Origin of the sequence: uncultured Gilvimarinus sp. (genome assembly GCF_963972205.1) — a bacterium.
GTDB classification, from domain to species: domain Bacteria; phylum Pseudomonadota; class Gammaproteobacteria; order Pseudomonadales; family Cellvibrionaceae; genus Gilvimarinus; species Gilvimarinus japonicus.
Genome location: NZ_CAXAUC010000001.1, coordinates 288,358 through 346,028 on the forward strand (window position 1 = coordinate 288,358; position 57,671 = coordinate 346,028).

The 57,671-nt window shown below is 52.5% G+C and carries 51 protein-coding genes and 1 tRNA gene (1 of these 52 running past the window's edge); 43 read left to right on the forward strand and 9 right to left on the reverse strand.

Annotation, left to right across the window (positions count from 1 at the left end; translation table 11 throughout):
- The 8 genes from AACY82_RS01210 to AACY82_RS01245 all read left to right on the forward strand — a co-directional run.
- Nucleotides 1-2,851, forward strand: partial view of a TonB-dependent receptor gene (locus AACY82_RS01210; protein WP_339614933.1) — the 3' portion only. It extends 140 nt beyond the left edge of the window; only the last 2,851 of its 2,991 coding nucleotides appear in the window; its start codon lies off the left edge, out of view; the stop codon is at nt 2,849-2,851.
- 78 nt (nt 2,852-2,929) lie between these two features.
- Nucleotides 2,930-4,408 carry a tryptophan halogenase family protein gene (locus AACY82_RS01215; protein ID WP_339614934.1) on the forward strand — a complete coding sequence of 493 codons (1,479 nt, stop codon included), beginning with the start codon at nt 2,930-2,932 and terminating at the stop codon, nt 4,406-4,408.
- Between the two features lie 163 nt (nt 4,409-4,571).
- Entirely contained in the window at nt 4,572-6,143 is a 1,572-nt protein-coding gene (locus AACY82_RS01220) for an FG-GAP-like repeat-containing protein (RefSeq protein WP_339614935.1), read from the forward strand.
- Nucleotides 6,144-6,301: 158 nt separating this feature from the next.
- Nucleotides 6,302-6,814, forward strand: coding sequence for a GbsR/MarR family transcriptional regulator (locus AACY82_RS01225; protein WP_339614936.1), 513 nt, complete (start codon nt 6,302-6,304; stop codon nt 6,812-6,814).
- 25 nt (nt 6,815-6,839) lie between these two features.
- On the forward strand, nt 6,840-8,183 hold the full coding sequence (locus AACY82_RS01230) for a cytochrome ubiquinol oxidase subunit I (RefSeq protein WP_339614937.1): 1,344 nt from the start codon (nt 6,840-6,842) through the stop codon (nt 8,181-8,183).
- Entirely contained in the window at nt 8,180-9,181 is a 1,002-nt protein-coding gene (locus tag AACY82_RS01235) for a cytochrome d ubiquinol oxidase subunit II (RefSeq protein WP_339614938.1), read from the forward strand. The genes AACY82_RS01230 and AACY82_RS01235 overlap by 4 nt, the downstream gene beginning before the upstream one ends.
- 91 nt (nt 9,182-9,272) lie before the next feature.
- A complete protein-coding gene (locus tag AACY82_RS01240) occupies nt 9,273-9,929 on the forward strand; it encodes a methyltransferase domain-containing protein (RefSeq protein ID WP_339614939.1) in 657 nt (218 codons plus the stop codon).
- A 270-nt stretch (nt 9,930-10,199) separates the two neighbouring features.
- On the forward strand, nt 10,200-10,658 hold the full coding sequence (locus AACY82_RS01245; RefSeq protein WP_339614940.1) for a DUF2383 domain-containing protein: 459 nt from the start codon (nt 10,200-10,202) through the stop codon (nt 10,656-10,658).
- Here AACY82_RS01245 and sppA read toward each other — a convergent pair.
- From sppA to arsC, 4 genes are read right to left on the reverse strand one after another with little or no spacing between them, the layout of a single operon-like run.
- Entirely contained in the window at nt 10,639-12,525 is a 1,887-nt protein-coding gene (sppA, locus tag AACY82_RS01250; protein WP_339614941.1) for a signal peptide peptidase SppA, read from the reverse strand. The genes AACY82_RS01245 and sppA overlap by 20 nt on opposite strands.
- A gap of 57 nt (nt 12,526-12,582) precedes the next feature.
- Complete coding sequence (locus AACY82_RS01255; RefSeq protein ID WP_339614942.1) at nt 12,583-13,020, reverse strand: DUF2069 domain-containing protein; 438 nt, start codon at nt 13,018-13,020, stop codon at nt 12,583-12,585.
- Nucleotides 13,017-13,622: an NAD(P)H:quinone oxidoreductase gene (wrbA, locus tag AACY82_RS01260; RefSeq protein WP_339614943.1), complete on the reverse strand. Its 606-nt coding sequence runs from the start codon at nt 13,620-13,622 to the stop codon at nt 13,017-13,019. The genes AACY82_RS01255 and wrbA overlap by 4 nt, the downstream gene beginning before the upstream one ends.
- A gap of 7 nt (nt 13,623-13,629) precedes the next feature.
- Nucleotides 13,630-13,977 (reverse strand): arsenate reductase (glutaredoxin), encoded by a 348-nt coding sequence (arsC, locus tag AACY82_RS01265; protein WP_339614944.1) that lies wholly within the window; start codon nt 13,975-13,977, stop codon nt 13,630-13,632.
- A gap of 206 nt (nt 13,978-14,183) precedes the next feature.
- Here arsC and AACY82_RS01270 point away from each other — a divergent pair, with 206 nt between their 5' ends.
- Nucleotides 14,184-14,549, forward strand: a complete 366-nt coding sequence (locus tag AACY82_RS01270; protein ID WP_339614945.1) for a response regulator — start codon at nt 14,184-14,186, stop codon at nt 14,547-14,549.
- A 76-nt stretch (nt 14,550-14,625) separates the two neighbouring features.
- Nucleotides 14,626-15,882, forward strand: coding sequence for a valine--pyruvate transaminase (locus tag AACY82_RS01275; RefSeq protein WP_339614946.1), 1,257 nt, complete (start codon nt 14,626-14,628; stop codon nt 15,880-15,882).
- A 352-nt stretch (nt 15,883-16,234) separates the two neighbouring features.
- Here the strand turns inward: AACY82_RS01275 and AACY82_RS01280 are convergent, their stop codons facing one another.
- Nucleotides 16,235-16,585 (reverse strand): hypothetical protein, encoded by a 351-nt coding sequence (locus AACY82_RS01280; protein WP_339614947.1) that lies wholly within the window; start codon nt 16,583-16,585, stop codon nt 16,235-16,237.
- A 36-nt stretch (nt 16,586-16,621) separates the two neighbouring features.
- Entirely contained in the window at nt 16,622-17,956 is a 1,335-nt protein-coding gene (locus tag AACY82_RS01285) for a flavohemoglobin expression-modulating QEGLA motif protein (RefSeq protein ID WP_339614948.1), read from the reverse strand.
- Nucleotides 17,957-18,159: 203 nt separating this feature from the next.
- Between AACY82_RS01285 and AACY82_RS01290 the strand changes: the two genes are divergently transcribed.
- The 19 genes from AACY82_RS01290 to AACY82_RS01380 all read left to right on the forward strand — a co-directional run bounded on the left by AACY82_RS01290 (nt 18,160) and on the right by AACY82_RS01380 (nt 36,109).
- Nucleotides 18,160-18,477 (forward strand): Rieske 2Fe-2S domain-containing protein, encoded by a 318-nt coding sequence (locus AACY82_RS01290; RefSeq protein ID WP_339614949.1) that lies wholly within the window; start codon nt 18,160-18,162, stop codon nt 18,475-18,477.
- Nucleotides 18,478-18,519: 42 nt separating this feature from the next.
- Nucleotides 18,520-22,023, forward strand: coding sequence for a response regulator (locus AACY82_RS01295; RefSeq protein WP_339614950.1), 3,504 nt, complete (start codon nt 18,520-18,522; stop codon nt 22,021-22,023).
- A 14-nt stretch (nt 22,024-22,037) separates the two neighbouring features.
- Complete coding sequence (locus tag AACY82_RS01300; protein ID WP_339614951.1) at nt 22,038-23,057, forward strand: response regulator; 1,020 nt, start codon at nt 22,038-22,040, stop codon at nt 23,055-23,057.
- Between the two features lie 153 nt (nt 23,058-23,210).
- Nucleotides 23,211-23,480: a zinc ribbon domain-containing protein gene (locus AACY82_RS01305; RefSeq protein WP_339614952.1), complete on the forward strand. Its 270-nt coding sequence runs from the start codon at nt 23,211-23,213 to the stop codon at nt 23,478-23,480.
- A 45-nt stretch (nt 23,481-23,525) separates the two neighbouring features.
- Nucleotides 23,526-25,316 (forward strand): aspartate--tRNA ligase, encoded by a 1,791-nt coding sequence (gene aspS, locus AACY82_RS01310; RefSeq protein WP_339614953.1) that lies wholly within the window; start codon nt 23,526-23,528, stop codon nt 25,314-25,316.
- A gap of 83 nt (nt 25,317-25,399) precedes the next feature.
- Entirely contained in the window at nt 25,400-26,146 is a 747-nt protein-coding gene (locus AACY82_RS01315; protein ID WP_339614954.1) for a YebC/PmpR family DNA-binding transcriptional regulator, read from the forward strand.
- Nucleotides 26,147-26,218: 72 nt separating this feature from the next.
- Nucleotides 26,219-26,737, forward strand: a complete 519-nt coding sequence (gene ruvC, locus AACY82_RS01320; protein ID WP_339614955.1) for a crossover junction endodeoxyribonuclease RuvC — start codon at nt 26,219-26,221, stop codon at nt 26,735-26,737.
- A 33-nt stretch (nt 26,738-26,770) separates the two neighbouring features.
- Entirely contained in the window at nt 26,771-27,382 is a 612-nt protein-coding gene (gene ruvA / locus AACY82_RS01325; RefSeq protein WP_339614956.1) for a Holliday junction branch migration protein RuvA, read from the forward strand.
- A gap of 9 nt (nt 27,383-27,391) precedes the next feature.
- A complete protein-coding gene (gene ruvB, locus AACY82_RS01330; RefSeq protein ID WP_339614957.1) occupies nt 27,392-28,414 on the forward strand; it encodes a Holliday junction branch migration DNA helicase RuvB in 1,023 nt (340 codons plus the stop codon).
- A complete protein-coding gene (ybgC, locus tag AACY82_RS01335) occupies nt 28,411-28,842 on the forward strand; it encodes a tol-pal system-associated acyl-CoA thioesterase (protein ID WP_339614958.1) in 432 nt (143 codons plus the stop codon). The genes ruvB and ybgC overlap by 4 nt, the downstream gene beginning before the upstream one ends.
- 85 nt (nt 28,843-28,927) lie before the next feature.
- Nucleotides 28,928-29,629 (forward strand): protein TolQ, encoded by a 702-nt coding sequence (tolQ, locus tag AACY82_RS01340; protein WP_339614959.1) that lies wholly within the window; start codon nt 28,928-28,930, stop codon nt 29,627-29,629.
- 30 nt (nt 29,630-29,659) lie between these two features.
- Complete coding sequence (gene tolR / locus AACY82_RS01345; RefSeq protein ID WP_339614960.1) at nt 29,660-30,088, forward strand: protein TolR; 429 nt, start codon at nt 29,660-29,662, stop codon at nt 30,086-30,088.
- A gap of 16 nt (nt 30,089-30,104) precedes the next feature.
- The gene (gene tolA / locus AACY82_RS01350) at nt 30,105-30,908 is read left to right on the forward strand and encodes a cell envelope integrity protein TolA (protein WP_339614961.1); all 804 of its coding nucleotides are present in this window, start codon (nt 30,105-30,107) and stop codon (nt 30,906-30,908) included.
- The gene (tolB, locus tag AACY82_RS01355) at nt 30,905-32,191 is read left to right on the forward strand and encodes a Tol-Pal system beta propeller repeat protein TolB (protein ID WP_339614962.1); all 1,287 of its coding nucleotides are present in this window, start codon (nt 30,905-30,907) and stop codon (nt 32,189-32,191) included. Before tolA ends, tolB begins: the two co-directional genes overlap by 4 nt.
- A gap of 45 nt (nt 32,192-32,236) precedes the next feature.
- Nucleotides 32,237-32,749 carry a peptidoglycan-associated lipoprotein Pal gene (pal, locus tag AACY82_RS01360; protein ID WP_339614963.1) on the forward strand — a complete coding sequence of 171 codons (513 nt, stop codon included), beginning with the start codon at nt 32,237-32,239 and terminating at the stop codon, nt 32,747-32,749.
- A 13-nt stretch (nt 32,750-32,762) separates the two neighbouring features.
- Entirely contained in the window at nt 32,763-33,614 is an 852-nt protein-coding gene (locus tag AACY82_RS01365) for a YbgF trimerization domain-containing protein (RefSeq protein WP_339614964.1), read from the forward strand.
- 171 nt (nt 33,615-33,785) lie between these two features.
- A complete protein-coding gene (gene trpR, locus AACY82_RS01370; protein ID WP_339614965.1) occupies nt 33,786-34,043 on the forward strand; it encodes a trp operon repressor in 258 nt (85 codons plus the stop codon).
- Nucleotides 34,044-34,052: 9 nt separating this feature from the next.
- Entirely contained in the window at nt 34,053-35,450 is a 1,398-nt protein-coding gene (locus tag AACY82_RS01375; protein ID WP_339614966.1) for an anthranilate synthase component I family protein, read from the forward strand.
- Entirely contained in the window at nt 35,447-36,109 is a 663-nt protein-coding gene (locus tag AACY82_RS01380) for an aminodeoxychorismate/anthranilate synthase component II (RefSeq protein WP_339614967.1), read from the forward strand. The genes AACY82_RS01375 and AACY82_RS01380 overlap by 4 nt, the downstream gene beginning before the upstream one ends.
- 57 nt (nt 36,110-36,166) lie before the next feature.
- Here AACY82_RS01380 and AACY82_RS01385 read toward each other — a convergent pair whose 3' ends face one another.
- Together AACY82_RS01385 and AACY82_RS01390 are read right to left on the reverse strand one after the other, a co-directional pair.
- Nucleotides 36,167-37,147 (reverse strand): aldo/keto reductase, encoded by a 981-nt coding sequence (locus tag AACY82_RS01385; RefSeq protein WP_339614968.1) that lies wholly within the window; start codon nt 37,145-37,147, stop codon nt 36,167-36,169.
- Between the two features lie 126 nt (nt 37,148-37,273).
- Complete coding sequence (locus tag AACY82_RS01390) at nt 37,274-38,347, reverse strand: beta-N-acetylglucosaminidase domain-containing protein (RefSeq protein ID WP_339614969.1); 1,074 nt, start codon at nt 38,345-38,347, stop codon at nt 37,274-37,276.
- 341 nt (nt 38,348-38,688) lie between these two features.
- On the opposite strand from AACY82_RS01390, the gene pgi reads away from it, so the two are divergent.
- From pgi to AACY82_RS01460, 14 genes are all read left to right on the forward strand, one after another.
- Nucleotides 38,689-40,332: a glucose-6-phosphate isomerase gene (gene pgi, locus AACY82_RS01395; protein ID WP_339614970.1), complete on the forward strand. Its 1,644-nt coding sequence runs from the start codon at nt 38,689-38,691 to the stop codon at nt 40,330-40,332.
- Nucleotides 40,333-40,598: 266 nt separating this feature from the next.
- Complete coding sequence (edd, locus tag AACY82_RS01400) at nt 40,599-42,413, forward strand: phosphogluconate dehydratase (protein WP_339614971.1); 1,815 nt, start codon at nt 40,599-40,601, stop codon at nt 42,411-42,413.
- A gap of 43 nt (nt 42,414-42,456) precedes the next feature.
- Nucleotides 42,457-43,932 (forward strand): glucose-6-phosphate dehydrogenase, encoded by a 1,476-nt coding sequence (gene zwf / locus AACY82_RS01405; RefSeq protein ID WP_339614972.1) that lies wholly within the window; start codon nt 42,457-42,459, stop codon nt 43,930-43,932.
- Between the two features lie 11 nt (nt 43,933-43,943).
- Nucleotides 43,944-44,651: a 6-phosphogluconolactonase gene (gene pgl, locus AACY82_RS01410; protein WP_339614973.1), complete on the forward strand. Its 708-nt coding sequence runs from the start codon at nt 43,944-43,946 to the stop codon at nt 44,649-44,651.
- A 32-nt stretch (nt 44,652-44,683) separates the two neighbouring features.
- Complete coding sequence (eda, locus tag AACY82_RS01415; RefSeq protein ID WP_339614974.1) at nt 44,684-45,316, forward strand: bifunctional 4-hydroxy-2-oxoglutarate aldolase/2-dehydro-3-deoxy-phosphogluconate aldolase; 633 nt, start codon at nt 44,684-44,686, stop codon at nt 45,314-45,316.
- A 127-nt stretch (nt 45,317-45,443) separates the two neighbouring features.
- The gene (gene gap / locus AACY82_RS01420) at nt 45,444-46,454 is read left to right on the forward strand and encodes a type I glyceraldehyde-3-phosphate dehydrogenase (protein WP_339614975.1); all 1,011 of its coding nucleotides are present in this window, start codon (nt 45,444-45,446) and stop codon (nt 46,452-46,454) included.
- A 12-nt stretch (nt 46,455-46,466) separates the two neighbouring features.
- Complete coding sequence (gene pyk, locus AACY82_RS01425; RefSeq protein ID WP_339614976.1) at nt 46,467-47,903, forward strand: pyruvate kinase; 1,437 nt, start codon at nt 46,467-46,469, stop codon at nt 47,901-47,903.
- Nucleotides 47,904-48,024: 121 nt separating this feature from the next.
- Nucleotides 48,025-48,867: a M23 family metallopeptidase gene (locus AACY82_RS01430; RefSeq protein WP_339614977.1), complete on the forward strand. Its 843-nt coding sequence runs from the start codon at nt 48,025-48,027 to the stop codon at nt 48,865-48,867.
- A gap of 93 nt (nt 48,868-48,960) precedes the next feature.
- Nucleotides 48,961-49,158, forward strand: coding sequence for a Trm112 family protein (locus AACY82_RS01435; RefSeq protein WP_339614978.1), 198 nt, complete (start codon nt 48,961-48,963; stop codon nt 49,156-49,158).
- A gap of 65 nt (nt 49,159-49,223) precedes the next feature.
- Nucleotides 49,224-51,818, forward strand: a complete 2,595-nt coding sequence (gene alaS, locus AACY82_RS01440; RefSeq protein WP_339614979.1) for an alanine--tRNA ligase — start codon at nt 49,224-49,226, stop codon at nt 51,816-51,818.
- Between the two features lie 132 nt (nt 51,819-51,950).
- Nucleotides 51,951-53,186, forward strand: a complete 1,236-nt coding sequence (locus AACY82_RS01445; RefSeq protein ID WP_339614980.1) for an aspartate kinase — start codon at nt 51,951-51,953, stop codon at nt 53,184-53,186.
- 233 nt (nt 53,187-53,419) lie between these two features.
- A complete protein-coding gene (gene csrA / locus AACY82_RS01450) occupies nt 53,420-53,611 on the forward strand; it encodes a carbon storage regulator CsrA (protein WP_339614981.1) in 192 nt (63 codons plus the stop codon).
- A gap of 219 nt (nt 53,612-53,830) precedes the next feature.
- Nucleotides 53,831-53,920: transfer RNA gene (locus tag AACY82_RS01455), tRNA-Ser, on the forward strand.
- A gap of 779 nt (nt 53,921-54,699) precedes the next feature.
- Complete coding sequence (locus tag AACY82_RS01460) at nt 54,700-56,976, forward strand: discoidin domain-containing protein (protein ID WP_339614982.1); 2,277 nt, start codon at nt 54,700-54,702, stop codon at nt 56,974-56,976.
- A gap of 158 nt (nt 56,977-57,134) precedes the next feature.
- On the opposite strand, the gene AACY82_RS01465 is transcribed toward AACY82_RS01460, so the two are convergent.
- A complete protein-coding gene (locus AACY82_RS01465; protein ID WP_339614983.1) occupies nt 57,135-57,425 on the reverse strand; it encodes a hypothetical protein in 291 nt (96 codons plus the stop codon).
- Nucleotides 57,426-57,671 lie beyond the last annotated feature (246 nt).

Consider the following 57,671-nt stretch of genomic DNA (forward strand, 5'->3'; position numbering starts at 1 on the left):
GGATATTAAACGCGACTCCCAAGGGGTGGTAGATGCCATCTCGGCAGAGGATATTGGTAAGTTTCCCGATACCAACTTAGCCGAGTCGCTGCAGCGTGTTACCGGTGTTTCCATTGATCGCCAGAATAATGAAGGCTCGCGAGTCACGGTCCGTGGTTTTGGTCCAGACTACAACATGATTACCTTGAATGGTCGCCAAATGCCGACCGCTAATATCAACGCTACCTCCGCGAGTAGCTCACGCTCATTTGACTTTGCCAATCTAGCCGCCGAGTCGGTATCGGGTGTGGATGTGTATAAAACCGGCAAAGCAGACTTGGTGACGGGTGGTATCGGTTCGACCATTAATATCAAGACTACCCGGCCGCTTGAAAACCCGGGGTTAAACTCTAGTGTTGGGGTTAAAGCTGTTGCCGATCAAACCAATCGTGCAGGTGATGATGTTACACCGGAAATTTCTGGTATCTACAGCAACACGTTTGCCGACGATACTATTGGCCTAGCAATCAGTGCTAGTTATCAAGCGCGCGATAGTGCGTCGGATTCAGGTAATGTGTCCTCGGGCTGGAACTCTCTGCGTGTCGGTAGTACAAACCCTGGCCTAGATGCCTTTTTGTTGGAGAACTACCCGGTAGAAGAGGGTGACTTAATGTCTACCCCGCAAAACTTTTTATACCGTTTAGATGATATTCAACGCGAGCGCACCAACGCTCAAGTAACGTTGCAGTGGAGTCCTATTGATACCTTGACGGCCACGGCTGACTACACCTATGCGGAATTGGACGTAGAGCAGCAACGCCAAGAGCTGTCTGCATGGTTTGGTGGTGGTTTTAATACTCAGACCGGAGGTACAGTATTCACGGGTGCCGATGCGGATGGCGTGGTGACCCCCGATCAGCTGGTTTCAACAGACTGTTGCGATGTCGGTTTTGGTGTTGGTAATTGGGGCAACATTAATGAAACAAGCTCTACCGGCCTTAATGTTGTGTGGGATGCGACTGAGCGATTAACATTGGCACTGGACTATCACAGCTCTGATGCTGAGGCGCACGGTAAAGACGCACGGGGTAACGATAATATTGTGACCGCCACCGGTTTCGAACGTGGCACCACAAGGGTGGATTTCTCCCAAGATATGCCCGTGATGAGTGTCGAAATGACCGATGGCGACCTCACCGCGAGTGATATTATTTCGACGGGTACCAGTCATCGCAACAGCTACATGAAGTCTGAGGTTGAGCAAATACAGTTTGACGGTAGTTTCGACTTTGACAGTGGCATTGTTCAGAGCGTGGATTTTGGTCTCGCGTCAACGGAAATTGATAACCGTACCGCGTTTAGCTTAAATCAAGGCGGCAATTGGGGTGGTGTGGGTTACACCGATATTGGCGGTGGCTGGAATGCGGCGGCCGGTGACGGTGATAATAACTTTGACGATTCGGCTTTTGAATTTAAACAGCTAGGCAGTGCTTTTGAATCGTTCGATCAAGGCGGTGTTTACGGTCAGTATGTCGATGTGGATTACGATCAGTTTTCGGGCGATCTAGCACGTTTCTACCAGCAAAATCCGGATGGCGAAGGTGCCGGTGGTAATGTGTTTGCAGACTGCGAAGGTGACACCCTGTGTATCGACCCCGAGTACTCGGTCGATAACCGCATGAAAGAAGAGCAAACGTCTGCCTATGCGCAGGTGAATCTTGCGTGGGAAATGGCGAAAATGCCAACACAGTTGGCGCTCGGCGTTCGCTACGAGAAGACTGACGTTACCTCTTCGACTTTGTTGCCTAACTACATAAACGGCGCCTGGAAAACCCCCAACGAGCTACTGTTAAGTGCCGAGGGAGGTGTATTCCGTGAGGGTTCTGGAGATTATAGCAACGTTCTGCCAAACCTGGATTTCAGTGTTAACCTGCTGGATGACGTACTGTTGCGAGCTTCTTATAGCAAGACTATCTCTCGTCCTAGTTACTCTAACTTGCAGGGTGCCGCTGTCCCGGATAGCCCGCAGGCGCGAACTTACGACAATAGTACCGCCACCGCCGGTAACCCGGATCTTGACCCCTTTGAGTCGACTAACCTAGACTTTTCGGCCGAGTGGTATTACGCAGATGGTAGCTATATTTCATTGGGGTACTACGCTAAAGATGTAGAGAATTTTATTGGTACTAGCATTCAGCAAGAGATACTCTTTCCAGGCATTAAAAATCCTGCAACAGGCCCACGCTATGATGAAGCGGCGGCAGTTGCAACGGCCGATAATTTTGGTAAGGATGTCCGTGATTACTATGTTGCACAGGGCTGGATTGACGGCACGACCGGTGAGTTGCTGGGGGATACCAGTAGTTATGATTCTCTAAATTACACCGTGCGTGTGCCGGTTAATGAAAAAGAAGCCTCAATTGATGGTTTTGAATTTGCTGTACAGCATATGTTTGGCGATAGCGGTTTTGGAGGTATTGTTAACTTCACTACTGTTGATGGTGATATAGGTTACGACAACAGCGTGATTGGTGAAGATCAGTTTGCTTTGTTGGGCTTGAGTGACTCCGCCAACGTCGTAGCGTTCTATGATAAAAATGGCTGGCAGGCGCGTTTGGCCTATAACTGGCGCGATGAGTTCTTAAGTGGTACAGCGCAGGGTAATGGCCAACAAGAGCCTGCTTACACCGAGGCCTATGGCCAAGTAGACCTCAATGTTAGTTATGATATTACTGACAATCTAAACGTGTTTTTTGAAGGGATTAATGTCACCGAAGAAGACATACGGGTTCATGGCCGTACGGTAAACAGCCTGTTATTTTATGGTGAGCAGCAAGCACGCTATGCGCTTGGAGCACGCTATTCGTTCTAAATCGAGAGTCGTAATGGTGTGATAACAAAAGCAGCCGTTATTAATAATAACGGCTGCTTTTTTTCAGAAGAGAATAATATGCCAAATGTTAATAAGGTCGTTATCGTAGGTGGTGGTACCGCTGGTTGGATGGCCGCTGCGGCTATATCTAAAGTGCTAAGCCACCTTGCGGTAGAGTTAGTCGAGTCGGATGAGATCGGTACCGTGGGTGTGGGCGAAGCGACGATACCGACCTTATTGTTTTTTAATAAGCTGTTAGGGATTAATGAGCGAGATTTAATTCGCGAAACCCAAGCAACATTTAAACTCGGTATTAATTTTGAGAACTGGCAGGCTTTGGATAAAAGCTATTTCCATGGCTTTGGTTCTACCGGTAAAGATTTTTGGGCGGCTGGCTTTCACAATTTTTGGCGCCGTGGTTTAGATTTAGGGATTAGCGAATCCTTTAGTGACTATTGTCTAGAGGCAAAAGCCGCTCTTGCTGGTCGGTTTGCTCAGCCACCAAAAGGAGCAAAAGGTGGCTTAAACTACGCTTATCACATGGACGCCACCCGTTATGGCCAGTTTTTACGTAAGCTTGCCGAGCAGCAGGGTGTAAAGCGTATTGAGGGTAGGGTGGAGCAGGTTACACAACACCCAGACTCTGGTGATATAACCGCTGTCACGTTGGCCGATGGGCAATGTGTTGCCGGGGATCTGTTTATCGATTGCAGCGGGTTTCGCGGGCTTTTAATTGAGCAAACTTTAAAAACGGGCTACGACGATTGGTCCCATTGGTTGCCTTGCGACCGGGCCGTGGCGGTACAGAGCAGCTCGGTAACCGCGGCAGCGCCGTACACTCGGGCCATCGCACACGATGCCGGTTGGCGTTGGGCGATACCGTTACAACATCGCATGGGCAACGGGCTGGTTTACTCAGCTAAGCACTTGTCGGATGACGAGGCGGTGGCTCGCTTGCTGGACCAGATCGAAGGCGACGCTGTGAGCGAGCCACGCTTTATTCGTTTTACCACGGGTAAGCGAAAGCAGCAATGGCATAAAAACTGTGTTGCCATTGGCTTGTCGGCGGGTTTTATCGAGCCGCTAGAGTCCACCAGTATTCACTTGATTCAGCAAAATATTTTGAAGCTGATTAAGTTGTTCCCCAGTGATGAGATTTCGCCATTGGATGTTGCTGAGTTTAACCGGCATGCCGATTTTGACTATGAGCAGATCCGTGACTTTATAGTGTTACATTATCATTTGACTGAGCGCGACGATTCCGCTTTTTGGCGGCACTGTCAAGCCATGGATGTGCCCGATAGTTTGTCTGAGCGCCTTGAGCTGTTTGCGCAAACGGGTCGCTTTTTTGTCCGAAATAATGAGCTGTTTGTGGATTCGTGGTTTCAGGTCATGATTGGTCAGGGGTTAGTTCCTAAGAAGTACCATAGGGTGGTGGATGAAATGCCCGAGCGAGAGTTAAACGGGTTGTTACAGTCAATTGCCCAAGGCCTGGATAAACAGGTGCAGGCTATGCCAACACACGAGCGATATTTACAGTATTTATTAGATTCTTAGGGCGTTAGTGATTGCACCTAAAATGTGTTATTAATGCGTCTGGCGGCGATGAAGCTGTTATTTTTTATGCAGCCGGCTTTTTTGGTGCTGGTTGATTCATCGCTAAGGGTGGGTGATTTTTGATCGCTTTAAAGTGAGATCGCGGAGTAAGAGTTTAATCTGTATGTTGGTATTGCGCTGGATTAACACGGTAACGGTGAGACTGGTATTGCTCAGCTCGGTCGTTGCGATGCTTTTCACTCCCTGCTTTGCCCACGCGCAGAAGGGTGTTACCCAGCAAGAAGCTGTCAGCTTGGTAAAACAGTACTGTGGCGCTTGCCATGCGCCTCCCTCACCGCAATTATTGCCGAAAAAAGACTGGCCTCGTGTTGTTGATGCTATGGCCGAGTTGTCTGCCAAGCGATTTGGTTCGACGTTTATTCCCGATTCGGCATTGCGTCACATTAAAGCGCTTTATTATGGCAGCAGCCCGGAGCGTTTAGCGAGCCTGCCGTACATTGATGCGACGCACCCCACCTTAAGCTTTTCGGCTCAGGCGTTATCAGTGCCAACTCTTGTGCCACAAATTATGGCTATTACCCCTTTACCAAGCACCGGTGACAGCTTTAGTTTTTTAGTTGCAGACGCGGAGCAGGGTCAGCTTAACCGGCTTTGGGGGCCGCGTGGCAAAGTAGATGCGTGGCGAGAGCAGGGGGTAGCCGATATCGCTCTGCCAGTCGCCGTGGATATATTTGATTTTAATGGCGATGATCTGTTGGATTATGTGGTTGCCGATCTGGGTGAGTTGGCGCCTAACGATAATCGTGCGGGTAAAGTTTTTGTGCTGATTAACAAAGGCAACGGTAGCTTTGCAGAAAAATTGCTAAAAGACAACCTGCGCCGTGTGAGTGATGTTAACGCACTAGATCTGGATCAGGATGGTGATACAGACATTGCCCTTGCGATATTCGGTGGCCAAGGTAAGGGTGAAGTCATTTGGCTTGAAAATAAAGGCGCTGAGGGTTATGAGGAGCATCCGTTGCTGATGCTAAGTGGCGCATTGAATATTGACGATGCCGATATCAACAACGATGGTATCGTGGATTTGCTGACGTTAGTGGCGCAAGAGCATGAAACCTTAGTTGCCTTTATTGGGCAAGGAAAGGGGCAGTTTGAACGGCTCGATTTGGTGAATGCAGGGCACCCCATGTTTGGCGCTACCAGCATGACTGTGACGGACTTAGATCAAGACGGCGACCAAGATATTCTGTTTACCAATGGCGATGCCTTTGACACGCAAACCGACCCTAAGCCATACCACGGTGTGCAGTGGCTTGAAAATAAAGGTGGGTTAAATTTCTCAGCCCATGATGTGGGCCGTTATTACGGTGCTGTTAATGCGGTTGCGGTTGATATGGATAACGATGGTGATATGGATGTCGTCGCCAGCAGCTGGGTTAACCACTGGGATGACCCTAAACGCAATGCGCTTATTTGGTATGAAAATGACGGTAAGCAAAATTTTACGCCTTACCCAATCAGTCAAAGTTACCGCGGTTTGGTGCCGTTAGTGATAAACGACTTCACGGGTGATGGTGTGATGGATATTTTAACCGGTTCATTTCGTATGGATTTGTTGCACCAGTCCCTTCGTCGCGAAAACGGTGTGCTCAGTTTTGATTTGGAAGGTCGTGCAGTTGAGACCCCTAAGAGTGATCGTTTAATGATGTTTACAGGGCAGCTCAAGACCCCCTAAGCCCGTCTGTAGCCTCGTCGCTTGCGGCTTACTCCTAAGTCGCGAGTGAACCTCCGCTTTCTTTTGTCGAGTAACCTCTGCCGAAATAGTTCGTAAAGGCTTGCCTGTAGTCTCTGATAACGTATAATTACTGAAATTTCAGAAATTAGTGAAAATTCATGTCGCCGTTAATCGAATCATTTGTGCGCCACTTTGGCGAAATGGGCAGTCGCTGGGGGATAAATCGCACAGTAGGGCAAATGTACGCCTATATTGTTCTATCAGAAGAGCCGGTTAATGCCGATGAATTGGCGGCGGCCTTATCGGTGTCACGTTCCAATGTCAGCATGGGCCTAAAAGAGCTGCAAAGCTGGAATTTGGTGCGATTACAACACATCGCTGGGGACAGAAAAGACTACTTTACTGCCCCCGAGGACGTTTGGGAGATCGCCCGTACGCTGATTAATGAGCGGCGCAAGCGTGAAATTGACCCAACCCTAACGGTCATGCGCGAGTTGTTGATGGATAAGCCCGCGGATAGCGGCGAGCGCTACGCGCAATCGCGAATTGAAGATATGTACAAACTGATTGAAATGATGACCCACTGGAGCGATGAGATACAACGCTTGTCGCCCAAACAGTTGGCCCGCATGCTCAAACTTGGCGCCGGCGTGAGTAAGCTACTTAGCTAGTCTTTATTAATCCATCGAGGTAATTATGTTGGATGTCTTTATGTTGTCGCGTATTCAGTTCGCGGCCAATATCACGTTTCATATTTTGTTTCCTACCATCACTATTGCCTTGTGCTGGCTGCTGCTGTTTTTTAAGCTGCGCTACGATCGTACCGGCAATACCGCGTGGATGGCCGCCTACCGGTTTTGGGTTAAAGTGTTTGCGCTGTGTTTTGCCCTAGGCGTTGTCAGCGGTATTACCATGTCGTTTCAGTTTGGTACCAACTGGCCCGGCTATATGGAGAAGGTGGGCAATATTGCCGGCCCGCTGCTTGGCTATGAGGTGTTAACCGCATTCTTTTTAGAGGCGACCTTTCTCGGGGTTATGCTGTACGGCAGTAATCGGGTGTCTAACCGCTTGCACACCGTGGCGACCGCGCTGGTGGCGGTGGGTACGTCGCTGTCGGCGTTTTGGATATTGGCCCTCAACAGTTGGATGCAAACGCCAACGGGCTTTGAGATGCGCGACGGGGTCGCGTATCCGTTGGATTGGGCCGCGATTATCTTTAATCCGTCTATGCCGTACCGGGTTACCCATATGCTCTTAGCCTCGGGGTTAACCGCGTCGTTTTTTGTGGCTGGGGTATCGGCTTATCGGCTACTCAAAGGCGACCGGTCAAACGAGGTGCGCTTAACGCTCAAAACCGGCGTTTACCTAGCGGCTATTCTGATTCCTATCCAGATCTTTGTCGGCGATATGCACGGGCTGAATACCCTGGAGCATCAACCGGCCAAAATTGCGGCCATGGAAGGTGTGTGGCATACAGAGAAAGGCGCACCGCTACAATTGTTTGCACTGCCTAACGAGCAGACACAAACTAATGATTATTCCGTTTCGATCCCGCGCGGTGCGAGTTGGATATTAACCCACAGCGGCGATGGTGAAATACAAGGTTTAAACGAGTTTGCCGGTGAGCACCCACCGGTTATGCCGGTGTTCTGGGGTTTTCGCGTGATGGTGGGCATGGGCCTTTTGATGCTATTGGTGTCTTGGAGCTGCTCGTTCCAGCTTTGGCGTCGTGGGCATGTGGCCACTCTTTGGCAAAGAGTGTTGGTTACCATGACATTCTCGGGTTGGTTGGCCACTCTGGCGGGCTGGTATGTCACCGAGATAGGACGACAGCCATTTTTGGTGTACGGCGTACTTAAAACCGCTGATGCGGTTACCACAACCGCCTCGGGTAATGTGCTGTTTACCGCCATTACCTATGTATTGGTTTATATCGTGTTAATTGTGGCTTTTTTGCACACGCTATTTTATCTGGCGCGCAAGGCGGTTAGTAGTGACGTTAAGCCGCTGGAAACAACTGCTAAGGAGGCCAAATTATGAGTGGTGAAGCGTATTGGTTGCCGGTTATTTTTATATTGCTAATGGGTGTCGCCATTTTGATTTACGCGGTGCTCGACGGGTTTGATTTGGGCGTAGGCATTCTTTTGCCGATGGGCAAGCCTCAGCATCGCAACACTATGATCGCCTCCATCGGGCCTTTTTGGGACGCGAATGAAACCTGGTTAGTACTGGCGGTAGGCTTGTTGCTAATCGCATTTCCCTCGGCGCACAGCGCTATATTGGGTTATTTGTACCTACCGGCGTTTTTTTTGTTGCTTGGCTTGATTTTGCGGGGTGTCGCGTTTGACTTTAGAGCGAAGGCCCACGCCGAGCATCAAAACCGTTGGGATCGCTGTTTTAAAGCCGGCTCAATCTTGGCATCAATGGCGCAGGGTTACATGCTGGGTATATACGTTACCGGCTTTAGCGGTGGCATCTTAGCCATCGGTTTTGGGCTGCTCAGTGCGGTGTGTGTAACGGCAGCCTATGCGTTTATCGGCGCCTGTTGGCTGATACTAAAGTCCGAGGGTGACCTACAGCGCTGGGCGGCAGGGCGCGCTAAAATTACCGCTATTTTAATGATTGTGGGTGTTGCCGCCGTGAGTGGAGTAAACCCGCTCATGAGTAGTGAAGTGTTTGATAAGTGGTTTAGCTTACCGCAAGCTTTTTTATTGCTGCTGATACCTTTTATGTGTGCGATTTTATTTGTCACATTGTTTGTGTATCTTCGCCACTTTCCCTATAACAACGATTTTGGTAGTTGGGTGCCGTTTGCCTGCGCGGTGGGTATTTTTATTCTGTGTTTTCAGGCGTTGGCCTACAGTTACTTCCCGTATATTGTGCCGGGTAAATTAACGATCTGGGAGGCGGCCAGTGCGCCCGAGTCGTTGCGGTTTATTTTATACGGTGCGGCGGTCGTGTTGCCAAGCATCATGGCGTATACCGTTTTTATGTATCGTATCTTCCGCGGTAAAGCTCAAGCGTTGAGTTACTATTAACGCAATCGCGCTAGAAGGTTATGGGATTTTTTTTGACGTGGTAGCATAGACAATTGTCTATGCTACCAACAATACGCCCACAAGGTTCTCTATGGCTGTCAAAGCAAAACCGACCGCAAAACAAAAACTGTCCGCGTCCGATAAACATCTTTATAAATTACACGGCCTATCGCTGCCAAAAGCGCAGCATAAAGAGATTCGTCGCTTTAAACGTTTGTATGATGAGCCGTCGCTTCACGGCACTAAAGTGTGGCGCTCCAGTGCGGTATTGATGGACTACCTATTGCAAAACCCCATCAAAAAGGGCGCCAAGGTGGTAGAGATTGGCTGTGGCTGGGGGGGGCTAAGCTGTTTTATGGCAGAGAAGTTTAACGCGCGCGTTACCGCTGTGGATGCCGATGCGGCGCTCGCCCCTTATGTTGATTTTGTTAAACGCCTTAACAGTGTAAAACGCGTTACGTTTGAGGCGAAACGCTTTGAGAAAATCACCAAAAAAGATCTACAAGGGGTGCACACCTTAATTGGAAGCGAAATCTGCTTTTGGGATGAAATGACAAGGCCCTTGTTTAATCTGATAAAACGCGCGCGCACAGCCGGTGTAAAACGAATTTTAATTGCCGATCCGGGTAGAACACCTTTTCTGAAGCTTATCGATATGTGCGATGACAAGTTTGACTATGATATGTTTGCGCACAATATCAATAAACCGTGGAAGACGGAAAAGTTTATTCTACGCATCGATAACTAGCGCCTTGTTGTGTGCATCACGGCACGGCCTTGGCGGCTGCCAGCCCCTAACGCTGGGCGCTTATTTACTGTAACTTCTACATTCCCTCCGCGTAAAAATGCTCTTTCTTGGCAAAACTGTGGCCAATAGCGCCGAATAGGGTCCTATTGTCGCTAAAAATAATTGGCGCGGGTTTTGCTCATACCAATACGTAGTAGCCTTTGGTGGGCTCTTGATCGCCATTAAAGGGATAACGCGCCGCGAGGCGCCATTGTCAGTGAGGTATGAGTTATGCGTATTACACACGAGAAAGTGAAAAGTGAGTTTCTGACGGATGATTTAAACGACCTTATTCGCCGTCACCACGATCTGCTGCAAAGTTATCAGGATGCCTGGGACAAAGTGCGAGCCCCGAGTTTACGGCGTGTGTTTGACAGCCTGGTACGCGGCCACGAGCGATCAATCGAGTCCTTGTCGGAGGTCGTCAAAGCGCACCATGATGACGTGTCAGAGGGGCCCGATTTGGGCGCTGTTCCGGCGCGTATGCGGGTTATCTTTGGCCAACTGTTAAGCGATGGCGCCGTAGTTCAGGCGATGCTCTCGAACGAACAAAAGCTATTGCGTAAGTACACCGCCGCCATCAACACCATCGTTTACCTGCCCGAGTTTGAGCAGGTGCTGGTAAAAAACCGGCTAGACACACAAAAACGCCTTGCGCGCCTAGAGTTGGTTATTGGCCTGGACGACTAATCAGCGCGCAACTAAGGCAACGCGCTTGTATCTCGTCGGTCTTATTGTTTAGCAGGTCGGTCAGCTCATGTAAGCGGCTGCCTGCGGCGCCACCGGTTAGCGTGTCGAGTGTTTGTAAGCTGTCGAGTGAGCTTTGCCAGTCACTCGGCAAGCTTACCCCGGCATTGGCCAGCTGCATAAATAACTGCTCCATCGGTGTTAGCGGCGGCGTTATCTCTTTAGTTTTCCACTCCTTCAGCTCGGCAAACTCAGCCGCCGCAGCGGTTGCTTGTTGCATGGTGCCTAGCTTGTCGACTAAGCCAAGCTTTTGGGCGTGAACACCACTCCACACTCTGCCTTGGGCGATATCATTTACCTGTTCAACACTCAGTCCACGGGCGTCTGCCACTGTTTTAAGAAAGCGCTGATAGACGCTGTCGACGTTCATTTGCAAAGCGGTTGCGGCTTGCGGGTTGAGCGCCCGCGTTGGGTCCATGGTGCCGGCCAGCTCGCTGGTGGCGATACCGTCCGTATAGATACCCAGCTTGCCAAGTGATTGCTCAAGCGTAGGAATAACACTGAAAACACCGATAGAGCCGGTAATGGTTGTCGGTAGCGCCCAGATCTCATCCCCCGCAGTCGCCATCCAGTAGCCGCCGCTGGCGGCGACGCTGCCCATGCTAACGATGACTGGGATACCTGAATTGCGAGTCGCTTCGATTTCTGCGCGAATTACCTCTGAGGCGAAGGCACTGCCCCCTGGGCTGTCTACTCGTACCACCAGCGCCTTTATGTCTTTGTCGTCGCGCGCTTGACGCAACAGCTGCACTAACGTGTCACTGCCGACGATACCAGGGGGCTGCTCGCCGGCGGTAATAGCCCCGCGGGCGGTAATTAGGCCGACATAATTGGCGCCTGGTAGCGGTATTTCACGGCGGTGTTGCAAATAACGGTTCCAATTGACGTGTTTGTATTGGTCGGTGTGATCGTCGTAACCAAATTGCTCAATCAGCGCTTGTCGAGTGGCCTGACGGCTCGCTACGGTATCGACTAAACCGGCCTCCTGCGCCATCAGAGCCGAATCGCCGCCGGCTTGCTGCAAAAGCTCGGTTGATTGGCCGATTATATTGTCGAGCGCACCGATGGGCAGTTTGCGCTGAATCTCAATGTTGCTACTGTACGCTTGCCATAGAGTGTTTAACCACAGGCGATTGTGCTCGCGCGAGGCCTCGGACATGCCGTTACGGGTGTAGGGCTCAACGGCGTCTTTGTATTTACCCACCTTAAACACGTTTACGTTCAAGGCGAGTTTGTCCAGTGCGTCTTTAAAATATTGGTGGTAACTGGCAAAACCTGTTAACAGCACGTAGCCCATATCGTGCAGATACACTTGGTCGGCGTAGCTGGCCAAAAAGTACTGATCTTGGTTGTAGCTGTCGGCAAGCGCGGTAATAGTTTTGCCACTGGCTTTAAACTGCTCTAAGGCTTGGCCTATTTCGTAAAGCTTGCTTACGCCGCCGCCGCGCAGACTGTTTAAGTCGAGAATTAGGTGCGTTACCTGATCGTCATCGGCGGCAAGATTAATGGCGCGCACAACATCAGATACCAACGTCTCGGCGGCTTCTGCCGACTCATCCGCGGTGAGTGCGGCCAGTGCATCAAGCGCCTGACGCTGGTCCACCAGTATGCCCGATGGCGCCAACCGCAAAGCGAAATTTTGCGGCAGTACATCGGCGCGTTGCTGGCTGATAACCACCACTATCACAACAATAATGATAATAAAGATTACGTTGGCCAGGGCGCGCCTTAGCCAGGTGATGGCGCCCCAGATACTGCTAAACAGTTGGCGGACCGGTCCTTTGTTTTTGCTTTTCTCGGGGCTGTTCACATCGTGTTCCTTTTTGGGCGTACAAATATCAGGTTGTGCGATAGATCTAACCGTTGGCTATTCGCGCTCGGCGTTACTATCTGCGTTGCGGCGTGACGTGGGGTTTTGACTTACCGCTAAGCGCGAGTGTTGCCGCCAGCGGCTGGCCATCATCGCGGCGGGAAACAACAAAACCGTGAGAGCGGTGGCTAAATAATCGCTAAGGTTGGCAAACGGCGACATGGCTTCGACCACAAACGCGGTAAAGTAAAATAAAATCACAAAACAAAGCCAGCTGTATGTGCGGTGGTGGCCGATCCAAATGCCGGGAATAAACAACAGCAGCGGAACGCATTGCACCAGTACCCGAAATAGGCTGCCTGTGGGCTCGACGATATTGCTGATGCAAAACAGTGCGAGAAGCGCCAATAAGCTGCCTAACGTCAGCCACCGGGCCACTTTATAGCGCTGGGTTAACGGGGCGATATCGGCAGCGCTGTATTGCGGTATTTTCATGTAAAGGTATCCAGTTGCAGAGCGAGACGAGCTAGGCGCTGGCCCTGGGCGTAGCACAGTTGGGTTTCGATCTCGGTTAACGCGGGTTCGGCCGTTCCGGACCAGTGGGTCGCGCCATAGGGGGTGCCGCCGTTTTGGGTATTATTGAGCCCCGCCTCGCTGTAGGGGATTCCGCTAATCACCATGCCGTGGTGCAGTAATGGCAACATCATGCTCAGCAACGTAGACTCTTGCCCACCGTGTAAGCTGTTGCTTGAGCTGAACACCCCGGCGGGCTTGTTAATTAGGCAGCCCTCCAGCCAGAGGTCGCTGGTGGTGTCTAAAAAGTATTTAAGTGGCGCTGCCATGTTGCCAAACCGGGTAGGGCTGCCGAGCAATAGGCCGTGGCAGTGGCGCAAGTCATCGGCACTGGCGTAAATAGCGCCTTCGCTGGGTACCGCCGGAATACTTGCTTCACAGTCGGGCGATACCGGCGGAACTGTGCGAATCCGGGCTTCCAGTTGCCCGCTGTGTTCCACCCCGTGCGCAAGGGCCTGAGCGAGCGCGGCGGTGGCACCGTGGCGGCTGTAGTATAAAATGAGGACGTACGGAAGGTTGCTCATAGGTGCCTCAGGCTAAAATGTCCAATACTTGCTCTGGTGGCCGCCCAAGCTTGGCGCGTGTGTCGTTGATAACGATAGGGCGCTCAATGAGCTTAGGGTGCTGGCACATGGCGTTAATCAGCGCGGTGTTAGATAAGCTGGCATCCGCCAGCCCAAGCTCTTTGTACTCGGCCTCGCCTGTGCGTAGCAGCTCGCGAGGGCTAATGCCGAGTTTGCCAATAACCGCTTTTAGCTCCGCCGGTGCGGGCGGTGTGTCGAGGTATTTAATAATCTCGGGTGTTAAGCCTCGCTCTTCCAGCAGGGCCAGGGTTTGGCGTGATTTAGAGCACCGTGGATTGTGATAGATCGACAGCATATAAAGGCATCCGGTTAAGTAATAGCAACTGTATTACGACGATAGTCATAACTGCGGCGATTATAGCGTTTTAGGGGCCTGCGGGGCACCCCAGTGGATGCCGCGAGCGCCGGGTGGGTTAAAAAGCGTTTATTGTTTGGCGCTTGAGGGGCTCCCGTGGCTATAATGGGGTTTTACCAGTCACCGGATATAATAACGGTTAGTTAATGAGTACACCGCTGCTAATTTGTGATGACTCGAACATGGCGCGCAAGCAAGTCGCCCGTGCTTTGCCCGAGAGTTGGGATGTCGAGGTCAGTTTTGCCACGAACGGTACCGAAGCGCTGAGCGCGATTCGTGCGGGCCTGGGTGAGGTGGTGTTGCTGGATCTGACTATGCCGGAAATGGACGGCTACGCGGTGCTTGAGGCGGTGGCGGCCGAGCAGCTTAAATGCCTAGTGATTGTCATCTCCGGCGATATTCAACCCGCCGCCCGGGAGCGGGTCACGGCGCTGGGCGCCATTGATTTTATTAAAAAGCCTGTCAGTGCTGCGACGTTGGAGCACACCCTGCAAACTTACGGTCTATTGTAATACTCGGCTGCGGCGACTAGCGCGGCCACCTTTCTGCGTTTTTAATTCGCGATCACATCATCATAAATAGTGCCCTATGCGATTGTCTAAGTTTGGTGCAACGTTAAGCCAAGGGTCCGGCATTGTCTCACTCATGGAGGATCTGGGCGGCGCGTTGCGCGATAACCCCGATATGCTGTTTTTGGGCGGCGGCAATCCTGCGCGTATTCCCGCTGTTGAATCTGCATTAAAGCAAGCCTTACAGCAAGTGCTGGATGATCCGGTCAAATCGCAGCAGATGCTCGGCGTGTATCAGTCGCCAGCCGGCGATACGCAACTGCTGGACGAGCTGGCTGCGCTGCTGAATAAAGAGTTTAAGTGGGGCTTAACACATCATAACCTAGCCCTTGCCAACGGCAGCCAGTCGGCATTTTTTGTGTTGTTTAATTTGTTGGCCGGCGAGGGAGCTGACGGTGTTGCGCGGCATATTCAATTGCCGCTCGTGCCCGAATACCTAGGCTACAGTGAGCTGGGTTTGGCCGAGAACTTCTATCGCGCTGACCGACCAGCCATTGAATATGTCGGTGAGCGGCAATTTAAATACCACGTCGATTTTAATAGTTTTCACATTGATGCTAACACGGCCGCTTTGTGTGTTTCGCGTCCGACTAATCCGACCGGTAATGTCATTACCGATGACGAAATGGCGCGGCTGGATGCTCAGGCGCAGGCCCATGGCGTTCCGCTGATTGTCGATGGCGCCTACGGCATGCCTTTCCCCGGCATCATTTTTACCGACGCCAGTCCTAGTTGGAACGACAACACTCTGTTGGTGTTGAGTTTATCGAAATTAGGATTGCCCGGCGCGCGCACGGCTGTGGTGATTGCGAATGAGTCGCTGATTCAATCGTTCGCGAGCGCCAATACCGTGCTCAGCTTAGCCGCGGGTAATATGGGGCCAGCCATCGCTCGGCAACTGATCGCCAGCGAGCAATTATTGGCATTGGGGCGCAATGCGGTTGCGCCATTTTATCGCGAGCGCGCAGCGCAAACTGTGGCATTGTTGGAGCGTGCGTTAGTCGGGTTGCCTTTTCGTATTCATAAACCCGAAGGTGCGATCTTCTTATGGCTTTGGCTAGAAGGTTTGCCCATTACCAGCGAACAGCTCTATCAACGTTTGAAAACGCGGGGCGTACTGGTAATTTCCGGCCACCACTTTTTTCCCGGTTTGACAGAGCCTTGGCAGCACCAACACGAGTGTTTGCGGTTGAGTTATGGTCAGCCGGTGTCGGTGATTGCCCGGGCCATTGCTATCTTGGCTGACGAAGTGCGCACTGTGTATCACGCAGGCTAGTCTCGTCCCTTGTGGCCACCCCGAACGCTATACGCCCGGCTATCTACTTGACGCCTAGCTTTGCTGCCATGAGCCGTTGCTAATATATTTTGCGATAAGCTCTGGGCGCGAGAGTTAATTGTCCGTAAATCTTACCAGTACCGCTGCGCTAAGTCTGATGGGTAATAGAAATGTTTTTTGCCACTTTCAAGAAAAATATTTTTCGATACAAATAAAAATCGCAAGCGCATCTAGGTCAGATTAAACGGCAAAAAACTGAGTGCCGCGATGCCTTTAAAAGCGCGTTTAATTGCCCCGTAGAATGGCACGCGATGCAGCTACCTTTTATGTGGTGCTTTACTGGGTGGGTGTTTTACTTGCTAAACCGGTACCAGGGACGAGCGCTGTTGTTAATCGTAGCCAAGTGCTCTTGTTTGCGTTCCGGGGAGTCAAAAAAATAAAAATCTTCACTTGGGTGACGGTGCAACCATTTTTTAATCGGGTGCACCTGCTCTGTGGTAAGTTTGGGCACGCCGAGCTTACGGTCGGCATTATGGGTGTAGTTCCAGTCAATCAATACTTCGTGTCGGGCGCGCAGTATGGCCTCCTCTAAAGAGCTGGCCGCTACACGGCGAGCGCTCAGAAATCCAATAACGGCCTGTTCAGTGTAGTTGTCAAAAAATATCTCTGTTCCGCAGAGTGTGACATCAAAAAAACGGGACATACGATAGCGTTTCCTGTTGTCGGGCGGGTTGGGCCCTTAGCTTTGTTTCGGGGCGCGGCTTGCAGAGGACGGTTTTTTGTCACCGAAAAGGCGCGAAAAATGTTTTCTTACCCGCACGTTGTCGAGGCCGGCAATACTACTGGAAAAGCCAAACCAAACATATAAACCATTCAAGTTTTTAAACATTGGTGGCAAAAAACGTGGCGGTACAATGTGCCCAAGCTGCAAATGTTCTTGCAGGGCGGGAATGTCATCCAGGGTGAGCTTGCCGAGGTACAGCAGCGGAATCATTTCTGGCTGACCCGCGAAAATGGCGCTGCGAATAAAGCCGACGTTTTCGACGAAGCCTTTTACGTAGCTTATGTCTTTAGTAAACACTGAGCCGCCGGTTACCGTACCGCCGCGAAACACTCGCTGCGCGACTCGGTAGCTGTCTTGTTCGCTGTCACCCCGGTCGCGAAAAAATCGGAACAGCTCGACAAAGTCGGCGCCGCGCTCGGCCATGTCGACGGCGACGACCCGATCGCTGACCCGCTGCGCGCGCTTGGGAAACGAGCTAAAGGTTAAGGTTTCCATAAGCACCGCCATCCCCTCTTGGATGGCGGTAATACGCGGTGAGCCAACACTCAGCCAAGTGGCCCAGGGTTGCGCGCGGCCGTTGAGGGTGGTGCCTATGTGGACCCAGCCCTCGTGCACTTCTAGCACGTTAAGATCTTGCGGGGTAAACAGTGAGCGGCGGTTAAGCTTTAGGCTGTCGCCACCGGCGGCTGCGTCCGAAACAATGTTGTCACTTAAGGTGACGTTGACTGTGCCAGCGCCAAAGTATTCGTCCATTCGGGCGCTTAAATAGGCGGTGGCCTCGGTTGCGTCCAGCTGACGTTTGCTGGAGGGCGCTAGCTGAGCCGCTGCCGGCAACGAGAATACCCGGCACAGCTCTTGACCGACGTCCAAGAGGGTTTTGTTGTCGCCCGTAATGCAATCGCTAGGCGAGCCGTAGAGGCGTCTGCTCAGTTCGCCAAAGCGCGCCGTGCCGCGCGCGCCAAGCATCTCTAAGACCAGACGATACTGATCTATAGTGTCGCGCAAAATGCGTCCGAGGGCGTCTTGCTGGCCCAGTTGGCGGACGACCTCTCGGTCTAGTTCGCGAAAAGCCTCGGTTAATTTGTGGCGATCAAAAGTCAGCGGATGGCGCTCGTAAAAATCTCGCCCAATGTCCGGTAAACGCTTGCCGCCTGCGGCAAAGAATCGCTCTTGCGCCTCAATGGGCCATTTGATCGCGTCGAGAATGCGAATGGGCCTTTGCAGTTCCACTAGCTGGTCTGAAAGGGTTTTGAGCTTTGTGAGGTACGCCTGGGTGTTAGAACTTGCCATGAGGGTGCTCTGTCGGGTCCTTCTTCAGTAGGAATGTGGCGGCTTGTGCGGTCACGCTCGAGGGCGTGTGTCAGGCTGCAAGTGTAGCGCGCTATGGCGGCAGTGTCGCAGCAATTTTGACGCCTTTTCTTCATTCGTGACTTAGGGCATAGTAATGACTAAAGTCTGAATGAGAATGGGGCCGGCTAAGCAACGGTAAAGCGATGGCGTATATCGAACTGGCAAAGTTACACGAAATTGACGATGGTTTTATGCGCCCCGTGCGGTTGGCCGGTCAAGAGTTGTTGCTGTTGCAGGAACACGGGCAGCTTTATCTAATAGCCAATCGCTGTCCGCACCGGCAGGCCCCGTTGACGCGCGCCACCTTCACCGGAGAGGGGTTGCGCTGTCCCGCTCATGGCATTGAGTTTTCCCTGCGCACCGGTCGTGCGCTCAATTCAACTGACTGCGCTGCTGGTTTGACGTTTTATCCGCTGGTGTATGAAGGCGCGAGTGTTGGCGTCGAGATAACTAACCAATAAACCTCAAGTAAGTCGACTCCAGGGACAGGGTGGAACAAACTTTTGAGCCAGAGAAAAATTTCTTTTCGCAATGCATTGTTGGCCGGTATGGCAGGCCTTTTACTGGTAGCGTTAAGTGGCGCTTACTGGGGCTATGTGAAATTGGTGTTTGAGCCTAGCTTGCGCAAAGTGTCGTTGGTTCAGATGCAGCGCACGGGCGATAACGTTCACCACCAGCTCGATAGCTTATTGGGCGATACGGCGCGTTTGCTGTCTATGGCCCGGCGCTGGGCGAGGCAATCTGATGCCAGCCCAGAGGCAATTGCCTCACTGAATACTTATTTTTATCCGCTGTTGCAAGAAACCCCTCACATCACTGCGGCCATGCTGGCGACCAGCGCGGGCCGAGAGTGGATGCTCATGCAAAGTCGCGGCGCTCAGCCTTGGCGTATGCGCGTGAGCGATGCCGAGCAATCGCGCTACCGGGTGGTGGAAATGGATGCGCAGGGGGCTAGGCGCCCAAATGGCGAAACGTCTCCCACACTCGATTACGACCCGCGCCAGCGCCCTTGGTTTGCGGGGGCCGCCAATGGTGCTGGCGCTAAGGTTTACTGGACGGACGTCTATATCTTTTTTACCTCGGGACAGCCGGGCATAACGGTGTCAACGTCTTGGGTTAATGCCGCCGGCGAGCAGATGGTGCTGGGGTTGGATATTCAGCTGAGCGACTTATCATCGCTGGTTGATACGCTCAACAAAGGCTCTGACTCGCAAGTGATTATTTTTACTGATGCGAACCAAGTGTTGGGCGCGCCCAACCGTTATCGTGCGGCTGGCGACAGCAAAGGCGATAAACAAGAGATTGCGAACCTTAATGATGTGTTGGCCGGGCCGCTGTTGGTGGGCTGGCAGCAGTGGCAAGCGGGTGGCCGTCAGGCGCAAGATGTCGGTCGTTATCGGGCGGGTGACGACACATGGTATTACTCCTTTATTCCTTATTCACTGGAAACCACGCGCTTATGGGTGGGTAGTTTCGCGCCCGAGCGGGTGTTTATCCCCGGTGCGGTCAATCACAAACGCTGGCTGATTGGGATTCTGTTGTCGGTGCTGGTGATCAGTGCGCTGTTGGCGGCGGCGCTGGCGCGACGCTTTACACGCCCGCTGAGTGACCTGATCCGTCAGAATCAGCGCATCGCGGAGCTTGATTTTAGCGAGCCCGAGACACCGCGCGTGGCGATTATGGAAGTCGATCAGTTGTTTGCCGCGCAGCATCGCACCCGGCAGTTATTGCGTACCGCAACCGGGCAGTTGCGCCGTCATAAAGAACAGCTAGAGCAAACTGTGAGCCAGCGCACTCGCGCTTTACAGACCACCAATGACAAACTGGTTCAAGCGCGGCGTGAGGCGGAGGCGGCAACCGATGCCAAATCGTCTTTTTTGGCCAACATGAGCCATGAAATTCGCACGCCGATGAATGCCATTATCGGCCTGGGGCACTTGCTAGGCAGTACTGAGCTTAACGAAAAGCAGCAAGAGTACCTCAATAAAATCAACGGCGCCTCGCACTCGTTGTTGGGCCTGATTAACGACGTTTTGGATTTTTCTAAGATCGAAGCCGGGCACATGGAGCTCGAGCAAATAGAGTTTAGCTTGCTCGAGGTGATCGACACCGTGAGCACCATTGCCGGGGTGAAGTTCAACGAAAAGCCCGATGTTGAGTTGCTACTGTACCTTGATGCCAGTGTCCCTGAGATTTTAAAAGGCGATCCCGTCCGCCTTCAGCAGGTATTAATTAACCTATTGAATAACGCCATTAAATTTACCCAACAGGGCTCGGTAACGTTGGCGATTGAATTAAAGCAGGCCAGCGGCGGCCAGGTTGCGGTTAATTTTAGTGTGACCGATACCGGCATCGGCATGAATGACGAGCAGCAAAGCAAGCTGTTTAATGTCTTCTCTCAGGCAGATGAATCCACCACCCGAAAATATGGCGGTACCGGGTTGGGGTTGTCCATTTGCCGGCGCCTGGTCGAGCTAATGGGCGGAGCAATTGGTGTTAAAAGTGTGCCGGGCAAGGGCAGCCGGTTTAGCTTTTATGCGCAATTTGGGGCCTGTAAAAAATCCTCGACCGTACCCGGCTTGCCGGTGGCCATTGAAGGTAAGCAGGTACTGGTGGTAGATGATAATTCCACCTCGCGACAAATTTTAACGGTGTACTGCAAAACGGCTGGATTGCAGGTGGTGGCAGTTGACTCTGGCGCCGAGGCGCTTGAGCGACTGGCCGAACAAGCCTTTGAGCTTATTTTGCTCGACTGGAAAATGCCTGAAATGGACGGTATTAGTGTTGTCCGCGCGTTAGCCGGGCGCGATGCCGCGATGCCGCCGACCATTATGGTGACGGCCTATGACAGCCACTCGTTAACGCGCCAAGCTCAAGAGCTGGGAGTCCGCGAGGTGCTAGTCAAGCCGATTGACCCCCTGCGGCTGCGCGATGCGATTCGTCGTGCCTTTGGCGAGGCGGTACCGCACAGCGAAGTGCTGGCGACCGGGCGCTCGGTTAATGTCGATTTGTCTGGCGCCACCCTTTTGGTGGTGGATGACAACGAGCTAAATCAGCAGGTGGCCAGCGAGCTGCTAGAAACTGTTGGTGCCACCGTGGTGCTCGCAGCAAATGGCCAGCAGGCGTTGGACGCGATGGCGAGCCAGAGCTTTGACTGTGTCTTGATGGATATTCAAATGCCGGTGATGGATGGTTATACCGCCACTCACCGCATTCGTGCCCTGGGCAAAGTAGGCGAGCTACCCATTATTGCGATGACGGCCAACGCCACCGCCGAGGATCGCGACCGGGCACGGGCGGTGGGCATGAACGACTACATTGCCAAGCCGATTGATGTACGCGAGCTGTACCAAAAAATTGCCCAATATTTGCCCGAGCGGCAACTGGCAAGCCCAGAGGCGGTTTCATCTGTAACGGCCGTGGGTGCCAGTGAGGTGGCGGTAAATGCGGATGTTATCGCCCTAGATGACGCTTTGGCTCGGATGGGGGGCAGCGAGGCCACTCTATGGCGTTTGGCCAATAGCTTTTGTCGCACTCAGGGCGGCGCGAGCCGAACCATTGCCGAGGCGTATAACTCAGACCCAGACGAGGCGCAGCGCATGGCGCACACGCTAAAAGGCTTGGCCGGGTCGCTGGGCGCCCACCGGTTACAGCCGTTAGCGGCGAAAGTCGAGGCCGAGATTGCGCAATCTGAGTTGCAGCAGGCTACTCTTACAGAGTTGTCAGATGCGTTATCCGCTGTGGTAGATGAGCTTGAAAGGTTGCCCCGGCCCGATAGCCCTGCGGTTGCTCCAGTTGCGCTTAGTCCGGCGGAGCTTGAAGCCGAGCTCGATACTTTGACCGACCAGCTGAAAACCGCCGATACTAATGCCCGGTCAACCCTAGTCACGCTGCGTGGCGCATTGCCGAAAGATGCCGGGCTGGATGAAGTGGCACAGAGTGTAGAGCGCTACGATTTTGATCAGGCGCTGCAAGCGTTAACGCGCTGGCAGCAGCGCCGAACTTGATACCAGAGGTGCAAATGGAAGGCAGTAAGACCATATTGGTAGTCGACGATACCCCTGAGAATATCGACGTGTTAGTGGGGCTCTTGTCATCCGAGTATCGGGTAAGGGCAGCGACGCGAGGCATTAAAGCGTTAGAGCTGGCGGCATCTGACCACCCGCCCGACCTTATTTTGCTGGACATTATGATGCCTGAGATGGATGGCTTTGAGGTTTGCCGGCGTTTAAAGGCGGACCCGATAACCGCCTCGATACCGGTGATTTTTGTCACGGCTAAAATTGCGGTAGCCGATGAAATTAAAGGTTTTGAGCTGGGGGCGGTTGATTATCTCAGTAAGCCAGTTAGCCCGCCTATCTTGCTGCGCCGAGTAAAAACCCAGTTGGCGCTGGCAGATCAAAATCACGCGTTAGAGCGTATTGTTGCCGAGCGTACCGCCGAGCTGGAGTTAAGCCGGTTACAGGTGGTGCACTGCCTGGGTAGGGCGGCGGCCAGCCGCGAGCGCGGCAGCAACGCCCACGCCCTGCGAATTAGCCGCTACAGTCGCTTGCTTGGCGAAGAGGCCGGCATGGGGCCGACCGATGCGGCACTGCTACTAAACGCCAGCTTGATGTACGACGTGGGTAAAATTGGCCTACCTGACTCGGCCCTAGAAATTGCCAGTAACCCAGGTAAAGGGGCACGCGCCGTAATCGAAGCCGAGACCAAAATGGGGGTTCGTATCCTGGGCAACGACAACTCGGACTTGCTCACCATGGCGCGTACGATTGTCACCACCTTCCGTGAGTCGTTTGATGGCAGTGGCTACCCTCGGGGTCTTACAGGCCGCGATATTCCTTTGGTGGGACGCATTGTGGCGATTGCTAATATGTTTGAAACCCTCACCACTCAGCGAGCCCAAACTGAGGCTTACCCTGTGCCCGAGGCGCTCATCCAGCTAGAGGCATGTGCTGGCATTCAGTTTGACCCCGAGCTGGTGCGGCGTTTTTGCCGCGCCGAGGCCGAAATCTTAGAAATCAAAAGCGTATTGGGCGATTAACGCCCAATACGTCGTCCTAGCGTCCCTTGTGCGGTTTCTCCGCGCCATCCTCTGAGGTATAATTGCGCGTTTTTTGACGGCCGGAGGCTGCCCTCTGTGCGTTTTTGGTAGGTTTAGGCTCTATTGATGTGCCTAATTGTGGAGAAACTTGTAATGCCTATCTATGAATACCGTTGTCAGGGCTGTGGTCACGAACTTGAAGCCTTGCAAAAAATGAGTGACGCGCCACTGGTCGATTGCCCAGAATGCCAGCAGAGCGAGCTGACCAAAAAGATCTCAGCCGCAGGTTTTCGCCTTAAGGGCGGCGGTTGGTACGAGACAGATTTTAAATCGGGTAAGAAAAAGAACCTCGTCGGAGACGCCGCCAAAGGTGGCGACAGCAAAGCTGCCAGCACACCGGCGCCCGCGACTCCGGCCACCTAATTGTGGGCACAGGCCCAACCAACAGTAATAAACGGGAAACAGATTATGCGCAGTGAATACTGTGGCGCTTTAAATGCCTCATTTATCGACCAAGAAGTAACCTTGTGTGGCTGGGTTGATCGTCGCCGCGACCACGGCGGTGTTATTTTTATCGACTTGCGCGATCGCGACGGTATCGTGCAGGTGGTCTTTGATCCGGACACCAAAGAGAACTTCGAGCTGGCCGACAAGGTGCGTGGCGAATACGTGCTGCAAGTAACCGGTAAAGTGCGCGCTCGCGATGCGGCCACCGTTAACACCAACATGGCTACCGGCGAGATCGAAGTTTACGGCACCGCGCTTGAGATTCTGAACGAAGCTGAGACCACGCCGTTTCCGTTATCTGAGCATTCCAGTGTTGGCGAAGACGTACGCTTAAAATACCGCTACCTGGATTTGCGCCGCAACGAAATGCAAAAAAGCCTGCAGTTTCGCTCCAAGGTGACCATTGCGATCCGCAATTACTTGGATGAAAACGGCTTTTTGGATATCGAAACCCCGATTTTGACTCGCGCCACCCCCGAGGGTGCTCGGGATTACCTGGTGCCGTCGCGCACCCACGAAAATAAGTTTTTTGCACTGCCGCAATCGCCCCAGCTGTTTAAGCAGTTGCTGATGGTGTCAGGTTTCGATCGCTACTACCAAATCGCCAAATGCTTCCGCGATGAAGACTTGCGCGCAGATCGTCAGCCGGAATTTACCCAAATTGATATCGAGACCTCGTTTATGGACGAGGAAGGTATTATGGGTATTACCGAGGGTATGATTAAAAAACTCTTTAACGATTTAATGAGCGTTGATTTGGGCGAGTTTCCGCGTATGGATTACGCGACAGCTATTGCCAAGTACGGCTCGGATAAACCCGATATGCGTATTCCGCTGGAGCTGGTCGACGTTAAAGATTTAATGCTGGGGGTCGATTTTAAAGTCTTCTCGGGCCCGGCTAAAGACCCTAAAGGTCGCGTTACAGCGCTTAAAGTACCCGGTGGCAACGATAAGTTAACCCGTAAACAAATTGACGACTACACCAAGTTTGTCAGCATTTACGGCGCCAAAGGTTTGGCTTACATTAAAGTGAACGACAAGGCCGATTTAGAAAACGGCTTGCAGTCACCCATTGTTAAGTTTTTACCCAATGATGTGCGCAGCGCGATTCTGGATCGTTTAGAGGCTGACAACGGCGACTTGATTTTCTTTGGTGCCGATAAAGCCAATATTGTGACGGAAGCTCTCGGTGCACTGCGCTGCAAGCTGGGCGAAGATCTGGATCTTTATACGTGTGAGTGGGCGCCTTTGTGGGTGGTCGACTTTCCCATGTTTGAAGAGGCCAGCGATGGCTCGATGCAAGCGCTGCATCACCCGTTTACCGCGCCGTCTTGTTCGCCCGATGAGCTTAAAGCGAATCCGGCAACGGCCTTGTCCCGCGCTTACGATATGGTGCTTAACGGTACCGAGCTCGGTGGAGGGTCGGTGCGTATTCACAACCAAAATATGCAACAAGCGGTGTTTGAGATTCTCGGCATCAGTGCCGAAGAGCAGCGCGAGAAGTTCGGCTTCTTGCTGGATGCACTTAAATACGGTGCGCCGCCGCACGGCGGTTTGGCTTTTGGTCTGGATCGCTTGATTATGCTGATGATCGGCGCTGCCTCGATTCGCGACGTGATCGCCTTCCCTAAAACGCAGAGCGCGGCCTGTGTGATGACCGACGCACCGGGGGCGGTGGATGCTACTCAGCTGAAAGAGTTGCATATTCGCTTGCGTCAAAAAGAGCAAAAAGAAAAACCCGCCGAGCAGTAAGCGGCGGCGTACAAAACGGCCGGGCTTGCCCGGCCGTTTTGCGTTTTAGCTTCAGACAAATCAGACAAAAAGCGGAGTCGACTATGGCTGGCCACAGTAAATGGGCAAACATTAAACACCGCAAAGCTGCGCAAGATGCCAAGCGTGGCAAGGTATTTAGCAAAATAATTCGCGAGTTAACAGTGGCCGCGAAAGGCGGCGATAACCCTGATGATAACCCGCGTTTGCGCGTCGCCATGGATAAAGCCCTGGGCGCGAACATGAAAAAAGACACCATCGACAAAGCGGTGAGTCGCGGTGCGGGTAATGCCGAAGGCGAAAATTACGAGGAGTGCACTTACGAAGGTTACGGCGTAGGTGGCGTTGCGGTGTTGGTCGAGTGTATGACCGACAATAAAAACCGCACGGTGGCCGAGGTGCGTCACGCCTTTTCTAAGCGCGGCGGTAATTTAGGCACCGATGGCTCGGTGGCGTATCTGTTTAGCAAAGTAGGGCAGCTGCATTACCCGGCGGAGGTTAAAGAGGAGCCGCTAATGGAGGCAGCCTTAGAGGCGGGTGCCGAGGATGTGCTGGTTCACGGCGATGGCAGCAAAGAGGTGGAGACGGCTTTTGCAGACTACTTTGATGTTAAAGAGGCGTTGGTAAGCGACGATTTTGTGCCTGAACAAGCGCAGATCACCATGAAGCCTGCCACCACCGTTGATTTAGATGCGGCCGGTGCCGAAAAAATTATGGCCTTAGTGGATATGCTGGAAGATCTGGATGATGTGCAAAGCGTATACACCAACGCCGATATCAGCGATGAGGTGCTCGCCGAGCTAAACGGCTAGCTGTCTTGCGCTTAATGTGCCCCCGTGTGACACTTTAAAGAGTGCCTGTGTGGGGCTCAGCGTGGTAATAGCATGGCGATAATTATGGGGGTCGATCCCGGCTCGCGCAAAACGGGGTTTGGCCTTGTTAACTGGGCTGGTGGGCAATACGAGTATGTCACCAGTGGTGTAATACGGGTGCCCGAGGTCAGCTTGCCGGAGCGGCTCAAAGTGATCTTTGACGGTGTGACCAGCTTGATTGAGCAATACATGCCGCAGGAATTTGCCATCGAACAAGTGTTTATGGCTAAAAATGCCGGCTCTGCCTTAAAGCTTGGTCAGGCGCGCGGGGCGGCCATTGTGGCGGCCGTTAATCATGAGGTGCCGGTGTTTGAGTACGAGGCACGTAAAGTCAAGCAAGCTGTGGTGGGCAGTGGCGCTGCCGACAAACTGCAAGTGCAGCATATGGTGAAAACGCTGCTCAAGTTACCTGCGGCGCCGCAAGAAGATGCGGCCGATGCCCTGGCAATTGCTTTATGTCATATCAATACTCAGCAACATTTGATAAAACTCGCCAGCGCACGCAGCTTTAGGCGTGGTCGTGTGGTATAAAGCGACTTATTCAATACTGACAGAAAGGTAACCATGATCGGACGACTCAGCGGTGTGCTGGTAGAAAAGCAGGCCCCTTTTTTACTCCTGGATGTGCAAGGGGTCGGCTATGAGATGCAGGCGCCTATGACTACTTTTTATGCGTTGCCTGAGGTTGACCATCCCGCTATTGTTTACACGCATCTGGCAGTCAGTGACACCGCGCACCAGTTGTTTGGTTTTGCCAAACGCTCCGACCGTGACCTGTTTCGCACTCTGATTAAAGTCAATGGCGTTGGCCCGAAAATGGCGATTGCTATTTTATCGGGTATGGATGCCGAGCAGTTGGCGCGCTGCGTTCATGAGGATAATGTCACAGCTTTGGTAAAAGTCCCGGGTGTTGGCAAAAAAACTGCCGAGCGGTTAATTATCGAACTGCGTGATAAGTTGGTTGCAGCGCCGGGCTCGGGGGCTGATCTGTTGAGTGATCCGGTGGCAAGCCACGCGGATAAGCACGATCAGCGCGACGAAGCGGAAAGTGCCTTGATTAGCCTGGGCTACAAACCCACAGAGGCGGCTAAAATGGTGGCGACAGCGGCGCGGGCTAACGAGTCTGCCGGCGCGCAAGAGCTAATTCGACTCGCGCTTAAGCGTATCGCAAGCTAGGTATTTAGGATGATAGAAACCGACCGCCTTATTGCGCCTGAGCCTACCACCCGTGAAGAGCAGCTCGATCGCGCCATCCGACCCAAATCACTCGCTGAATATGTCGGCCAACCCGCCGTGCGCGAGCAGATGGAAATTTTTATTCAAGCGGCCAAAAAGCGCGGTGAATCGCTCGATCATACGTTAATATTTGGTCCGCCCGGGCTGGGTAAAACCACGCTTGCCAATATTATCGCTCAGGAGATGGGCGTATCCCTTAAAAGTACCTCGGGCCCGGTTCTGGAAAAAGCCGGCGATTTGGCTGCGCTTATGACGAATCTGGAGCCGGGCGATGTACTGTTTATTGATGAAATCCATCGCTTAAGCCCGGTGGTCGAAGAAATCTTGTACCCCGCGATGGAAGATTTTCAGTTGGATATCGTGATTGGCGAGGGCCCGGCGGCGCGTTCGATTAAGCTTGATTTACCGCCGTTTACCTTGGTGGGTGCCACGACCCGTGCCGGACTGTTGACCTCACCGCTGCGCGATCGGTTCGGCATTGTCCAGCGCCTAGAGTTTTACAATATTGCCGATTTAACCCATATTGTCGCCCGCTCGGCCAATCTGTTGGGCATGCCAACTGAGCCCGAGGGCGCGGCCGAGGTGGCCAAGCGCGCTCGCGGTACCCCGCGAATTGCCAACCGGTTGTTGCGTCGGGTAAGAGATTACGCTGAGATCAAAGCCGATGGTCAGGTGAGTGCACTGGTGGCCGACCAAGCGCTTAACATGCTTAAAGTGGATGCTCGCGGCTTTGATCATATGGATCGCCGTCTGCTGCTGGCAATGATGGATAATTTTTTGGGCGGCCCGGTGGGAATCGACGCACTTGCCGCCGCCATTAGCGAAGAGCGCGGCACTATTGAAGATGTGATTGAGCCCTACCTGATACAGCAGGGTTTTGTATCTCGCACACCTCGTGGCCGCATATTAACGGCGCTGGCCTACGAACATTTTGGCATTGATGTGCCCGCGCGCCTGAGCGAGTCATCGTGAGCGAGGTAGCAAGTACGGGCGGGGCAAATGCACCTTTTGCAATACCGGTTCGTGTCTATATTGAGGATACGGATGCCGGAGGAATTGTCTACTACGTTAATTACCTCAAATTTATGGAGCGTAGTCGTACAGAATTTTTGCGCCAGTACGGTTATGATAAGCCTGCGATACTGGATGATGGCAGTTTGCTTGTCGTCCATCGGGCCGAGGTGAACTATCGCCGCTCGGCGCGGTTGGATGATTTGCTGAGCGTAACAACCGAGGTTGATACATTGGCGCGCACCAATGTACTGTTTAAACAAGGTATTTACCGGGGGAACGAATTGCTGTGTGAAGGTCTAATTCGCATCGCGTGTGTTAACCCAGACACTATGCGCCCCTGCGCAATGCCGCCAGGGATGCGTGAGCAGCTGGCAACGGTTGCTTAAAAAATGACTGGTAATTGAAAATAACGGGAAGGTTTTGCCAATTGTAGGCGCAACCACGGAATCACTTTAAAGAGCAGAATGATTTATGCCAAATGAAGACTCGCTATCCATCTGGGGATTAATTGCTAACGCCAGCCTACTTGTGCAGCTGGTTATGGCGCTATTGTTTCTGGCATCAATAGTGTCTTGGGTCATGATTATTCAGCGTGGCATGTATCAAAGGCGCGCGCGGGCAAAATTTCTATCGTTTGAAAAACAGTTTTGGTCGGGCATCGATTTAAACCAACTGTATCGCCAGAGCAATGGTCGCACCGGTAAAAACGCGGTCGACGGCGTTGAAAATATTTTTCGCGCCGGCTTTAAAGAGTTTACTCGGCTGCGCTCGCAGTCCAATGCCGATTCCGATGCGGTGATGGAAGCTTGTCAGCGAGCCATGCGGGTTGCGCTGGCCCGCGAAGAAGAAAAGTTAGAAGCAAACCTACCGTTTTTGGCAAGTGTTGCTTCGGTAAGCCCGTATGTCGGTTTGTTTGGTACCGTGTGGGGCATTATGAATTCGTTTCGTGGGCTTGCGAATGTCCATCAGGCGACCTTGGCAACGGTCGCGCCCGGTATTTCTGAGGCGCTAGTGGCAACCGCCATGGGGCTGTTTGCAGCGATTCCGGCCGTGTTGGCGTATAACCGTTACGCGGCACGAGCAGAGTCAATGGAAAACAATTACCAAACGTTTGCCGAAGAGTTTTCGGCAATTTTGCACCGTCAGGTGCACAGCAAACAAGTTTCTTCCTGATTCTGAAAACCGGCAATAACAGGCAGCGAAATGGCAGCATTTGGCCCAAAAGTAAAAAAGAAGCCCATGGCAGAGATCAACGTCGTGCCCTATATCGACGTGATGTTGGTGCTGTTGGTGGTGTTTATGGTGACCGCCCCGATGTTGATGCAAGGGGTGCAAGTTGACTTACCGCAGGCGCCGTCTTCTCCGATTGATGATAAAGAAGACGAGCCGCTCATTGTGTCGGTCGATAAAGCGGGCGAGTACTACATCGAGCTTGGCGGTGAGCCAAAGCAGGGCAAGCCTTTGGCTGATATTACGGCCATGGTGAGTAAGGTGTTGGGCGAAAAACCCAGCACACCCGTGTTGGTGTGGGGTGATCGCGAGGTAAGCTACGGTGTTGTGGTCTCGTTAATGACTGAGCTGCAGGGGGCGGGTGCGCCTTCGGTAGGTTTGGTTACAGATCCACCTAAGTAACGGGCTCGCTTACCGTATGAATTGGCGTAGTTTGTATACTCTACCGGTGATTATCAGTGTTGGTCTGCACTTGATTTTGGTTCTGGCCGTGACGATTGGCTGGGAGTCGTCCACCATTGACCCTAAGCCACGTGTCTTCAAGCCTAATGTGGTGCAGGCTAAACTCGTCGAGCTTAAGGCGAAAGATACCGCCGAGCCTGCACAAAAAAAGACCAATGTGATCGATTTAACCAAAAAGCGTGAGCTGGAGCAGCAAAAGGCGGCAGCGGCGAAAAAAGCAAAAGAGGAGGCAGCGCGTAAAGCGCGGGTCCAGCGCGAGAAAAAAGCCAAGGCCGAGGCCGAGGCAGAGCGTAAACGCAAACTTGAGGAGCAGCGGCAGGCTGAAGCCGAGGCCAAGCGCCGGGCGGAGAAAGCCGCCAGAGAGAAGGCCGAGCGCGAGCGTCAAGAGCGCATTGCGCAAGAGCGGCTAGATGAGGCCATGCGCAAAGAAGAGCAGCAACACCAAGCCGAGCTTGCCGAAGCCCAGAGCCAAAGTTACGTGAATATGATCGCGGCGCGGATCGAGCAAAATTGGAGTCGCCCGCCCTCGGCTCGCCGTGGCATGCAGGTCGAGCTCTTGATACAGTTAGTGCCCACCGGTCAGGTCGTGAATGTGACGATCACCAAAAGCAGTGGTAACGCCGCTTTTGATCGCTCAGCCGAACAGGCGGTGCGGCGTATTGATCGCTTTACCGAGCTTAAAAATATGCAGCCCGAGCTGTTTGAACAAAATTTTCGCCAGTTAAGATTGGTCTTTAACCCCAAGGATTTACGATTGTGAGAAAACTACTAGCGCTCTTATTTTGTTGTTTTGTGTCGCCGGCATTTGCCCAGCTCACCATCGAGATTACCCAGGGGGTAGATAATCCTACCCGCATTGCGGTTGTACCTATGGGCTGGGGTGGTTCGTCGCCACTGCCCGAGGATGTCTCCGAAATCGTCTCGGCCGACTTGCAGCGCAGCGGTCAGTTTGATCCGGTGCCGCGCACCAGCATGTTGTCGTTTCCAACCAAACCCGAAGATGTGTTCTACCGGGATTGGCGCGCGATGGGCGCCGAATACCTATTGGTAAGCAGCGCCGAGCAGCGCGGCGGCCGCTATTTTGTGCGCTACGATGTTTTTGATGTGCTGGCGCAGCGCAAGGTCATCAGTGCCGGTAAGGTTGATGGCAGCCCTGAGCAGCTGCGCGATATTGCCCACCATATCAGCGACAAAGTGTACGAAAAAATCACCGGCATCCGTGGGGCGTTTTCAACGCAAGTGCTTTATGTAGAGGCGTTTCAGCATGAGCAGAAGGCAGATAACTTTCGCTTAATGCTGGCCGATGCCGACGGCGCTCGCTCGCGTTTGCTGTTAGAGTCCGATCAGCCGCTACTGTCGCCCACTTGGTCGCCCGATGGCCGTGAGATTGCCTATGTGTCGTTCGAGACCACACGCCCGGCAATTTTTATGCAAAACCTAGCCACTGGTCAGCGCGAGCAATTAACCAATTTTACCGGCCTAAACGGTGCGCCGGCTTTCTCGCCAGACGGCGATAAGCTGGCTATGGTACTGTCAAAGGACGGCAACCCCGAGATTTACACCCTTGATTTGCGCACCCGGCAGTTTACGCGGGTGACCAATCACTACGCGATCGACACCGAGCCGAGCTGGACAGCTGATGGCGAAGGGGTTGTTTTTACGTCAAATCGCGGTGGCAAGCCACAAATTTATAAAGTGACACTTGCCAGCGGGCGGGTAGAGCGCTTAACCTTCGATGGCGAGTACAATGCTCGCGGGCGAGTCTCGAAAGACGGAAAAACCCTAGTGATGGTTCATCAGCGTCAAGGCGTGTTTCACATCGCGGCGCAAGACCTGACCACGGGCACTTTACGGATTTTAACCGAGACAAACCTCGATGAATCGCCTACTATAGCGCCTAATGGGGCTATGTTGCTGTACGCGACACGGTTTGGGGGAAAGGGTATACTGGCAGCTGTTTCACTGGATGCTGGTACAAAGTATCGTTTGCCATCTAAGCAGGGAGATGTAAGGGAGCCTGCTTGGTCGCCATTTTTTAACTGATTGTTCAGTTTGCTCAAAAAATCAACAACTTGATCGGAGTTAATCATGATTACTAAAGCAATGAAGCAGGGTTTAAGTTTTGCATTTGTCATGGCTTTCCTTGTGGGCTGTTCTAGCACGGATACCAAAACCGACGAAGATGCGGCAGGTGCTGGTGCGAATGGCGGGGTAACCACCGGTACCGCCGATGGTGGCGCACTGGGTTCCAGCAATGGCATGGACGATGGCATGGAAGAGCTGGACAAAGTTATTTACTTTGATTTCGATCAGGCGGTACTTTTGCCTGCTGCGCGTTCATTGCTGCTGGCTCACTCAGAGCGTCTGCGCAACTCTGACGCGTCTGCTCGCTTAGAAGGTCACGCTGATGAGCGCGGTTCACGTGAGTACAACATGGCACTGGGCGAGCGTCGTGCCAATGCTGTGCGCGACTTCTTGGTTCTGCAAGGCGTAAGCCGCTCTAACCTCGAAGTTATCAGCTACGGTGAAGAGCGTCCGCTGGCACTTGGCAGTGGCGAGTCTTCTTGGAGCAAAAACCGTCGCGTAGAAATCGACTACTAAGAGTCACTGCGTGATGAGAGCCCCTCTGTTAGTTACGGCCACACTGCTGGCCGTCGTTTCGACAGCACAGGCTCAGGTTCAAGTTACCGACTCCTCGCCGCAACCGGCGGCGGGGCGTTCGGTTAACGTTCCTGGTGCTCGTCAATCTACCCCTACGCCATCCGCTGGCAACCCTCAGGCCGAGCTGTTTTATCAGCTGCAAGCACTTCAGCAAGAAGTGATGAGCTTGCGTGGCTTAGTCGAGGAGCAAACGTTTGAGCTTAAGAAACTTAAGCAGCAGCGTATGGATGACTATCTCGACCTCGATCGGCGTATCAGTGCGCTAACGACCGGTTCGGCTGCAGCGAGTGGCGCTGCGACGTCCCCGCGCCCAACGTATGACGCCTCTCCCAGCACGTCATTGTCACCCAGTGCTAGTAATGCTGGTGCAGGCGCAATGGCAGCAACCAGTGACTCGGGTGATGAGATTGCCGCTAAATCCGTGACATCGGCTGGAGCCTCGGAGTCTGAGGTGTACGGCGCTGCTTACGACTTGTTGCGTCAGCGAGAGGTAGACGCCTCTATTGCGGCTTTTAAAGATCATTTGGCGCGTTTCCCCAATGGTGAGTACACCGGCAACAGTTATTACTGGCTGGGCGAGATTTACCTGTTAAAAAACGATTTGCCATCCGCGCAGCAGTGGTTTAGCGACTTGTTACGCGAGTTTCCCGATAGCCGCAAGGTGCCAGACGCGCAGTTTAAGCTAGGTAAGGTGTATCACCTGCAGGGCCAGGACGGTCGGGCTAAAGAGCTCTTGAGTATTGTCGCGGCAAGCAACTCTGATGCCTCGCGTTTGGCCGAGCAATATTTAAAAGAAAATTTCTAAATTACGAGCCTCGATAGAGGCTCGCTCCCTTCTGCTTTACATTTTTCTTTCCTCGTCACAGTTTGTTTTCTGCTGATGCTTTTAATCGCTCAGGTCGTCTCGTCTGCCGTTTGGGTATTCTGAGGGTGCTACGCTTGTGTTCGCTTCAGGTTACTGATATTGTACTAGTACATGAATACAGAAGAGCAGCATTTAAACGCACTGATTGACTACTTGTTGCAGGCAGGTAGCTCTGATCGCCTGCGCAGCGTACTTGAGGGGCTGTTAACCCCCGCCGAGTTACACGCTATTTCACAGCGTTTGCAAATCACGCGTTTACTGAAGGCTGGTGTGTCACAGCGCGAGGTGGCTAAGCGGCTGGGCGTTGGTATCGCCACGGTTACCCGTGGCTCTAGAGCGTTACAGGCCGGCAAATTGGACAATATTTAGGGCGGTATTATGAATAAGCCGAATAAAATCAACATTCCGCGCAAGCCACATTACGTGACGCTTGCGACTGAGTGTGATTTTTTTGAGTTGTTTAAAAAAATCGAGAAGCGCTTTGAGCACTGTTTTTTACTCGAATCGCTGGGGGAAGAAAGCCATATATCGCGCTACTCACTGATTGGCTTTGATCCTTGCCAGCTGTTTTCGGCGCGCGATAAGGCGTTAACTATTACCGAGCGCGATGGCAGCACGACGGATTACCCGAGTGAAAACCCTTACTATTTGCTGCGCGATATCATGCCGCAGAATATTCTCTCGCGCGGTTACGCGGGCGGTTTGACCGGTTATATTGGCTACGATTGCATGAATTACTTCGAGCCCAGCATGAGTGTTCAGTCCAGCGAGTATTTCGATGCTTTTAGATTCGGTTTGTACAAAGACGGCCTGATCCTGGACAAGATGACGGCCGAAATCTTTTATTTTTACTACGACGATGATCGCCAGGCGCTGGTGCAAGAGCTTATCGAGCAGGATTATACGGGCGATGGCCAGCTTAATATCACGCCCTTGGGCGACACTATGGATCGCGCCGGCCACGAGGCGGCCGTCGAGAAAGTTAAACAGGATATTATCGAAGGGAAGGTCTTTCAGTGTGAGGTAGGCTTTAAAACCGAGTTTAAGATTGAGGGCGACACCATCAACGTCTATCAGTCGATGCGTGAGGTGAACCCTTCGCCGCAAATGTACTATTTAAAGTTTGGCGAGGAAAAAGTCATCGGCGCGAGCCCCGAGTTGTTGTTTCGCCTGCGTCAAGGTGAGATGGAAACCTACCCGCTGGCCGGTACCGCCGCCCGCGGCGCGACTGAAGCGGAAGACAAAATGCTGGCGCGCACATTGCTGAACGATCCCAAAGAAATTGCCGAGCACAATATGATTGTGGACTTACATCGCAATGATATTGGCCGGGTGGCGCAGTTTGGCACGGTGAAAGTGCGCAACCTGATGGATATTAAGCGCTTTAGTCATGTGCAGCATATTTCCAGTGAGATAGTTGGCATTATGGCCGACTCCGAAGATATGTTCACGGCACTGGCCAGTAATTTTCCGGCCGGTACGCTCACCGGCGCGCCCAAAATAGAGGCCATGAAAATTATTGACGAATTAGAGCCGGATGGTCGCGGCCCATACGGTGGCGCTGTTGGACATTTTTCATTTAACGGCGATTGCACGTTTGCCATTCCGATTCGTACTTTGTTTGTTAGTGGTGAGCACGGTTATGTGCAAACCTGCGGCGGTAACGTTTACGACTCTAACGCGGCCGATGAATATCAAGAAATCCAGCGCAAATTTGCCGGCACAAAAAAGGTTTTGGATGCCTATAACCCCGCTGACAAGGAGGCGCGTGCGTGAAAGTCTTAATTGTTGATAACTACGACTCGTTTACCTACAACCTCTATCAGTATGTGGGTGAGGTATTAACGGCCGAAAAAAACGGTGGTCAAATTGATGATTTTACCATCAGTGTTAAACGTAATAACGAGATAACACTGGCTGACATTCGCGCGTGGGCCCCCGAGCGGATTATCATTTCGCCGGGCCCTGGCTCGCCAGACGACAAAGCTTATTTTGGTGTTTGTGCGGATGTTATCCGTGAGTTGGGAAAGACTATACCATTGTTGGGTGTGTGCTTGGGGATGCAGGGCATTACCCATGTGTTTGGCGGTAAAGTCGTTAAAGCCGGGCTGCCGGTGCACGGCAAAACCAGTCCGATATTTCACGACAATAAAGGTGTGTTTTTGGGGGCGCCGCAAGGGCTTGAAATTATGCGGTACCACTCGCTGGTCGCCGATCCGGCGAGTTTGCCCGAGTGCCTTGAGTTAACGGCAGTGGTGGCGCCACTCGGAATCACCAGCCTGGCAGACGCGGTCCAAGCTGGTATTCCGCTGGAGATTATGGGGGCGCGTCACAAAGATTACCCCATTGAGGGTATACAGTTTCACCCCGAATCTTTCGCCACTGAGGGTGGTAAAGAGTTGTTGCGGCAGTTCTTGTTTGGCAGTCGAGCTTAAGCGCAAAACGGGTTAAAAACGGATCAACGCGAACAACCTTCGCGTTGATCCGTTTTGTTAGTAGGCCCCTCGAATGTGTGCGGCTACGTCTTTTTGATAGAAGTCTCTTAGCTCGTCGTGTAGTGATTGGGGTAGAGGGGGCAGCCCGCTGACTTTGGCGTTTTCTTTTGCCTGTTCAGCACGGCTGGCGCCAGGGATGATGCTGGTGATCGCCGGTTGATCCAGAATCCAGCGCATGGCCATTTGTGCGGTTGAGTAACCCTCGGGAGTTTTGTCTTTGATCGCTTGGGCTAGCTCGACGCCTTTTTCAAACGGGATGCCTGCAAAGGTTTCACCGACGTTAAACATTTGGCCGTCTTTGTTGAAGTTGCGATGATCGGTTTTATCAAACTGAGTGTTGGCATTAAATTTACCGCTTAGTAGACCGCTGGCCAGTGGCAGGCGAGCGATAACGCCGATGTTTTTCTCTTGTGCCATGGGCAGTAATTCATCCAGCAGTTTTTGCCGAAATATATTAAAGATGACCTGCAGTGAGCTTAGGTCATCGTGTTGCGCGCACAATAACCCTTCTTCTACGGTCTCGACGCTCGCGCCAAAAAACTGGATATGCTGCTCTTGTTGCACAGTGCGCAGCCAGTCAAAAATTTCTCCCCGCGCCATCACTGCTGTGGGAATGCAGTGCAGCTGAATTAAGTCGATGCAGTCGGTTTGTAGTCGATCTTGTGCGCGCTTTAGGCTGTCGCGCAGGTCGGTGAGTGAGTAGCCGTCGGGATAGGTTCCACCCGCGCGCCCATATTTAGTGGCGATAATAGGCTTGGGGTTAGCCTGAGCAAAATGTTCACCAACGAAGCGCTCGCTAGCGCCATCGCCGTACACATCGGCGGTATCAAAAAAGTTAATGCCGCTGTCGAGCGCGGCGCTCAGAATATCCTCGACGGTGGGGTGGTCGATGGGGCCGAAATCTCCCCCTAGCTGCCAGCAGCCTAAACCAACCTCGCTGATATTAAAGCCGGTGTTGCCGAGTGTGCGTGTTTTCATGGGCGCTCCCTGTGGTGTTGTTTGTTTTTTGAGTGTGCGGTGCCTAGGGGTAGGGCTCCAACCGCTAGGGGCACTATGCTAGCACGTGACTTTGCTGTCCGGCGGCCCGTTAACACTCCTGAACAGTTAGTCCGTTAGGCAGGCGGGGTCGAAGGTATATTTGCCTGCCAGCCAATCGGCTACTTCGGCGCTCATGCCGCTGTCGTCCGCCAGTTGAGAATAATGCTCGGATAAGTGGGCGCGCTGTTCCGGCGTTAGCTTGCCGAGGCCCTCGGCCGAAAAGCGCGCGGCGTCCTCTTGTAGTGCGGCGCGCAATACGGGGGGGCAAAGCTGCTCCAGAAGTTCATTAAACAATTGGGCGGGCTGGTAGTTGGCGCTTGCATAGGCGCGGGGCAGGCTCGCGAGTGCCAGCTTAGACAAGTTGAATTGGTTCATGGGGTTGACTGCGTGACCGGCGAGCAAGTCGCCAATGTCGGCGCGATCGCGGCTAAAAGGTTTAAGGTATAGGTGCTTTGATTTTATCGCGCCATCGTTGACCGGGTAGTTGTCCCATAGAAAGGGGCGGCGCTGTAAGCGCTCGGCGACATCGCCCAGGTGTGAGCGCGTAAAGTGGTCAGTGCAGACCTTGGGGCCGGTCCAAAAGATATCGATGGCGGGGTCAAGCGAGCTGCCCAGGGTTTCCCAGTAGTCTTTAGGGCGAGCTCCAAACACCTTCTCTAACGTGGGGTCATCGCTGTAATAGGTGGGGCAGAGTATGACTTTAGACGCACTGGTGAGCGCTGCGGCACGATGGGCAAGCTCGGTCTGAATCGCCGCGAGTTGTGGCGTGTCGCCGCGCATATCGTCGAACAAAAGGGCGAGTATGTCCGGCTGCAGCTCGTTAATGCGTGTTACTTTGGTGTCTAAGCTGGCGCCATCTGTACGCCCTTGGGGGCCGCATAAGTCCAGTGGGCTTAGGCCCAGGCCAAATTTGACGCCTGTTGCTCGGTAGTGCTGTCTAAGGCTGTTTAGGGCTCGCCAGTCGTGGGGTGACCAGTCTTGGCGCCACTGGCTGCGCAGGCGAGAGTCGCCTTTGGGGGCATATAGATAATAGTCGTAACCGGTTTGCCTTAAAAAGCTGGCCAGTTCGGTGCGTTGTTGCCAGCTCCAGCTGCGGCCGAAAAAACCTTCTATTACACCGAGCGGAATGCGCTTTGCCATGATCCTGCCTTAAGGTCGGGTGAGTGTGGCTGGCCCTTGCGAGGGACTATTTAGGTTGCCAGCTTAATTCAGCTGGCGTGTGGGATAAAGCGCTAATGGCGGGTTGTTCTCGATGGGGTCAGATTGACATAAAGGCCCTGTATGCCTATGATAGCCGCCTTTTTGCACCGCACTACATCTGTGTTTGCCCGGTAGTATTTGGGCGCTCGCCGAGCAGGGTAAGTCCCTGAGCTGCCAAGGTTTATTTTGTTGACGTTACGCACCGTTTTGGCGCGTAAATGGTGGTCTGTAGAACGCGGTGTGTTATTTAAATAGACCTGAACAGAGGATGCGGACCGCACATGTCTAGCCGTACCGAACTGACTGCCTGGCAGGCCCTTGAAGCACACGCTCGCGATATGCAAAACAAGCATATGAGCGATTTGTTTGACGAAGATGACCTGCGATTTGCCAAATTTTCCCTCAAGTCCCCTAATATCCTGCTCGATTACTCCAAAAACCTGATTACCGAAGACACGCGTAAAGCCTTGATTGACCTCGCCGAGGCCTGCGATGTGGAATCTTTGCGCGATAAAATGTTTGCCGGTGAGAAGATCAACCGCACCGAGGATCGTGCCGTATTGCACGTAGCGTTGCGCGATCGCACTGGTGAGCCGTTAGAGGCCGACGGCGACGATGTTCGAGCTCAAGTAAAACATGAGCTGGAGCGGATGCGCTCTTTGGTGGCACAGGTCCGTGGTGGCGATTGGCGTGGCTATACCGGTAAACCCATGACCGATGTCGTGAGTATCGGTATTGGCGGCTCAAACCTGGGTCCGTTGATGGTGACCGAGGCCCTGAGTGGCTACAGTGATGGCAGTTTAAATGTTCACTATGTCTCCAATATTGACGGCTTCCAGATCGCCCAGACGCTGCGTGATCTGGACCCCGAGACAACGTTATTTGTGGTTGCCTCTAAAACCTTTACCACCTTAGAGACCATGACCAACGCCAGCTCGGCAGAAACCTGGTTTTTGGATAAAGCCAAAGATAAAAGCTTTATTAATCGCCACTTTATTGCCGTCTCGTCCAATCGCCCCAAAGCGATGGAGTTTGGCGTCGCGGAAGAAAACATCTTTGATATGTGGGACTGGGTAGGCGGCCGCTTCTCATTGTGGTCCGCCATTGGCTTGCCCATTGCGCTGAACCTGGGGATGGAGATCTTTGAAGAGCTGCTGGAAGGCGCCTTTGAAATGGATCAGCACTTTTTAACGGAGCCACTATCTAAAAATGCGCCCGTTATGTTGGCGTTGATGGGGGTTTGGAACAATAACTTCCTGGGCCGTAAGGCGCACGCATTGCTGCCGTATGATCAGTGTTTGCACCGCTTGCCTGCCTATATGCAGCAAGCCGAGATGGAAAGTAACGGTAAAAGTGTTAACTGGTCTGGCGAGTGTATTGATTACTCCAGCGTCCCGTTGATTTGGGGTGAGGTTGGCATTAATGGCCAGCACGCTTTTTATCAGTGTCTGCATCAGGGTACGCAAATTGTACCGGCCGACTTTATTGGTTCAGTCGAACCTACGGTGGCGGTTAAAGGCCATCATGACGCCTTGATGGCCAACTTCTTCGCGCAATCCGAAGCGATGATGCGCGGCATTAGCGCCGATCAAGTACGCGAAGAGCTAAGTGCCAAAGGCATGGGCTCAGAGCGTATTGAAGAAATCGTGAACCATAAAGTGCACGAGGGTAACCGCCCGACGAATACTATTTTGCTGCAAAAAGTGGATGCTCGCTCGCTGGGCTCGCTGATTGCGATGTATGAGCACAAAATTTTCGTACAGGGCATTATCTGGGAGGTGCACTCATTTGATCAGTGGGGTGTCGAGCTGGGTAAAGTGTTGGCAAACGGCATTTTGGCGGAACTGGCGCCGGACGCTGAAGTTGGCGCCGGACATGATGCCTCGACCCGCAATCTGATAGAATACTACAAGAAAGCCCGATAACGGGTTCTGCTCAGCGCAGGACAAATGGGTGTCTAGACTCACCCGCGAAGACGATGCCCCGGATGCCTGATGGCCGGGGGGTCGTTTTGTTGTTTCTGTGCTGAGGCCCTAAAGCCGCATTAGAGCGAAAAGCCGAGCGGCCTCACCGCGAAAGTGGTGAAAACGAGAGAGAGCGACACATTACAGCCATAAACCCTGCATAGACCGGCTATCCCGTCTGTGCGGCAGTCTGTATTCCTAAGCATACGATGACTAATGGTAACAAAATGACCGATAGCAAAATTGCTGCAATTACCGACCGTATTATTGAGCGCAGCCGCGGCACGCGCGAGGCTTACCTAGCCAAAGTTGAGCGTGGCCGGGCCAACGGTCCCGCTCGTAAAGGCTTGTCTTGCGGCAACCTAGCACATGGCTTTGCCGCCTGCGGCACCTCCGATAAAGAAGCGTTAGCCGAGGGCGACGCCCCCAACCTTGGGGTTATTTCCTCTTACAATGAAATGCTATCGGCCCACGAGCCTTATGGCACTTACTTAGAGCCTATCAAAAAGTCTGCCCACGAAGCGGGTATGACCGCTCAGTTTGCCGGTGGCGTACCGGCTATGTGTGACGGTGTGACTCAGGGCCGCGATGGCATGGATTTGTCATTGTTTAGCCGCGATGTCATCGCCATGTCGACCGCCATTGCGCTATCTCACGATATGTTTGATGGCGCCATGTGTTTGGGGATCTGTGACAAAATTGTGCCGGGTTTAACCATTGGCGCGCTGTCTTTTGGTCAGTTGCCGGTTATTTTTATACCCGCCGGCCCTATGACGCCGGGCTTGCCAAATGCCGAGAAAGTACGTGTGCGCCAATTGTTTGCCGAGGGCAAGGTAGGCCGCAAAGAATTACTTGAGGCCGAAAGCGCCTCGTACCACAGTGCGGGCACCTGTACCTTTTACGGCACCGCCAACAGCAACCAAATGCTGATGGAGATTATGGGACTACACTTGCCCGGTAGCTCATTTGTTAATCCGGGTACGCCACTGCGTGATGCCTTAACCGATGCAGCGGTTAAACAACTGGCGGCGATCACTTCTCGGGGTACCTATACGCCGATGGCTGAAGTGGTTAGCGAAAAAACCATTGTTAACGGTATGGTTGGTCTGTTGGCTACGGGCGGCTCTACTAATCACGCGATACATATTATGGCGATGGCCCGGGCAGCGGGTGTTATTGTCAATTGGCAGGACTTGTCTGATCTGTCTGATGCGGTGCCTTTGATGTGCCGTATTTACCCCAACGGCCTGGCCGACATTAATCGCTTTCAAGCGGTTGGTGGTATGGGTTATCTAATGCGCGAGCTGCGCGCGGAAGGCATCTTGCACGATGATGTTAAAACGGTGATGGGCGAGGGCGGTTTGTCCCATTACACCCAAGAGCCATTCTTGGATGGCGGTAAGTTGGTGTGGCGCGATGCGCCGCAAAACAGCCTTGATGACGGCGTGTTGCGCCCTGCGAAAAGTGCGTTCAGCCCCACTGGCGGCATGAAACTGCTGACGGGCAATCTGGGGCGCTGCGTGATTAAAGTGTCGGCCGTCAAACCCGAGCACCGCAAAGTAAAAGCTCCGGCGATTGTGTTTGAAACCCAAGACGCGCTGCAACAAGCGTTTAAAGCTGGTGAGCTGGATAAAGATTTTGTTGCGGTCGTGCGCTTTCAGGGCCCCAAGGCCTGTGGCATGCCCGAGCTACACAAACTCACCCCACCGTTGGGTGTATTGCAAGATCGGGGCTACAAAGTAGCGCTGGTGACGGACGGCCGTATGTCGGGCGCCTCGGGTAAAATTCCCGCCGCTATTCACCTAACGCCCGAGGCGTTAGATCAAGGTCCCATCGGCTTGGTGCGCGATGGCGACATCGTGGAGGTTGATGCCGAAAGTGGCATTTTGCAGTTGCATGTCGATGAGCAAGAGTTAGCCAAGCGTGAACACGCTGAGCCCGACTTAGACCAAAGTCACGAAGGAATGGGTCGTGAACTCTTTGCACCGCTGCGACAAACCGTAGGTGCTGCCGAAGAAGGCGCCACCGTTTTTCGCTGGTAAGTTTAGGCAACGCATAACCATATTTGATAGATAGGATTCATCCATGCAGAAACCTTTTGATTTTGTCATTTTTGGCGGCGCGGGCGATTTGGCCTTGCGCAAATTGATTCCGGCCTGGTATCGGGCCTATCGCGATGGGCAAATGCCTGAAGGTTCGCGTATTTTTGGCACCATGCGTAAAGCCGAGCAAGCAGAGAATTACCGCGCGATGGTACGCGAAGCCGCTTTTAACTATCTGCGTGACGACGAAATCGACAACGAGACTTGGAACAAGTTTGAAGCCTGCGTGTTTGGGGTGTTTATTAACATCACCGAGCGAGACGAGCACTGGGATGCTCTGGCCAAAACCTTACAAGAAGGTAATGAAGAGCGTATTTTTTACATGGCAACGCCGCCGGCGGTATTTTCGGCCTGCTGTAAAAATATCTCCGACTCGGGCATGATCAACAAAGCCTCGCGAGTCGTGGTCGAAAAGCCTCTAGGTTACAACGGCGAGTCGGCCGAGAAGATTAACGCTGATATTGCGCAGTACTTTGAAGAAGACGCTATTTTCCGTATCGATCATTATCTCGGTAAAGAGACGGTACAAAACCTACTGGCGCTGCGTTTTACCAATTGTATTTTTGAGCACCTGTGGGACTCTAAATCCATTGATCACGTAGAAATTAGCATCTCCGAAACAGTCGGCCTGGAAGGTCGCGCCAGTTTTTACGACGATGCTGGTGCACTGCGCGATATGGTGCAAAACCATTTAATGCAGTTGTTGTGTTTGGTGGCCATGGAGCCCCCGAGCAAACTTAACGCCGACAGCATTCGCGCTGAAAAGCTCAAAGTGTTGGATGCCCTACGCCCCCTAACCGGTGATGATGTGGCGGCAAATACCGTGCGTGGTCAGTATGTGGCTGGCGAGTCTGGCGGCAAGCAAGTGCCGGGTTATCTTGATGAGCTGGGTAAAGACAGCAACACCGAGACCTTTGTCGCAATTCGCGCGCATATCGATAACTGGCGCTGGTCCCATGTGCCGTTCTATCTGCGTACTGGCAAGCGCTTAAAGCAGCGCTGTGCGGAAATCATTATTCAGTACAAAACCGTCACACACCACATTTATCCTGATTCAGCCGGCGCGATGATTCCTAATCGCCTCGTGATTCAGTTGCAGCCCGATGAGCGCGTGCAGATGATTGTGACCTCCAATAACCTGGAGAAACACGAAGCTGATTTAGTGCCGAGTGTACTGAACCTAAATCTCACCGATAACTACGACAAATTTTACTCGGACGCATACAAACGCTTGATGTTAGATGCGGCGGCCAATAATCCGGCACTGTTTATTCACCGCAACGAGGTGGATGCCGCATGGGGCTGGATCGATCCGATCATCGACGCGTGGCAACGCCCGGAGAATAAGCCTCAGCCGTATCCGGCGGGTAGCTGGGGGCCTCAGGCTGCGATGGATTTGTTGGGCGAAGATGGCCGCTGTTGGTTTAACGTCGGTGAGAATATCAAAGGTCAAGAGTAAGGAATTGCGACATGGCTGTAGTTGAACGTTTTTATGATACGCGCGAAGCGATGATCGATGCCGTTTTTGAGCACACGATTGAGGCCCTGACAGAGGCGTTGGCCGATGGCGATGCTGCCAGCTTTTTAGTCTCTGGCGGTAGCTCGCCGGCGCCGATATACAAGCGCTTATCCGAGGCGGATGTAGCGTGGAATAAAATTAAAGTTGCTTTGGTTGATGAGCGTTGGGTTGACTTCGATCACGATAAAAGCAACGAAGCTTTTATCGTAAAAACCTTGCTGCAAAATAACGCCGCCAACGCTAAGTTGATCGGTATGAAAAATACCGCCGCAACGGCCGCTGATGGCCTGGCGCAGTGTGAAGCATCCTACCAAACCCTGCCGACACCGTTTGATGTAACGGTGTTGGGTATGGGCCCCGACGGCCACACCGCATCTTGGTTTCCCCACGCAAAGGGTTTAGATGAAGCCTTAAGTAGCGATGCCTTATGCAGTGCTATTACCGCCCGAAAAAGTGAGGTGACTGGCGACTGTGTTGAGCGCATGACACTGTCGTTGGCGGGTGTCGCTAACAGTAAGCATGTGTTGTTGTTGATCTCTGGCGATGAAAAGCTGGCGACCTACCGCGAGGCTTTGGCGGGCGGCGATGTGGCGGATATGCCGGTACGGGCCATCCTAGAACAAGACAAAGTACCAGTGACGGTTTACTGGGCACCTTAATTATTTGCTAACGAACAAACGAGGACATTTACGTGGGTCTATCCATTGATGAGATTGTAAAAGTAGCGCCGGTTGTGCCGGTTATGGTGGTGGAAAATCTAGAGGACGCTGTTCCTTTGGCCCAGGCTCTGTACAACGGTGGCTTGAAAGTATTGGAAATCACTCTGCGCACTCCTGTCGCGCTGGACGCAATCAGCGCAATGGTCAAAGCCTTGCCAGAAGATGCTGTGATTGGCTCGGGCACAGTGGTTACGCCTGAAGATTTACAGGCCTCAGTGGATGCCGGCGCTAAGTTTATGGTTAGCCCGGGTACCACACCTGCGTTAATTGAAGCGGCAAAAAAGTGTGATGTTCCTTTGCTGCCCGGTATCGCAACCCCATCTGAAGCCATGAACCTATACACCCAAGGGTTTACTCACCTGAAGTTCTTTCCTGCCGAATCAGCCGGCGGTGTGAGTATGGTTAAGTCAATTGGGGGCCCGCTGCCGCAAATTACCTTTTGCCCCACGGGCGGCATTAACTTAGAAAAAGCACCAAGCTATTTGGCGTTGCCCAACGTTGCTTGCGTGGGCGGAACGTGGATGGCGCCAAAAAATCTTATCGCCGAGAAAAAATGGCAAGAGATTGAGACGTTGGCGCGCGAGGCGGCAAGCTTAGAACGCTAAAAGTTACGCGAGTAAGGTGTGCCGCCGATAGTTGCGATGCGTGTACACACGACAGGTGCTTAGCGCCGAGAAGATTAGGTTATTAGCCCCGTTCATGGAGCGGGTAAAATTTATAGGAGAGGCATAAATGACAATTCGAGTGGCTATTAATGGTTACGGGCGCATTGGTCGCAATGTACTGCGGGCGTTGTACGAGTCTGGTTATCGCGATCGGATTCAAGTGGTTGCAGTGAATGATTTGGGTGATGCCGAGCTGAATGCACATCTGACCAAATACGACTCTGTTCATGGTCGTTTCCCTGGTGAAGTCCACGTTGATGGCGACAAAATGGTCGTTAACGGCGATGAGATTCAAATTACCGCCGAGCGTAATCCAGCTGACTTGCCTTGGGGCAAGCTTAATGTGGATGTGGTTTACGAGTGTACCGGTATCTTTACCAGCCGAGAGAAAGCTAAATCGCACCTGGAAGCCGGCGCGAAAAAAGTTATTATCTCTGCTCCTGGTACCGATGTTGATGCCACCGTTGTGTACGGCGTAAACGACAGCATCTTAAAGGCGACCGACGAGATTATCTCTAACGCCTCTTGTACCACTAACTGCTTGGCGCCGGTGGCGAAAGTATTGAACGATAAGTTTGGCATTGAGCAGGGCTCAATGACCACTATCCACGCTTACACCAACGACCAGCACTTGAGCGATGTGTTCCACAAAGACATCTACCGTGCTCGCTCTGCCACGCAATCTATGATTCCGACCTCTACTGGGGCGGCGCGCGCTGTGGGCTTGGTGTTGCCAGAGCTGGATGGCAAATTGGACGGTATGTCCGTGCGTGTTCCTACCATCAATGTGTCCTTGGTTGACTTGAATGTACTGGTAAAAACTGACGTGACCGTTGAGGATGTTAACGCGGCCATGAAAGAAGCCGCGGAAAACGAGATGCCTGGCGTGTTGGTGTATAACGATGAGCCGTTGGTTTCTATCGATTTTAACCACATCCCCGCGTCATCCAACTTTGACTCTAAGCAGACCAAAGTGATGGGCACTCGCTGGGTTAAAATTATGTCTTGGTATGACAACGAGTGGGGCTTCTCCAACCGCATGCTGGATAACACCATTGCACTGATGAACGCTAAATAAGCGAGAGATACTATGTTACGCCGTACAAAAATCGTCAGTACACTGGGGCCTGCGTCAGAGTCGGAAGAAGTACTAGAGAAGCTGATTCTTGCCGGAGTCAACGTGGTGAGGTTAAATTTCTCTCACGGTTCTCCGGAAGATCACAAAGGGCGTGCGGAAGCCGTGCGCCGCTTGGCCAGCAAGCACAACCGTTACGTTGCGGTACTGGGTGACCTGCAAGGGCCTAAAATCCGCATCGCTCGCTTTGCCAATGGTCCGATTCGCTTGGCTATTGGCGATAAGTTTGTTTTGGATGCTTCGCTTGAACGCGATGCCGGCACTCAAGAAAGTGTTGGTATTGACTACAAAGAGCTGCCAAACGATTGTGTCGCCGGCGATAAATTGTTGTTGGATGACGGTCGTGTGGTTTTGGACGTCGATAAAATTGAAGGTACTAAGGTTTTTTGCACTACCAGTGTTGCCGGACCTTTGTCGAACAATAAAGGCATTAACCGTCAAGGCGGTGGCTTAACCGCTCCGGCTTTGACGGAAAAAGACTTTGCCGATATCAAAACCGCCGCCGAGATCGATGTTGATTATCTTGCGGTATCCTTCCCGCGCAGCGCCGATGATATGAACACCGCGCGCAAGCTGTTGGAAGAAGCTGGCGGCAAAGCGGGTTTGGTGTCTAAAATCGAGCGCGCAGAAGCCGTGGCTGATGACAAGATACTGGATGAAATTATTGCCGCTAGTGACGCGGTGATGGTTGCCCGAGGTGATTTGGGTGTCGAGATTGGCGATGCGGCACTGATCGGTGTGCAAAAACGCATTATTGCCCGCTCGCGCGCGCAGAATAAAGTGGTTATTACCGCGACTCAGATGATGGAGTCGATGATTAACAGCCCTTTGCCAACTCGCGCCGAAGTGTTTGATGTGGCTAACGCGGTACTGGATGGTACGGATGCGGTGATGCTCTCTGCCGAAACCGCGGCCGGTAACTTTCCGGTTGAAACGGTAGAGGCGATGGCTCGCGTTATTGTGGGGGCTGAACAGCACCCGCAGGCGAGCTACGATTCTTACCGTTTAAATGAATCGTTTGGCACCATCGATGAGTCTATTGCCTTGGCGGCCATGTACACGGCAAACCACTTGCCGGGCGTGAAGGCTATTATCGCGTTGACCGAGTCTGGCACCACGCCTCGCTTGATGTCTCGGGTCGGGTCACAGCTGCCAATTTTTGCATTTTCGCGTCATATTGCCACGCAGCGTCGCGTTGCCTTGTATCGCGGTGTGCGTCCGGTGCCGTTTGAAAGCGTAAGTGCGCCTTCTAGTGCCGATTACGTGCGTGCCATGAATATCCTGAAAGATAACGGTGTTTTGGCGGATGGCGATATGGTTATTATCACCGGTGGTGATACCGATCAGCTCGGCGGTACAAATGCGATGAAGATTCTTAAAGTCGGTGAATGACCCGCGGAATTTTTAGAGCAACAAAACGGCAGCTTCGGCTGCCGTTTTTTTTGCTCTGATGCAAAGCGCGACAGCGTAGATGGTGTAACATCACAAACGCAATACTGCACCCGGAGGATATATGAAAACATTGATTTTAGTGCTGGGGCTGGCGCTGTGCTGCACCGCGCAGGCGAGCTCGCCTGGTAATCCTATTGAGTTGGACGGGATGTGGCAGCAGGGTGCCGTGTTGCGCGGCCGTGTGCCGGTTGGTGCCCAGCTGCAACTTGATGACACCGCTGTGATGGTCGGGGAAGCGGGCGAGTTTGTGTTTGGTTTGGGGCGCGATGCCGCCGCTAGCGCCCAACTCACGCTGGTGCTGCCAGACGGCGAGGTGAGAAAGACGACCTACAAAGTTGCGCCAAAAGAGTATCAAATTCAAAAAATTGAAGGGGTGCCGCAGAAAACCGTTACCCCGTCGGCCGCGCAGCAAGAGCGCTCTCGTAAAGAGGCCGCTAAAGTATGGCAGGCGCGGCAAGAGCGCGGTGTGGCAACTGATTTTACGCAGGACTTTAAATGGCCGCTGACTGGCCCCATTACTGGGGTATACGGCTCGCAACGAGTTTATAACGGTGAGCCGCGTCGCCCTCACTACGGGGTCGATATTGCGGCGCCGACGGGTACACCGGTAAGTGCGCCGGCAGCGGGTAAGGTGACGTTAGCTGAGCCGGATCTGTTTTTCTCTGGCGGCACCTTGATAATTGATCACGGGCACGGATTGTCGTCGACCTTTATCCACTTATCTAAGGTTGTTGTAGAGGTTGGCCAACGGGTCGAGCAGGGCGATGTGATAGCCCAGGTCGGGGCCACTGGTCGAGCCACTGGCCCGCACTTAGATTGGCGGATGAACTGGCTCAACCAGCGAGTCGATCCAACCACACTTGTGGGGCCAATGCCGGCTCCAGATGCTGCCGGTTCGCCGTGAAGACAGCGGCGTCACGGCAGTGTAATATAGCGCCCCCACACATTACTGATTTTTGCCGCCACCCACAGGGTAAGGCAGAGGCTAGGTAACAAAATGATCGACAAAAAGCTACTCAGTATATTGGTGTGTCCGGTGAGCAAAGCTGAACTGGACTATCAAGCCGATAAAAATGAATTAGTTTGCTGGAGCTCCGGGCTGGCATACCCTGTTCGGGACGGTATTCCGGTCATGCTAGAAAGTGAGGCAAGGCGCCTTTCTGACGAAGAAAAACAGCAACACAAACACCGCTGATACCGGCGAAATCGCACCACAATTACGAATACTGCACAACAACGACTTGAACCGACGGATACCCTATGAAAAGCGCTGAAATTCGCGACGCCTTTTTACACTACTTTGAATCAAAGCAGCACACCATCGTCCCTAGCAGCTCTTTAGTGCCGGGCAATGACCCGACTTTGCTGTTTACCAATGCCGGGATGGTGCAGTTTAAAGACGTTTTTCTCGGCTCAGATCCACGTCATTACAGCCGCGCGACCAGCTCGCAGCGTTGTGTGCGTGCTGGCGGCAAACACAATGACTTAGAAAACGTCGGCTATACCGCGCGCCACCATACTTTTTTTGAAATGCTCGGCAACTTTAGCTTTGGCGACTATTTTAAGCGCGATGCCATTCATTATGCGTGGGAGTTTTTGACGGGTGTCCTTAAGCTGCCCGAAGAGCGTCTGTGGATTACGGTGCATATCTCGGATGATGAGGCGGCGGATATTTGGCTAAAAGAAGTCGGCGTGAGCGCCGAGCGTTTTTCGCGTTTGGATGAAGATAACTTTTGGCAGATGGGCGATACCGGGCCCTGCGGCCCCAGCTCTGAAATATTTTACGATCATGGTGCCGATGTGCCCGGCGGCCCTCCAGGCAGTGAAAACGACGACCTGGACCGTTACATCGAAATTTGGAACTTGGTGTTTATGCAGTACGAGCGCCAAACCGATGGCGAGCTCAAACCGCTACCAAACCCCTCAATCGATACCGGTATGGGGTTAGAGCGTATCGCCGCCGTGATGCAGGGAGTGCACACTAATTACGAGATTGACCTGTTTCAGCATCTGTTAAAAGCCGCCGCTAAAGCCACCGGATCGCAGGATTTGGAAAATAAATCCTTGCGTGTGATCGCCGATCACATCCGCTCAAGTAGCTTTTTAATTAGCGACGGTGTTTTACCGTCTAATGAAGGTCGCGGCTATGTGTTGCGCCGCATTATTCGCCGCGCGGTGCGTCATGGTCACCAGTTGGGCCAAGAGGGCGCATTCTTTTACTCGCTGGTTGCCGCATTGGCCGAGGTCATGGGAGATGCCTACCCGGAGTTAATCGAGCGCGAGGCGCAAATAGCCAAAGTCCTGCTGGCCGAAGAAGAGCAGTTTGCTAAGACCCTCGATAAAGGCATGACAGTTTTAGAGTCCGCCTTGGCGGAGCTTAACGGAACTGAAATCCCCGGCGATGTTGTGTTTACCCTTTACGACACCTACGGCTTCCCCGTTGACTTGACCGCTGATATTGCCCGCGAGCGCAACCTGACAATCGACCAAGACGGCTATGAAAGCGCGATGACCCAGCAGCGTGAGCGGGCACGGGCCGCCGGGCAATTTAAAGTTGATTACACCCAAGCCGCGCTCGACTTACCGGCTACCGAGTTTACCGGTTATACCGAGCTGGCCGGTGACAGCCGAGTGCTGGCCGTCTTGCGTGACGGGGTGACGGTAGAGCGCGCGATTGCCGGCGATAACGTTGCGTTAGTGCTCGATCAAACCCCGTTTTACGCCGAGTCCGGTGGCCAGGCGGGCGATAGTGGTTATCTTGAGGCCGGTAGCGTGCGCTTTGAGGTGCGCGACTGTATTAAACAGGGTGGTAATTTTTTACATATTGGCCGGGTGTTACACGGTGAAATCACACCTGACGATGTGCTGCAGGGCCAGGTGAACGCCGATGTCCGTACCGCAACCGCATTGAATCACTCGGCAACGCATCTATTACACGCGGCGCTGCGTACCCTATTAGGGGAGCACGTGACGCAAAAAGGCTCGCTGGTTGACTCCGAGCGCTTGCGGTTCGATTTTTCGCATTTTGAAGGTGTCACACCCGCTGAGCTGAAGGCGATTGAAGCCCTGGTTAACGATCAGATTCGTGCCAATACAGCGGTTAAAACTGAGCTTTGTGATATGGAAACCGCCAAAGAGCGTGGCGCTATGGCACTGTTTGGCGAGAAGTACGGTAGTGAAGTTCGTGTACTGACCATGGGTGATGGTTTTTCGGTCGAGTTGTGTGGCGGAACCCACGTGGCTCGTACCGGGGATATTGGCCTGATGCGTATTACGAGCGAGTCGGGCATCGCCTCTGGTGTACGTCGGCTGGAGGCCGTTACTGGCCGTACCGCACTGGCGTTATTCGATCAGCTCGATGAGCGTCTGCAACACGCCGCCAGCATTATTAAGGCCAGCCCCGAGAATCTGGTGGATAAGCTCGAACAGCTTGCGCTGCAAAACCGCAAACTGGAGAAAGATCTAGCGGGCTTAAAGACCAAGCTGGCAACCGCGGGCAGCCGCGACTTGGTTGCCGAGGCCACCGAGGTCGAAGGCATTAAGGTGCTCGCGGTAAAACTGGAAGGTGCGGATGCTAAATCCCTGCGTGACAGTGTCGATCAAATGAAAAACAAGCTCGGCTCGTCAGTGGTTTTATTGGCCTGTGTGGAAGAGGGCAAGATTGCTCTGGTCGCGGGCGTCAGTAAAGACGTTACCACACGTATTAAGGCCGGGGATTTGATGCGTCACGTTGCCGCAATGGTCGGTGGTAAGGGCGGTGGCCGCCCAGACATGGCGCAAGGTGGCGGTACTGACACAGCGGCACTGGACGGCGCGTTAGCGTCTGTTGCTGACTGGGTGAAGGGCGCACTTTGAGTGTAAATAATTGTATAACAGTGCAACAAACTGATTAACAACTGTCTTAGTTTGGTGTTTAATTGCCGCCTTTTGCGCAAGCCTGTCGCGAACGGTGTTAATTAACCGAGAAATATGAGGAATAGGCCGGGAATGAGCTTATTGGTACAGAAATACGGTGGTACCTCGGTAGGCACCGTAGAGCGAATTGAGGCGGTGGCTGACAAAATTGCTGGGTTTCGCGCCGACGGTCACGATATGGTGATTGTGGTGTCGGCCATGAGTGGTGAGACAAACCGTTTGATTGCGTTGGCAAATGCGATCCAGCCAGCCCCCGACCCCCGGGAAATGGACGTGCTGGTCTCGACTGGTGAGCAAGTCACAATTGCTCTGCTGTGTATGGCGCTTAAAAAGCGTGGCTGGGATGCGCGTTCTTATACCGGTACACAAGTTAAGATTTTAACCGACAACTCCCACACCAAAGCGCGTATTCAGTCGATTGACGATGGCAATATGCGCGCGGATTTGGCCGCGGGCCGGGTAGTGGTGGTGGCCGGTTTTCAGGGTGTGGACGAGCAAGGCAATATTACGACGCTAGGTCGCGGCGGCTCGGACACCACAGGTGTCGCTTTGGCGGCGGCGTTAAAAGCTGATGAATGCCAAATTTATACCGACGTTGACGGCGTTTACACCACCGATCCGCGCGTGGTTGAAAAAGCGCGACGACTGGAAAAAATTACGTTCGAAGAAATGCTGGAAATGGCGAGCCAAGGCTCTAAAGTCTTGCAGATTCGCTCAGTGGAGTTTGCCGGCAAGTACAACGTCCCGCTGCGGGTTTTGTCTAGTTTTAAAGACGGGCCGGGAACCTTGATTACCCTCGATGAGGATGAGAACACTATGGAACAACCTGTTGTCTCTGGTATCGCCTTTAACCGCGATGAAGCAAAAGTTACCTTGGCGGGCATTCCCGATACCCCGGGCGTCGCGTCTAAAATATTGGCGCCGGTTGGCAAAGCCAACATTGAAGTTGATGTGATTGTCCAAAATGTGGCGGCCGACAACACCACGGACTTGACCTTTACGGTGAACAAAGCTGATATGCACAAAACCGTAGCGGTGCTTGCCGACGTAGCTAAAGATATAGGCGCACGTGAGGTCATCAGCGATGATGCGATCGCCAAAATATCTATTGTTGGAGTTGGTATGCGTTCGCACGCCGGTGTTGCCTCAACCATGTTTACAGCTCTGGCAGAAGAGGGCATTAATATCCAGATGATCACGACTTCTGAAATCAAGATCACCGTGATTATCAGTGAAAAGTATCTCGAGTTGGCTGTGCGCAGTTTGCACAGCGCCTTCGGCTTGGACGCCGAAGCGGTACAGGCGTAACACAGCTTCTGTTCTGTGCGTAAGCCTGCACCATAAAAGACGGATGTTTGGGGTTTGAGAAAACCTTTTTGGGGGCAACTCCCCTTTTTGCGAAAAATGGTCAATACTGTCAGTAACGGACATTAAGGTTCGGACCTGCAATATGGCATTAGGTACGCAAGCGGGGGTTAACTTATGGCGGCAGTGGAGAGAGGAATCCGGCCGCAGAACAGGATGGAAATAAGGAGTAGGTTATGTTGATTTTGACCCGCCGTATTGGCGAAACCTTGATGGTTGGTGATGAAGTCACTGTCACTGTACTGGGTGTAAAAGGCAACCAAGTCCGCATTGGTGTCAACGCGCCAAAAGATATCGCGGTACATCGCGAGGAAATTTATCAGCGCATTCAGCGCGAAAAGCAAAATCAGGAAGACGGCTTAGCATAGTGTCCTCCGGCGACATATAGTATGTCCGATAAACGGCAACTTTTAAGTTGCCGTTTTTTTATGGGTTGTATCAATTTTATTCAAGCCGCTTGAATCATCACCAGAAGAGCATTTTTTTTGCCTGCGATGACTCACAACCCTTTGAATTTCTGTGGAATATGGTATTATGCCGCCCCAGTTGAGCGAAGCCACAAACGTGTGTTTACGCTTAATTGACACGGAGAGGTGGCCGAGTGGCCGAAGGCGCTCCCCTGCTAAGGGAGTATACCTTGATCGGTATCGAGGGTTCGAATCCCTCCCTCTCCGCCATACAGTAAAAGCCGCCGGACGCTGAATAGCACCGGCGGCTTTTTTATGTCTAAAGGTTGGAGAGCTGCTTGTTGCCCCTGGCAGCGGCTCCTGCCTGTATCGCTCCTCGCAGCACGGTGGCGGGACCACGTGTGCCAGAAAGGCCTCAGGAGGTCGGTTAGAGGCTTTAAGTTCTCTTCGGCTCGGGGTGGTGTTTGCCGCGTGTCGAAACTCTGAGGCTGTGTTTTGTCGAGCGCTGTCAAACTTAATTAACAGGTTGCTAAATTGGTAACCAAAATGCCGCTGAACCGCCTAATTTTTCGGCTTATTCAGTATTTTAGAGGTTTCTGACGACACCTTTTATCAAATGTTTTATTTAGTCGTCCTGCGTCACAAAATTGGTAGTTAATTCGGTGTACAAATTGGTGTGTGTTGCGCTACTGTCAGCTCACTATTTGGTAAGCGCAGCGCGGTTGCGCTTAGAGTGTGCTTATCAAATAAGGCGACCAAGTGGTGGGTTAAAGCTAATTAAGCGTGGTGATCTCGCCTGAATTCTTTGGTTACGCCGTGCGAGCAATCGCGTTGTGCGAGAGTTCGCTGCCTGACACGCTTGGGCGCACAGTTAAGCTGACTTGAAAAAACTAATAAATCAAGCTCACGCACAGATCACAAACTGTGGCTTTGTCGTTTCTTTTTCGCAGTCAGTGGTTTCTTAGTGCCGGATACGAGTGAAAACCTTTGTGGTGTGCTCGTATGTAGTCGCGGCAATACTTATAAAAACACAGTAGGAGATTATGTCCATGAATAAACATATTCGCGTGCCTGGAAAATTAACGTTGTTGGCGGCACTTTTGGCGGTTTCCCATTCCGCCGTTAGTTTTACCGCTGAGCCTGTGGCAGTAAGTGCTTCTGATAACGACGGAAATACACCGGATAATACCCTCGATAATGACTTTTCTACCCGTTGGTCCGCGGACGGGGATGGTCAGTGGATACAGTTTGACTTAGGCTCTGTTGTTAACGTCGAATCGCTTGATGTCGCGTTCTATAAGGGCGATCAGCGCACCTCAACTATTGATATTCAAACCTCAACCGATGCCAGTAGTTGGGAAAGCGTGTTCTACGGCGATCAGGTAGCGAGTACCGCGACGCAGCAGAACATTGATGTGGAAGATTCTGAGGCGAGCTACGTAAGAATCGTCGGTTATGGCAATACATCCAATAGCTGGAACAGCATTACCGAAGTCGATATTAACAGTTCAGAGATTAGCAGTAGCTCATCCAGTCAATCTTCTAGTAGTAGTTCTGCGGGATCAGTGGGGGCCTCGGCAAGCTCTGATGATGGCAACGTCGCCAGCAATGTATTGGATAACGACCTAGATACTCGCTGGTCGGCTAATGGCAGCGGCGAGTGGTTGCAGTTGGATTTAGGCCGTGTGCAACAAGTTGGCAGTGTCAATATCGCGTTCTATAAAGGTGACCAACGTACTTCATCGTTTGATATTCAAGTCAGTACCGATGGCTCAGATTGGGATACGCTTATCTCCGGCGCCACCAGCTCGGGTTTTGGCACGTCTCTGGAATCGTTTACTGTCTCAGAGACAGATGCACGTTATGTCCGTTATGTCGGCTACGGTAATAGTGCAAACGATTGGAATTCGCTAACGGAAATGAGTGTGAGTGCAGACGCTGATGAGACAAGCAGTTCGTCTTCTAGCTCTAGCACGGCATCGTCATCCAGCAGCTCTTCTTCTGTTGACAATAGCTCCTCGTCGAGCTCGTCGGCGCCTTGGGAAGGGGGTGGTAACACTTATACCGCATCGCCTGACGATGTTGCCGATGTGCTGGCAGGTGCCTCCGGTGGCGACGAGATTATCGTTACCGGCTCGGGTGAAATGTCTCTTAAAAACCTGAGCTTTAATTCGCCGGTGCTGATTCGTGCGGCATCGATTGGTGGCACTACCCTGACTAATGCTACGATCGACAACAGCAATAACATCATTGTGCAAGGTTTTGTGTTTGGACCTAACGACGAAAGCACTTACCTGAAAATTGTTAACTCCACCAATATTCAGGTTTTGCGTAATACCTTTGACCACACCGATGTGATGAACAGTCAAACCGCGATTGTTACTACCCAAGCCAGCGAATACATCTCGATCGGCTACAACGAATTTCGCGGTAAAAACCAAATGTTTACCTCCGAAGGTTACAAGCTGACCGGCAGTTACATCAAAACCCAGTTTGATGACCCGCTTATGACAAAGCATTTGCATGTTTACCGCAACCACTTTAAAGATATTTATCCCTATGTTCCCGATGGCACCACACCCACCGGTGATTCGGATCGAGAAGTTATGGCGATGGGTATCGCGGATTCGCAAGACGTAGTGACTAACAACGTTGTGGAATATAACCTGTTTGAAAACTGTGACGGTGAGAATGAAATTATCACCGTTAAAACTTCAAATAATAAATTTCGTTACAACATTTTTAAAAACTCTATGGGTTCGCTGTCGTTCCGCTTAGGCTCCGATAACGAGGCGTACGGCAACTACTTTTATGGTGAAGGCGCGAGCGCGAACTGGGATGATGATAACTATCAAACCGGTGGTATTCGTGTATACGGTTCTGGTCACCTGATTTACGACAACTACATGGAAGGCCTGACCGGTATTAGCTGGCGCCGCCCGATCCTGATTGACTCCGGTGATACCTCTGACAGTACCGGTGCCGATAGCCATGAGACGCCAAGTAACCTTTCGGTATACGACAACACCATTGTTGATAGTGTAGGTGGTGGTATTCACATCGGTAGCGATAACTACGGCAATATGCCTTACAACATTAGCGTTGATAATAATCTTGTGGTGGGCAGCGAGGGTATTTTGTTTAACAATTACGCCAATGATTCATCTAACACCTGGTCTGGCAACCGGGCATACGCCACAGGCACTGCCGCGGCCGTTGGTGGCGGCTCACTTAGCTCTTCTGAAGTGGCGGTGCTGTCTGGCGCGCCTAGCATCAGTGCGCCGACAAAGCTAACGGCAAGCGATGTAGGTCCTGATGCGCCTTAGGCCAGGGTGCTAGTGTGTTAATGAAGCCGGCCTTATTTTCGGGCCGGTTTTATCGCTTCAGGCGAGTGGGTAAAACTCAGAGGGTTAAGCACCGTGATGTTTACATAAAAAAGCCCCAATGAAGGGGCTTTTATCGATGCGTATAGCCAGTGTCGCGCTTAGCTGTTTAATTGCTTAAATGTACGAATCGTTTTGTTGAACTCTTCGGCGTAGTCCTTGAGTTCGGTTTCGGCGCTGCGCAATTCATTTGAGCTAAGCTTGGCGCAGCTTAAGTAAGATTCGGTGGCGCGCACGTAAGCTTTTACTTCGTTGTTGGTTTTAACCATTTGTGCGGTTACCGCTGTCGTTGGATCCGGGATCGCAGGGCGGTTTTGTGGCTTGTCGCACGCTTGAGTGCTGGCAGCGGCAAAAACGGTTAGCAGGCTAGCGGCAATAAGAGCTTTTTTCATAACAGTATCCATCATGGTAAGGTCGATAACGCGGTCCCTGTGACCGCCTTTTACGAGGGTGGGCTGTTGTTCTTGTTGCAACAGTGTGACCCGGTTCACATTTCTGTGGGGCTATTCTGCCACTGCTTTGCGCTTCTGGAAATATCTTTCACTAATCAATTTGTTATGGTTTTGGCGCAAATCTAAACATTCAGTTATTTCTAGATGGTATATCAGCGTCTTTTCTTTATTCTTTATCAGTATTGT

Bases quoted from the DNA above. Each gene is read 5' to 3' on its own strand.
- AACY82_RS01225 (WP_339614936.1), top strand. From the start codon at position 6,302: ATGTCGCCGTTAATCGAATCATTTGTGCGCCACTTTGGCGAAATGGGC.
- AACY82_RS01430 (WP_339614977.1), top strand. From the start codon at position 48,025: ATGAAAACATTGATTTTAGTGCTGGGGCTGGCGCTGTGCTGCACCGCG.
- AACY82_RS01385 (WP_339614968.1), bottom strand. From the start codon at position 37,147: ATGAAAACACGCACACTCGGCAACACCGGCTTTAATATCAGCGAGGTT.
- AACY82_RS01290 (WP_339614949.1), top strand. From the start codon at position 18,160: ATGGCGTATATCGAACTGGCAAAGTTACACGAAATTGACGATGGTTTT.
- AACY82_RS01460 (WP_339614982.1), top strand. From the start codon at position 54,700: ATGAATAAACATATTCGCGTGCCTGGAAAATTAACGTTGTTGGCGGCA.
- AACY82_RS01230 (WP_339614937.1), top strand. From the start codon at position 6,840: ATGTTGGATGTCTTTATGTTGTCGCGTATTCAGTTCGCGGCCAATATC.
- ruvC (WP_339614955.1), top strand. From the start codon at position 26,219: ATGGCGATAATTATGGGGGTCGATCCCGGCTCGCGCAAAACGGGGTTT.
- pal (WP_339614963.1), top strand. From the start codon at position 32,237: ATGATTACTAAAGCAATGAAGCAGGGTTTAAGTTTTGCATTTGTCATG.
- pgl (WP_339614973.1), top strand. From the start codon at position 43,944: ATGGCTGTAGTTGAACGTTTTTATGATACGCGCGAAGCGATGATCGAT.
- AACY82_RS01300 (WP_339614951.1), top strand. From the start codon at position 22,038: ATGGAAGGCAGTAAGACCATATTGGTAGTCGACGATACCCCTGAGAAT.
- ruvA (WP_339614956.1), top strand. From the start codon at position 26,771: ATGATCGGACGACTCAGCGGTGTGCTGGTAGAAAAGCAGGCCCCTTTT.
- AACY82_RS01375 (WP_339614966.1), top strand. From the start codon at position 34,053: ATGAATAAGCCGAATAAAATCAACATTCCGCGCAAGCCACATTACGTG.
- AACY82_RS01445 (WP_339614980.1), top strand. From the start codon at position 51,951: ATGAGCTTATTGGTACAGAAATACGGTGGTACCTCGGTAGGCACCGTA.
- AACY82_RS01365 (WP_339614964.1), top strand. From the start codon at position 32,763: ATGAGAGCCCCTCTGTTAGTTACGGCCACACTGCTGGCCGTCGTTTCG.
- pyk (WP_339614976.1), top strand. From the start codon at position 46,467: ATGTTACGCCGTACAAAAATCGTCAGTACACTGGGGCCTGCGTCAGAG.
- tolR (WP_339614960.1), top strand. From the start codon at position 29,660: ATGGCAGCATTTGGCCCAAAAGTAAAAAAGAAGCCCATGGCAGAGATC.
- csrA (WP_339614981.1), top strand. From the start codon at position 53,420: ATGTTGATTTTGACCCGCCGTATTGGCGAAACCTTGATGGTTGGTGAT.
- ruvB (WP_339614957.1), top strand. From the start codon at position 27,392: ATGATAGAAACCGACCGCCTTATTGCGCCTGAGCCTACCACCCGTGAA.
- AACY82_RS01245 (WP_339614940.1), top strand. From the start codon at position 10,200: ATGCGTATTACACACGAGAAAGTGAAAAGTGAGTTTCTGACGGATGAT.
- aspS (WP_339614953.1), top strand. From the start codon at position 23,526: ATGCGCAGTGAATACTGTGGCGCTTTAAATGCCTCATTTATCGACCAA.
- AACY82_RS01270 (WP_339614945.1), top strand. From the start codon at position 14,184: ATGAGTACACCGCTGCTAATTTGTGATGACTCGAACATGGCGCGCAAG.
- tolA (WP_339614961.1), top strand. From the start codon at position 30,105: ATGAATTGGCGTAGTTTGTATACTCTACCGGTGATTATCAGTGTTGGT.
- AACY82_RS01215 (WP_339614934.1), top strand. From the start codon at position 2,930: ATGCCAAATGTTAATAAGGTCGTTATCGTAGGTGGTGGTACCGCTGGT.
- wrbA (WP_339614943.1), bottom strand. From the start codon at position 13,622: ATGAGCAACCTTCCGTACGTCCTCATTTTATACTACAGCCGCCACGGT.
- arsC (WP_339614944.1), bottom strand. From the start codon at position 13,977: ATGCTGTCGATCTATCACAATCCACGGTGCTCTAAATCACGCCAAACC.
- AACY82_RS01390 (WP_339614969.1), bottom strand. From the start codon at position 38,347: ATGGCAAAGCGCATTCCGCTCGGTGTAATAGAAGGTTTTTTCGGCCGC.
- trpR (WP_339614965.1), top strand. From the start codon at position 33,786: ATGAATACAGAAGAGCAGCATTTAAACGCACTGATTGACTACTTGTTG.
- alaS (WP_339614979.1), top strand. From the start codon at position 49,224: ATGAAAAGCGCTGAAATTCGCGACGCCTTTTTACACTACTTTGAATCA.
- AACY82_RS01305 (WP_339614952.1), top strand. From the start codon at position 23,211: ATGCCTATCTATGAATACCGTTGTCAGGGCTGTGGTCACGAACTTGAA.
- gap (WP_339614975.1), top strand. From the start codon at position 45,444: ATGACAATTCGAGTGGCTATTAATGGTTACGGGCGCATTGGTCGCAAT.
- AACY82_RS01315 (WP_339614954.1), top strand. From the start codon at position 25,400: ATGGCTGGCCACAGTAAATGGGCAAACATTAAACACCGCAAAGCTGCG.
- AACY82_RS01275 (WP_339614946.1), top strand. From the start codon at position 14,626: ATGCGATTGTCTAAGTTTGGTGCAACGTTAAGCCAAGGGTCCGGCATT.
- AACY82_RS01465 (WP_339614983.1), bottom strand. From the start codon at position 57,425: ATGAAAAAAGCTCTTATTGCCGCTAGCCTGCTAACCGTTTTTGCCGCT.
- zwf (WP_339614972.1), top strand. From the start codon at position 42,457: ATGCAGAAACCTTTTGATTTTGTCATTTTTGGCGGCGCGGGCGATTTG.
- AACY82_RS01255 (WP_339614942.1), bottom strand. From the start codon at position 13,020: ATGAAAATACCGCAATACAGCGCTGCCGATATCGCCCCGTTAACCCAG.
- AACY82_RS01285 (WP_339614948.1), bottom strand. From the start codon at position 17,956: ATGGCAAGTTCTAACACCCAGGCGTACCTCACAAAGCTCAAAACCCTT.
- AACY82_RS01235 (WP_339614938.1), top strand. From the start codon at position 8,180: ATGAGTGGTGAAGCGTATTGGTTGCCGGTTATTTTTATATTGCTAATG.
- tolQ (WP_339614959.1), top strand. From the start codon at position 28,928: ATGCCAAATGAAGACTCGCTATCCATCTGGGGATTAATTGCTAACGCC.
- AACY82_RS01240 (WP_339614939.1), top strand. From the start codon at position 9,273: ATGGCTGTCAAAGCAAAACCGACCGCAAAACAAAAACTGTCCGCGTCC.
- pgi (WP_339614970.1), top strand. From the start codon at position 38,689: ATGTCTAGCCGTACCGAACTGACTGCCTGGCAGGCCCTTGAAGCACAC.
- edd (WP_339614971.1), top strand. From the start codon at position 40,599: ATGACCGATAGCAAAATTGCTGCAATTACCGACCGTATTATTGAGCGC.
- AACY82_RS01435 (WP_339614978.1), top strand. From the start codon at position 48,961: ATGATCGACAAAAAGCTACTCAGTATATTGGTGTGTCCGGTGAGCAAA.
- AACY82_RS01220 (WP_339614935.1), top strand. From the start codon at position 4,572: ATGTTGGTATTGCGCTGGATTAACACGGTAACGGTGAGACTGGTATTG.
- AACY82_RS01280 (WP_339614947.1), bottom strand. From the start codon at position 16,585: ATGTCCCGTTTTTTTGATGTCACACTCTGCGGAACAGAGATATTTTTT.